38 protein-coding genes, 6 tRNA genes and 1 riboswitch (2 of these 45 cut by a window edge) are annotated in these 57671 nt (G+C 41.7%); of the genes, 21 read left to right on the top strand and 23 right to left on the bottom strand.

From position 1 onward, the window contains the following. The 5 genes from G3R48_RS13710 to hinT form a co-directional block, all read right to left on the bottom strand. Positions 1 to 649: the beginning of a TonB-dependent receptor gene (locus G3R48_RS13710; RefSeq protein WP_153665176.1), read on the bottom strand. Its footprint begins 1526 nt before the window's first position; 649 of the gene's 2175 nt are visible here — the first part of the coding sequence; its start codon is at positions 647 to 649; the stop codon falls past the left edge of the window. A 56-nt stretch (positions 650 to 705) separates the two neighbouring features. Continuing rightward, positions 706 to 808, bottom strand: a riboswitch (TPP riboswitch). 313 nt (positions 809 to 1121) lie between these two features. Then, positions 1122 to 1514 (bottom strand): YcfL family putative periplasmic lipoprotein, encoded by a 393-nt coding sequence (locus G3R48_RS13705; RefSeq protein ID WP_153665178.1) that lies wholly within the window; start codon positions 1512 to 1514, stop codon positions 1122 to 1124. Positions 1515 to 1524: 10 nt separating this feature from the next. After that, complete coding sequence (locus G3R48_RS13700) at positions 1525 to 1977, bottom strand: PaaI family thioesterase (RefSeq protein WP_153665180.1); 453 nt, start codon at positions 1975 to 1977, stop codon at positions 1525 to 1527. After that, positions 1974 to 2483 (bottom strand): PaaI family thioesterase, encoded by a 510-nt coding sequence (locus tag G3R48_RS13695; protein ID WP_153665330.1) that lies wholly within the window; start codon positions 2481 to 2483, stop codon positions 1974 to 1976. The genes G3R48_RS13700 and G3R48_RS13695 overlap by 4 nt, the downstream gene beginning before the upstream one ends. Positions 2484 to 2499: 16 nt before the next feature. After that, complete coding sequence (gene hinT / locus G3R48_RS13690) at positions 2500 to 2853, bottom strand: purine nucleoside phosphoramidase (protein ID WP_153665181.1); 354 nt, start codon at positions 2851 to 2853, stop codon at positions 2500 to 2502. Between the two features lie 240 nt (positions 2854 to 3093). Here hinT and G3R48_RS13685 point away from each other — a divergent pair, with 240 nt between their 5' ends. Continuing rightward, positions 3094 to 4851, top strand: coding sequence for a M61 family metallopeptidase (locus tag G3R48_RS13685; RefSeq protein WP_153665332.1), 1758 nt, complete (start codon positions 3094 to 3096; stop codon positions 4849 to 4851). Between the two features lie 98 nt (positions 4852 to 4949). Here the strand turns inward: G3R48_RS13685 and G3R48_RS13680 are convergent, their stop codons facing one another. Then, the gene (locus tag G3R48_RS13680) at positions 4950 to 6704 is read right to left on the bottom strand and encodes an acyl-CoA dehydrogenase C-terminal domain-containing protein (protein WP_153665183.1); all 1755 of its coding nucleotides are present in this window, start codon (positions 6702 to 6704) and stop codon (positions 4950 to 4952) included. 352 nt (positions 6705 to 7056) lie between these two features. Between G3R48_RS13680 and G3R48_RS13675 the strand changes: the two genes are divergently transcribed. Next, positions 7057 to 7965, top strand: coding sequence for a hypothetical protein (locus G3R48_RS13675; RefSeq protein WP_153665185.1), 909 nt, complete (start codon positions 7057 to 7059; stop codon positions 7963 to 7965). A 168-nt stretch (positions 7966 to 8133) separates the two neighbouring features. Here G3R48_RS13675 and G3R48_RS13670 read toward each other — a convergent pair whose 3' ends face one another. The 5 genes from G3R48_RS13670 to G3R48_RS13650 form a co-directional block, all read right to left on the bottom strand. Then, entirely contained in the window at positions 8134 to 9603 is a 1470-nt protein-coding gene (locus tag G3R48_RS13670) for a glutathione synthase (protein ID WP_153665187.1), read from the bottom strand. Between the two features lie 26 nt (positions 9604 to 9629). Next, complete coding sequence (locus G3R48_RS13665) at positions 9630 to 11528, bottom strand: ABC transporter ATP-binding protein (protein WP_153665189.1); 1899 nt, start codon at positions 11526 to 11528, stop codon at positions 9630 to 9632. Next, on the bottom strand, positions 11525 to 13429 hold the full coding sequence (locus G3R48_RS13660; protein ID WP_153665191.1) for an ABC transporter ATP-binding protein: 1905 nt from the start codon (positions 13427 to 13429) through the stop codon (positions 11525 to 11527). The genes G3R48_RS13665 and G3R48_RS13660 overlap by 4 nt, the downstream gene beginning before the upstream one ends. Positions 13430 to 13932: 503 nt before the next feature. Continuing rightward, positions 13933 to 14022: transfer RNA gene (locus G3R48_RS13655), tRNA-Ser, on the bottom strand. A 146-nt stretch (positions 14023 to 14168) separates the two neighbouring features. Then, entirely contained in the window at positions 14169 to 14801 is a 633-nt protein-coding gene (locus G3R48_RS13650; protein WP_153665193.1) for a YchE family NAAT transporter, read from the bottom strand. Positions 14802 to 15155: 354 nt separating this feature from the next. Here G3R48_RS13650 and G3R48_RS13645 point away from each other — a divergent pair, with 354 nt between their 5' ends. Beyond that, the gene (locus tag G3R48_RS13645; RefSeq protein WP_153665195.1) at positions 15156 to 15302 is read left to right on the top strand and encodes a hypothetical protein; all 147 of its coding nucleotides are present in this window, start codon (positions 15156 to 15158) and stop codon (positions 15300 to 15302) included. A 402-nt stretch (positions 15303 to 15704) separates the two neighbouring features. Here G3R48_RS13645 and G3R48_RS13640 read toward each other — a convergent pair whose 3' ends face one another. Then, a complete protein-coding gene (locus G3R48_RS13640; protein WP_153665197.1) occupies positions 15705 to 17756 on the bottom strand; it encodes a dipeptidyl-peptidase 5 in 2052 nt (683 codons plus the stop codon). Between the two features lie 277 nt (positions 17757 to 18033). Further along, positions 18034 to 19590: a fumarate hydratase gene (locus tag G3R48_RS13635; protein WP_153665199.1), complete on the bottom strand. Its 1557-nt coding sequence runs from the start codon at positions 19588 to 19590 to the stop codon at positions 18034 to 18036. 383 nt (positions 19591 to 19973) lie between these two features. On the opposite strand from G3R48_RS13635, the gene pabB reads away from it, so the two are divergent. Further along, positions 19974 to 21443: an aminodeoxychorismate synthase component I gene (gene pabB / locus G3R48_RS13630; protein ID WP_153665201.1), complete on the top strand. Its 1470-nt coding sequence runs from the start codon at positions 19974 to 19976 to the stop codon at positions 21441 to 21443. 487 nt (positions 21444 to 21930) lie between these two features. Further along, a complete protein-coding gene (locus tag G3R48_RS13625) occupies positions 21931 to 24231 on the top strand; it encodes an OmcA/MtrC family decaheme c-type cytochrome (RefSeq protein WP_153665202.1) in 2301 nt (766 codons plus the stop codon). A gap of 471 nt (positions 24232 to 24702) precedes the next feature. Here the strand turns inward: G3R48_RS13625 and G3R48_RS13620 are convergent, their stop codons facing one another. Both G3R48_RS13620 and G3R48_RS13615 read right to left on the bottom strand, forming a co-directional pair. After that, the gene (locus G3R48_RS13620) at positions 24703 to 27813 is read right to left on the bottom strand and encodes an efflux RND transporter permease subunit (RefSeq protein WP_212593363.1); all 3111 of its coding nucleotides are present in this window, start codon (positions 27811 to 27813) and stop codon (positions 24703 to 24705) included. After that, positions 27810 to 29147, bottom strand: a complete 1338-nt coding sequence (locus tag G3R48_RS13615; RefSeq protein ID WP_153665204.1) for an efflux RND transporter periplasmic adaptor subunit — start codon at positions 29145 to 29147, stop codon at positions 27810 to 27812. Before G3R48_RS13615 ends, G3R48_RS13620 begins: the two co-directional genes overlap by 4 nt. A 673-nt stretch (positions 29148 to 29820) precedes the next feature. Here G3R48_RS13615 and G3R48_RS13610 point away from each other — a divergent pair. After that, positions 29821 to 30399: a CoA pyrophosphatase gene (locus G3R48_RS13610; RefSeq protein WP_153665206.1), complete on the top strand. Its 579-nt coding sequence runs from the start codon at positions 29821 to 29823 to the stop codon at positions 30397 to 30399. A 30-nt stretch (positions 30400 to 30429) separates the two neighbouring features. On the opposite strand, the gene G3R48_RS13605 is transcribed toward G3R48_RS13610, so the two are convergent. Then, positions 30430 to 30765 carry a hypothetical protein gene (locus tag G3R48_RS13605; protein ID WP_153665208.1) on the bottom strand — a complete coding sequence of 112 codons (336 nt, stop codon included), beginning with the start codon at positions 30763 to 30765 and terminating at the stop codon, positions 30430 to 30432. A 202-nt stretch (positions 30766 to 30967) separates the two neighbouring features. On the opposite strand from G3R48_RS13605, the gene asnS reads away from it, so the two are divergent. Continuing rightward, positions 30968 to 32368: an asparagine--tRNA ligase gene (asnS, locus tag G3R48_RS13600; RefSeq protein WP_153665210.1), complete on the top strand. Its 1401-nt coding sequence runs from the start codon at positions 30968 to 30970 to the stop codon at positions 32366 to 32368. Positions 32369 to 32505: 137 nt separating this feature from the next. On the opposite strand, the gene uvrB is transcribed toward asnS, so the two are convergent. Continuing rightward, the gene (uvrB, locus tag G3R48_RS13595) at positions 32506 to 34527 is read right to left on the bottom strand and encodes an excinuclease ABC subunit UvrB (protein ID WP_212593362.1); all 2022 of its coding nucleotides are present in this window, start codon (positions 34525 to 34527) and stop codon (positions 32506 to 32508) included. Positions 34528 to 36070: 1543 nt separating this feature from the next. Between uvrB and G3R48_RS13590 the strand changes: the two genes are divergently transcribed. The 13 genes from G3R48_RS13590 (at position 36071) to nth (ending at position 45505) form a co-directional block, all read left to right on the top strand. Continuing rightward, positions 36071 to 36146 (top strand) — tRNA-Asn (locus G3R48_RS13590). A gap of 31 nt (positions 36147 to 36177) precedes the next feature. Further along, positions 36178 to 36253: transfer RNA gene (locus tag G3R48_RS13585), tRNA-Asn, on the top strand. A 23-nt stretch (positions 36254 to 36276) separates the two neighbouring features. Continuing rightward, positions 36277 to 36352, top strand: a tRNA-Asn gene (locus G3R48_RS13580). A 23-nt stretch (positions 36353 to 36375) separates the two neighbouring features. Next, a tRNA-Asn gene (locus G3R48_RS13575) sits at positions 36376 to 36451 on the top strand. A gap of 22 nt (positions 36452 to 36473) precedes the next feature. Beyond that, positions 36474 to 36549: transfer RNA gene (locus tag G3R48_RS13570), tRNA-Asn, on the top strand. Between the two features lie 211 nt (positions 36550 to 36760). Beyond that, positions 36761 to 38659, top strand: a complete 1899-nt coding sequence (locus tag G3R48_RS13565; protein WP_153665212.1) for an EAL domain-containing protein — start codon at positions 36761 to 36763, stop codon at positions 38657 to 38659. 136 nt (positions 38660 to 38795) lie between these two features. Then, complete coding sequence (gene rsxA, locus G3R48_RS13560; protein ID WP_153665214.1) at positions 38796 to 39374, top strand: electron transport complex subunit RsxA; 579 nt, start codon at positions 38796 to 38798, stop codon at positions 39372 to 39374. Positions 39375 to 39376: 2 nt separating this feature from the next. Further along, complete coding sequence (gene rsxB, locus G3R48_RS13555; protein WP_153665338.1) at positions 39377 to 39958, top strand: electron transport complex subunit RsxB; 582 nt, start codon at positions 39377 to 39379, stop codon at positions 39956 to 39958. Further along, the gene (rsxC, locus tag G3R48_RS13550; RefSeq protein WP_212593361.1) at positions 39952 to 42363 is read left to right on the top strand and encodes an electron transport complex subunit RsxC; all 2412 of its coding nucleotides are present in this window, start codon (positions 39952 to 39954) and stop codon (positions 42361 to 42363) included. Before rsxB ends, rsxC begins: the two co-directional genes overlap by 7 nt. Positions 42364 to 42366: 3 nt before the next feature. Then, positions 42367 to 43425: an electron transport complex subunit RsxD gene (gene rsxD / locus G3R48_RS13545; RefSeq protein WP_153665216.1), complete on the top strand. Its 1059-nt coding sequence runs from the start codon at positions 42367 to 42369 to the stop codon at positions 43423 to 43425. Between the two features lie 41 nt (positions 43426 to 43466). Beyond that, on the top strand, positions 43467 to 44090 hold the full coding sequence (rsxG, locus tag G3R48_RS13540) for an electron transport complex subunit RsxG (protein ID WP_153665340.1): 624 nt from the start codon (positions 43467 to 43469) through the stop codon (positions 44088 to 44090). Beyond that, positions 44083 to 44778: an electron transport complex subunit E gene (locus G3R48_RS13535; RefSeq protein WP_153665218.1), complete on the top strand. Its 696-nt coding sequence runs from the start codon at positions 44083 to 44085 to the stop codon at positions 44776 to 44778. The genes rsxG and G3R48_RS13535 overlap by 8 nt, the downstream gene beginning before the upstream one ends. 94 nt (positions 44779 to 44872) lie before the next feature. Then, complete coding sequence (gene nth / locus G3R48_RS13530; protein ID WP_153665220.1) at positions 44873 to 45505, top strand: endonuclease III; 633 nt, start codon at positions 44873 to 44875, stop codon at positions 45503 to 45505. A 446-nt stretch (positions 45506 to 45951) separates the two neighbouring features. On the opposite strand, the gene G3R48_RS13525 is transcribed toward nth, so the two are convergent. From G3R48_RS13525 to G3R48_RS13505, 5 genes are all read right to left on the bottom strand, one after another. Continuing rightward, positions 45952 to 47607, bottom strand: a complete 1656-nt coding sequence (locus G3R48_RS13525) for an amidase (protein WP_153665222.1) — start codon at positions 47605 to 47607, stop codon at positions 45952 to 45954. 95 nt (positions 47608 to 47702) lie between these two features. Beyond that, on the bottom strand, positions 47703 to 49865 hold the full coding sequence (locus G3R48_RS13520) for a prolyl oligopeptidase family serine peptidase (RefSeq protein WP_380714586.1): 2163 nt from the start codon (positions 49863 to 49865) through the stop codon (positions 47703 to 47705). 134 nt (positions 49866 to 49999) lie between these two features. Next, entirely contained in the window at positions 50000 to 53191 is a 3192-nt protein-coding gene (locus G3R48_RS13515) for a TonB-dependent receptor (RefSeq protein WP_153665226.1), read from the bottom strand. Between the two features lie 231 nt (positions 53192 to 53422). After that, the gene (locus G3R48_RS13510; protein ID WP_153665228.1) at positions 53423 to 54559 is read right to left on the bottom strand and encodes a FecR family protein; all 1137 of its coding nucleotides are present in this window, start codon (positions 54557 to 54559) and stop codon (positions 53423 to 53425) included. Then, a complete protein-coding gene (locus G3R48_RS13505; protein ID WP_153665230.1) occupies positions 54556 to 55143 on the bottom strand; it encodes an RNA polymerase sigma factor in 588 nt (195 codons plus the stop codon). Before G3R48_RS13505 ends, G3R48_RS13510 begins: the two co-directional genes overlap by 4 nt. Positions 55144 to 55798: 655 nt before the next feature. On the opposite strand from G3R48_RS13505, the gene gloA reads away from it, so the two are divergent. Next, positions 55799 to 56209, top strand: a complete 411-nt coding sequence (gene gloA, locus G3R48_RS13500; RefSeq protein ID WP_153665232.1) for a lactoylglutathione lyase — start codon at positions 55799 to 55801, stop codon at positions 56207 to 56209. Between the two features lie 85 nt (positions 56210 to 56294). Here the strand turns inward: gloA and G3R48_RS13495 are convergent, their stop codons facing one another. Further along, on the bottom strand, positions 56295 to 57671 hold the 3' portion of the coding sequence (locus tag G3R48_RS13495) for a TonB-dependent receptor (protein ID WP_153665234.1). Its footprint extends 1167 nt past the window's final position; the window shows 1377 of its 2544 coding nt (coding positions 1168-2544); its start codon lies beyond the right edge, outside the window — the gene reads right to left on this strand; its stop codon occupies positions 56295 to 56297.

The raw sequence follows: 57671 nt of genomic DNA, 5'->3' as shown, positions 1-57671 counted from the left end.
AATCATTAGTCATAAAGCCATTTTGGTCATGTTTTTCTACCGAAACACGGTAAAGCAACTTACCTGAGTCAGTTAATGGGCCTGAGCTAAAACCTGAAAACGTAGTTAGGTCATCATCACCTAAACTGACTTTTGCACCATGTTCAAAAGTATCGGTTGGGTCATTACTTTTAAGGTAAATTAACCCTGCTAGTGCATTAGCACCGTATTGGGTACCTTGTGGGCCGCGAAGCACTTCAACTTGCTGCATGTCATACATGCTTGACACCATGCCTAGGCCAGATAAGTCAATATCGTCAACCACAAACCCCACCGAGGAGTTAGGCGCACCTTGGTATTGTTCTTGTTCACCGACGCCACGAATTTGAAAATAACGCGGACGAGAACTCCCACCAGACCAGTTAAAGTTGGCAATTGAATTTAATACATCTTGAAAATGCTCAGCGCCTTCATCTTGAATTTGTTGTTCACCAATCACGGTGACACTCGATGGCATTTGTTCGATATTGATATTGTTAAAGTCGGCATTTACGACAACCACTTCCATAGGTTCTTCGTCTTGGGTGTTGGTTGGTGCAGCAACGACTTGAGTACTGAAACTGGCAGCGACGGCCAGTGCGAGAATAGATTTTTTTTTAATTGACAACATAGGACCTCAAATTCCAATTTTGAGATCCGGCAAGCATAGTAATATAAGGTGCACAGATAATTAGCGTGGCCCATTCCTACGCCGGTATTAGCCGGATCAGGTTCTAAGGGTTCGTGAAATACGTCTCAGTCAGCAATACTGACACCCCTTGGCGAGCGGAAGTATACCCAATAGACCAAAGATTTACACCTGCTATCGCTCACTTTATTGACAACTTTATTCATCTTGAATAGCACCTTTTGGACGACGAGTAAGTCAACGTCTCCCCCGCTAACCTTTACCACGGTGCTTTTAGTCAGCTGGATTGTAATTGCGTTGATTCACAAGATAAAAAACAGCCAACAAAAAGCCTCAATGTCAGTTCAACATTGAGGCTTTCATGTTCATATAAATCCGTCAGGCTGGACAGCCTTATGGGGTTATATTATGGCCACTGTTTGTTATAAACCACAAGCCTACCCCTGCCTACTTGCTAGTTTGAAAACGCTTTACGAACGTATACTTCAAAACGCGTTGCCGTGGCATTTGGTGCAACTGATGTTACTTGTATATTTTGCATGCCATGAAGCGTTGCTGATTGCCAAGAATTGGCTTGCTCATCAATAACAAAACCACTAATGTCATACCAAGTAAATTTATACTGCAAACGCATATCCGTTGACACTTTACTGCTAATAACAACAGAACCTTGCATGATATCGCCAACCATTCTAGCGCGAGCATCACTTGTTGCTACCTCACGCGCTAGGCTGCTATTGTCTGCTCGCACATTACCATCAGAGCTAATCGCTAATCCTGAAGTATGATTGGCACAACCAACAAGTGTGAATGTTACAACTAACATCACCCATTTAATCAGTTTCATGCTGTTCTCCTTATTCTAATAAAAAGTGCGCTCTGGCGGTCGCAATAAGTTGTTTACGGTTCGACTGCCAGCAATTAATACTCACGTTGGCTACGCGACGCCCTTGACGAGTAATTTTACATTCTGCAAAACTGTCTTGATGCAAACCTGCGCGTAAATAATCAATTGAAAAGTCGACAATTTTAGGCACTTGCTTCGCTTGCATAAACACCATTAATTGTACTATAGCCGACATTTCCATAAACCCAGCAATCACGCCACCGTGAATAGCTGGCAAAATAGGATTACCAATGTTGTCATCTTTCGCGGGTAATTTAAACACCATTTCATCGCCAAAACGTTCAACTGACATACCAATAAATTGCGAATATGGCACTTTTTCAAGTAGATAACTGTAGTCATTAGTGGCAATTGCGCGCTGCACTATGTCATGGACACCGCTAGCATTAGCTTGCTCGTTCATTGTTGCTCCTTAGGCAAGTTACCCATTAATGCTTGTCTAAAGTCTTCACCTATCATTTCTGGGCTAATGCGCATAAACGAGCCCACAGCATGAGCGACAGGTCGATCAATACTATCTTGATATGCAATAGCGCGAGTAAAAGCAACACTTGAGGTTAAGCGGTAACACTCGGCAAAGACATACACCGCTTTATTGGGTTCAGCTGGGCGCATGTAGTCAACGCGTAAGTCTAACGTGGGTGATAATTCTAACGATTCAAATTTATCTAAAATTGCGCATACCACCGCGCAGCCACAACCGGTGTCAATTAAGGTAGTAATGACTCCGCCGTGGATTACACCGGTATCGGGGTCGCCAATAATATCTTGGCTATAAGGTAGCTCAATTAATACATGATGCTCACTGGCTTCTTTGACCTCAAATCCTAAACGGCGACATTGGGCCAATTGGTTAACAAAACGCGTAGCGACTTCAGTCAACGGAAAAAATTCCGGACTCACTTTCAAGGTTTTATCAACAGGTTTAGTCATGACCAATCATTCGCCCTAATGGTTTGCCGCCGACTAAATGTAAATGAATATGGTAAACCTCTTGGCCGCCATATTTATTGCAATTCATGATTAAGCGATATCCATCTTCTGCAATACCTTCTTCAGCGGCTAATTTAGCTGCGACGGTCATCATCCGTCCTAATGCAAGCTCATCAGAGGCTTTAACATCATTGGTTGTTGGGATCAGGTGATTGGGAATAATTAAAATGTGCGTTGGCGCTTGCGGGGCTATATCACGAAATGCGGTGACTAATTCATCTTGGTACAGAATATCGGCAGGGATTTCACGGCGGATAATTTTACTAAATAGGGTTTCTTCGGCCATTTTGCTTCCTCAGGTTGATTTGTTAAGTGACGATAAATCAATTGTAGCTGCTAGTGTTGCTGGCGTATCAACAAGTTACATCTTCAAGATAAGATGGTTAATACTATCAAGGCTTAGGCATAAGACTCTAGTTAAATTAGTCAAAAGCCAGCAATCTATGGCAAATGATTGCCTATTGATATCGTTTTTGGCAGCATACTACTTTACCTGCCTTTTTTCTTGCCACTACTGGATTTTTATATGCATTATCATATTCATGCCATTGACCCCAAAGCGCACCTTTTTGCTGTCACTTTAACCCTTAATAACGCTAGCGCTGAGCAAATCTTGTCTTTACCTGCATGGCTACCGGGCAGTTATATGATCCGTGATTTTGCCAAAAACATTATTAATTTACAGGCATTTGACACCAATAATGCTCCCATTGCAGTCAGCCAAATTGATAAACAAACATGGAAAATTAATAATAGCGGCGCTGACGTTGTAGTGACATACCACGTCTATGCATGGGACTTATCCGTACGTACAGCCCACCTTGATACCAATCACGGCTTCTTTAATGGCAGTAGTGTATTTTTAGCGGCTAACGGTCTAGAAAGTACCCCGCACAGTGTCACTATTGATGCCCCAGCATTAACAGAGTTAGCTGATTGGAAAGTGGCCACCAGCATGGCACGTCAATCGGGTGAAACTTTTGGCTTTGGTAATTTCAGCGCAGATAGCTACGCTGATTTAATTGATCACCCCGTTGAAATGGGTGACTTAACCATTGAAACCTTTATGGCACAGGGTGTTCCTCATGACATCGTACTCAGTGGTAAACATAAAGCCTGTATGGCGCGACTCGTCAAAGATTTAACGGCTATCTGTGAATATCAAATTGATTTTTTTGACAGCCCAGCTCCGTTTGAGCGTTACGTGTTTATGACCACCGTGTTAGATAAAGGTTTTGGTGGCCTAGAACACAAAGCATCAACTGCCTTAATGTGTTCTCGCAGCGACTTACCGACGAACATGGACAGCAAAGTAGAAGACGGTTACCGCACGTATTTATCATTATGTAGCCATGAGTACTTCCATAGCTGGAATGTAAAACGCATAAAACCCGCTGAATTTACCCCATTTGATTTAAGTAAAGAGTCGTACACCAAACAACTTTGGGCGTATGAAGGTATCACGTCGTATTTCGATGACTTTATTACTTACCGCAGCGGCCGCGTTGACGCAAACCAATATTTAGACATGCTCAGTGAGTTAATGACCCGAGTTTACCGTGGTCAAGGGCGTTTCTTACAAAGCTTAAATGACTCAAGCTTTAATACTTGGACGACCTTTTATCAACAAAAAGAAAATGCCGCCAACGCCATTGTTAGCTATTACACCAAAGGCGCATTGTTCGCATTAATGCTTGATTTAACCCTACGCATTGAATCAAACGGCCAATACTCGCTTGACGATGTCATGAAAATTTTATGGCAACAACATGGCCTAACAGGCATTGGTACTCAAGATGACAGCCATCAAAAAATTGTTGAACAATTACTTGGCCGCGATTGCAGTACGTTATTTGCATTGCTTGACTCAACCGAAGACTTACCACTTGCGCCATTACTTGAACAAGTTGGTGTAACTATGACACTGCGTGCCAGTGAAGGTGCGAAAGACTTAGGCGGCGTTAAATTTACTGGCCATGCTTTGGCATTTGGCGCGAAATACTCTGCCGCACCAATAGGTATTAAGATTAACACTGTTGCTCATAACAGCCCTGCTCATCTTGCAGGCTTAAGTGCCGGTGATATATTAATTGCCGCTGATAATCTGCAAGTCTCTGGCGACTTTGACAAGCAACTTCAACAAAACCAAGTTGGTGATAAAGTGTCACTGCATTGGTTCCGCCGCGATGAGTTAATGCATGGCGAAATGACACTAACCGCTGCCATAAAAGATACCGTGACCTTAACTATCAGTGACGAAGCGAAACTAAAGCAATGGCTTTAACGCGAACTTAACCATGTTCAACTAGTTAAGTTATGATTTTCAGGCATAAAAAAGCTCACAATATCACCGATATGTGAGCTTTTTTGTTTATTTAAGCGTTAAAACAAGTTTTCTGGCATCGCCATAATCGCGCTATCACCCTGATTAACTTGTGATAAATGGTAATCGGCTTTGGCTAATAATTTGTCAATGTAAAAACGGGCCAAATACACTTTTTGCGCACTGAAATCCGCATCGTTATTTGTTGATGCTTTATCTGCCATCAGCAACCAATAATACCCATATAAGGTGTATCCAAAGGCATCTAAAAAGTCTACCGCACTGGCATTAATTAACGCTGGCTGGTTCAGTTTGTTGTCATTAATATATGCTGCGGTTTGCAACAACACTTCAAAGCGTTCTAATACTGCATTTTTGTCGCTTTCGGTGGCATTTAGTGTGTCGATATCGGCGCGCACTTCAGTAACAAATTCAGTTAACGTGGCTAAGTTATCACCGGTGACCTTACGGCCTAAAAAGTCGATAGCTTGAATGCCGTTAGTGCCTTCATAAATTTGTGCGATACGGGTATCGCGCACTAACTGCTCAATGCCGGTTTCACGAATATAACCATGACCACCAAACACTTGTTGCGCCATAACGGTTGAGTCTAAACCACGGTCAGTTAAAAACGCTTTTGCTACTGGTGTCATTAACCCGACATAACGACTTGCTTTCGCTTTTGCTTCATTTTGGCCGTATTTGGCCAAATCTAATTGTTTGCCAGTGAACACGGATAAAGCACGCCCCGCTTCAGTCATAGCGCGAATTGTCAGTAGCATTCGGCGCACATCACCGTGAACAATAATAGGGTCACTACTTGCGCCTGTTGGTGAGCCACCTGCTGCTAAACCTTGGGTACGTTCTTTAGCATACTCAGCCGCCATTTGGTAAGCCGCTTGCGCACTACCTAGGCCTTGAATACCAATAGCAAGTCGCTCGTAATTCATCATAGTGAACATGCAAACTAGGCCGCGATTAGGTTTACCCACTAAAAAGCCCTTGGCATTGTCATAATTCATCACACACGTTGCTGAGGCTTTGAGCCCCATTTTGTGCTCAATTGAACCCACAGTGACACCGTTTGGCTCGCCTAAACGACCGTCGGCTTGTACGGTAATTTTCGGGACTAAAAATAATGAAATGCCATTTGAATCTGGCAGTTTTGCTAACACAAGGTGAATGACGTTTTCAGTTAAATCGTGGTCACCACCGGTAATGAAAATTTTAGTGCCACTAATGGCATAACTGCCATCATCTTGCGGCACGGCTTTAGTACGAATGGTGCGTAAATCAGAACCCGACTGCGGCTCGGTCATGTCCATTGCACCTGACCATTGACCAGAATAAAGCGCGGGTAAATAAGTACTTTTTAACTCGTCACTGGCGTGTGCGTTAATACATAACGCCGCCCCTGCGGTTAACGACCCATACAAGGTAAATGAGTTACAAGCGCTATAGCCCATTTCATCGACCAAAAGCCCCAGCATTTTTGGCATACCCATGCCGTCAAACTCGGGCTCGCCACATAAACCAACCCAGCCTCCTTCGGCAAATTGTTGGTAAACCTGTTTAAACCCATCAGGCGTTTTCACTTGGCCATCGACATGGCTTACACCTTGTTCGTCGCCGCTGCGATTTAACGGATGAATAAGATCGCGGCTAATTTTACTCGCTTCATCAAGAATAGCCATTGCCGTATCAGTGTCGACCATATCAGCAATATCGGGCATTGATTGCCAAGTTGATGTGGCGTCAAAAACGTCTTCTAACAAGAATTGCATGTCTTTAAGCGGAGCTTGATACGGATTCATATTCTTCTCTTAAAACAGATAATTTAAACAAGTGTTTCAATTATTGCCAAAGCAGTGACAAAAGACAAGCAATTTATATCTTCCTGTTTTGTCTCTACTTGGATAATTACACACGAAAAACCAAGAACAACAACAATCCCGATGCTGTATAAAATACACCCATGAGTCAATTAGTTATTAACAAGTAAGTTAAAATAAATACTTTTGCTTTCGGCCAATAACATCGCCAACATTATAGTGATATTTACCGTATTAAACTGCATTAATATATGGTTGATTACGGTAATTTTTATCAGCAGATAGGCTGCAAATCCGTTAAACTAATTACAGATTCAACCATTAGAACCCCCATATGCCTTCTGACCTGATTAACAACACCGCTCATTTATCTTTCAAAAATGTCTCAATCATTGGTAATGCCGTCGGCGATATCAATGTTCGCAATCTCGGCTACACCATTACATTTAATTCAACCCGACGACCAGAACCTAACGTCATTAATATTTGTAATGGCCCTTTTGCTGGCGTTAAGGGAGCTTTTTTAGTAACCAACAGTCCAGATAATAACTGGGTTGAGCAACAACTAGAATTAATTGCGAAAAAAATTGAACCACAACTGGGATGTTGGCCTTCTACTGGCTTAGTTACCCTGATATTAATGTCGATGATATCAAAGCAAGTCAATGTCGAACGCATGGCCTTGTTACCAAATTTAGCTCGTCATCCAGACATGCCTAAAGATGAACACTTGCCTTGTATTGTGCATAACTGGTTAGGTGAGCGACGCATTGCACTTGGGTTAGTGTTAACTCAAACTCACATCAAATGGCCTGAGCTATTTTTTGCGCCTTTAATAACCCCTAGCGATGCTGAGCAAGTAAAAGCAATGGATGAGTCAAACATCGATATTGCTAACCCATTTGAGTTGCTCCATAAGGTCGATAAAAAAACTGACACACCAACTGGCATGATGCTGACATTCCAAGTGTCGATGTTTAAACAAATGGCCACTCTTAGCAGCCATCAATGGGTTGCAATGGCCTCTACTCAAGCATTAACACAAGTCGAAATGCTATTTGTTGAACCCAATGCCGAAAAATCGCCTTGTGCTTGGTATTTCACTCATTCTCAAACCAATCAATATTTAGATGCCATTCGTCATCATTTAGCGTATTGCCAACAACTTATTGCTATTGCCAGTGCGCAAGAAAAAGAAAAAGAAAAAGAAAAAGAACACCAAGCTAACAATGCTCGGTCTTAATCTCGTTACTGGTATCTAAACGCCAAAAATAAACCCGCCAGCAATTAATGTATTTGGCGGGTTATTTTGGTGGTAACACCGATTTATTAGCTGCAGTCTGATGCCTGTCAACACGCGCTTACGCTAATATTAGTTGGCCTAAGTTAGTTGGCCTAAGCTAACTTGCAGTTAGTCAATCAACACTAACGAGTCTAAAATACCTTGACCGCTATGAATGCCACCTTCATTTTCGCTAGCAGGTTTACTGCGAATTAAATAGCCTGCATAACCGTTTGCCTCTGTCACGGCTTCACCTTGAAAATGAGCAGTAAACAAACCTATTTCACTGACGAGATCGTTAACAATGGTTTGTTGATGGTCACGCACTGCAATGGTTGGCGTTTCACGTTCATGAGGGAATAACCGCTGCATTAGCGCCCATGCGTCATATTCTGTTGCTGTTAATTTAGCTAGCGTGGCGCTAATGTCATCACCAAATACACAATGACCTCCGCCCTCGCCTTGGTTTTTTAGTACCCATTGCGATTTATCAGCTTCATTGTTAAACCAAGCAATATTTTCCTTAGTGATTGGCTTCATATCAGCTAACACGCTTTTAACTAAGTTAGCTTCATCTATGGTTAACCCCCAACGGCCGTAATCTTTAGCCGGCATCATAGTTAACAGCATTTGCATTGACTTACTTGTCGCTAATTGCTGGCTAATGGTGGCATTTAACGCCACGTAATGCTTTTCAATAAATAACCGCGTTTGGCTAAGTGTGTGGCAGCAAATCGACTCGTTTAACTCTGGAGCCCAATAGTCGCCAAATTGATAACCTGCACGTAAATACACCGCGTCAATTGCGCCAACACCATCAAGTAGTAAACGTTGTCCTTCACCCGTTGATAACTGCTGACTTAATTGTTCAAAGGTGCGTCTAAGAGTGTTAACCCCAAGCTGCTGCAGCGCTACCTCTAGCAGATGTTGGTCATAAACGTTATCTTCATCCTTTTGAACAATCATCAAAAAAGTCGGTTGCTGCGTTGATTGCTCAGCCTGAGTAAAATGCTGACGTATTTTATGCGCAGCAGTGGCAATACCCAATGCCAGTTGCTCCATGCCTTCATTGTGTGCCGCAGTGGCTTGGTCGTCTTCTAACCATTGCTGATATACATCGCGCCATTGATGCTGCATATAACGATGTAATTGAGTCGCCCGCTGGCCAAATGGCGCCATACCGGCAGCAATGCCATTAAATTCAATAACTTTGGCACCAAATTGACGGTCATCCATAAAGTCGGTACGCATCAGTAACAAAGGTTGACGTGCAGGCTTTAATCGCTGGTGGCTATCGCCGTGAGCTTGTTGGTGTAATTCCATTAACCGGCCAAAAAACGGATCGGCTTTGGACATATCACCTAAAGAGGCTTGTAAATAATCATGATCTTCTGCCACATTACTGACTAATTTGGCAATCAACGGCGTGACCGTTTGTAAGTGGTTAAATACCTTACGTTGCATGGTCATAGGCGCAATGCTAAATGGCACATGCCTGGCGCTGTTATCAGCTTGACGAAATGCGACCCCATGCATAATTTCCCACTCACAAATTTCTTCAATCGCCGTTTGTGGTAATAATTGTTTATCTGTTGTCATCGTTCATTACTCTGTTAATTAAACACTTACGCTGCACTAATTGGGGTTAACCCGAGCGTACTGTTTTGATGTTCACTTTCTTCTTGAGCTTGTTGCGCTAGGTATAAGTCGCGATAATCACCGTCTTGTTGAATAAGCTGGTTATGGGTGCCGCTTTGCACCAGTTTGCCGGCATTCATAACCAGAATGTTATCTGCGCTTTGAATGGTCGACAATCGATGCGCAACGGTAATAACGGTGCGCCCATCTTGAATATTTTCTAATGCCTGCTTAACGGTTTCTTCTGACTCACTGTCGATATTCGCCGTAGCTTCATCGAGCAAAAAGATTTTCGGATCATGTGAAATGGCGCGCGCAAGTGCCAATAATTGACGCTCGCCAACCGACAGTGACGCACCGCTATTACTTGGTTGATGGTCAAAGCCATTAGGTAAGCGTGCAATAAAGCGTTCGGCTTTTACCATCTGCGCGGCACGAATGGCTTTATCAACACGGTGAGCTCGAACTTGTTGTGGATTCATTTGACCATTGGGCTCAGTTGCCGATAAATCAATATTATCGACAATGCTGCCGCTGAAAATGGTTGGGTCTTGGGACACTAAACCAAAGAGTTGTCTCAACTGCGCTTCTGGTAACCTGTTTAATGACTGCCCGCCAATCAAGATCTCGCCTTGTTGCTGTTGATAAAAGCGCATTAATAAGTTAATTACCGAGCTTTTACCACTGCCCGTATGACCTACAATCGCGGTAAACTCGCCGCTTTTAGCAATGAAACTGACATCTTTAAGTACCGGTTTATCAGCCTCATAGCCCATTGTCACATTACGAAACTCAATATCATGATTTGCATTAAATACAACGGGTGGTTGGTTGTTATCGTGGCGCTCAGCTGGGTCATCTAATAGCTCAAAAATGCGTTTAGACGCCACCGTTGCCACTTGCAGCTTTCTCAGCTCCATTGATAATTGCCTAAACGGGTCAAAAAAGCGTTCAATGTAATTTAAAAAAGCATACAAGGTACCAATTTCAATCACGGTTGACATCGACGCCCCAGCAAACCAAGTCACAATGCCCGCGGCGGTTAATGTGCCAATAAGTCGGGTTAACGGCAGTAACATTAAGCTGTCGATGGCAATGGAGCGTCTGCGAAACTCAAACCAGCGCTTATTTTCTTGTTCAAACTTTTCTTGAAAGGCTTTTTCTTGCCTAAAAGCTTGAATAAGTGACATACCTTGTAACGACTCGTTAATTTGACCGTTAATATTACTCACTTGTACTCGAATACCATCAAATACGGGCATTGAGATTTTGCGGTACCAATGCATGGTTAACAGTAAAACGGGGATTAACACTAAGCTCAATACCATTAAGTGCCAGTCGAGTAAGGCAATGGCGATAAAAATGGCAATGATACGCAGCGCACCTTGGATAACCGTGGGCAGCGTTGACACAAACATATTGCGCAATGCTTCGGTGTCATTGGTAATGTAAGACACCAATTTACCCGTAGATAATTTATCAAATGTTGCTATTGGAAAGCGTAAAACATGGCTAAACAGTTGCTCACGAACATCTTTTACAACTAATAATGCACTGTGTTTAAACACCAAGCCTTGTAAGTAACCAAACCCGGCCGCCAACACGTAAAACAGCATAACTAATCCGGTTAATGTCAGTAATTGCGACCATTGAAATTGCTGCGGCACAATCATCTCGTCGAGTACTATTTTTGCCAACCAAGGGATAGTCATTTCAGCGCTAACCGCTAATGCCAACATTAAAAAGGCAAAACCAAAACGCAATTTATGCGGCAGTGAAAACGCGAGTAAACGACGGTATAAGGTACTATTTTTTATTGGCTGCGTTGTGTCTGTTGTGGATTGGGTTACGCTTTTATTAACCGCAGTTTGAGAACCTTGACTCATGACTTGTCCTCCAACTCATGGGTAATTTTTACCTCAGCGTCTTTATCTCGTTTGGCATTGTTTTTTCTCTGTGCGTGCGTATGCAATTGAGCCACATCTTCTGACACCGTTCGCTCATCAACCAAATCATGAGGTACAACAGGCTGTGACTGACTTGTCCCAATAGTTTGGCCTAATTGGCTTTGACGCTGATAAACCGTGGCATACCAGTCGTTATTGGCCATTAATTGATGATGATTACCACGCTCGGTCACTTCGCCCTCATGTAAAATTAATATGTGGTCGGCTTCGATTAAATTGGTTAAGCGTTGGGTGACTAATAAAATGGTTTTGTGGCCATAATGCGCTTTGAGGTTTTTACGTACAATCACTTCAGTTTTCATGTCTAGCGCACTAAATGGGTCGTCCAACAATAAAATATCGGCCTGGGTTAATAGTGCTCTGGCTAACGTGACACGTTGGCGCTGCCCACCAGATAAATTACTGCCGCCTTCACGCATTTGGGTATCAAAACCGGCTTCCATTGCCTCAATCTCATCTTTAATCCCTGCCATCTCTGCAACGTGAACAATCTCTTCACGGCTGGCATTTGGATTGCCCAAACCAATGTTGTCGGCAATTGAGCCTGAGAACAAATGCGGTTTTTGTGGTACCCAAGCTAATTTGCTGCGCAAAGATTCAAAGGTGAGACTGTCAATAGTAACCCCGCCAAGGTAAATATTTGACTGTGCATCTAATTGAAACTGACGTAAGGCAAGCTGCAACAAGGTGCTTTTACCGCTACCCGTTGGGCCACTTATACCCACTAAGCCACCTGTTGGTAGATCAAACTTAATTGCTGACAATGCGGCGTGATTAGCGTGTGGGTAACAAAAGCGTTTAATATCAAATGTCATATTAGCCGCGGTAGTCGCTGGCAACGTTTGCTTGCCCTCAGTGACATCAATTTGTTCAGCAAATAGCTTCTCTAAACGTTGCCATGAGGTGTTGCCACGCTGGAATACGTTAAATTGCCAACCAAATTGTAAAAAGGGTCCAAGTAATTGCCCAAGGTATAAGGTGAATGTGGTGAACAGTCCAACGGTAATGACGCCTTGCTCAATCAACCACGCGCCATAACCAAGAGAAATGACAAATGATAAGCCATAAACCAATTGAATCGTCGGCGCAAAAGCAGCGTCAACCTTAGCAACTGCTAAGTTGGCATCAACGGTATCGTCAATACTTTGATTAAACCGTTGTTGTTGACGGTGAGCAATCCCGTGTGAGCGCACGGCGCGAATACCTGAAACGGTTTCTCTGGCTTCTTCAGTTAATTGTGAAAATGCCCCTTGAGCACGACTAAACGCCTGATGCAGTTTTTTCCCATAACGGCGAGTCACAATAACCAATAAAGGAAACGGTAATAATGCGATAGCAGTTAATTGGCCGCTGACAACAAAAACCATCCCTGCAATCACGGTTAACCCTGCAATAACTGAATCAACAAGGGTCATGATCCCCATTCCCATGGTTTCTTCTACGGCATTTAAGTCATTGGTGGCATGTGCCATTAAATCGCCAGTGCTAAGGCGCGCAAAAAAAGTCGGTGTAAGGCGAGAGAATTTCTCAAATAAATCACTGCGGATCACTTTGGTGATAGCAACTGATGCGCCATATAACTGGCTTTGCCATACAAACCGTAATCCATACATGGCAAATCCAGCTAAGACGATCCCCATGACATGGATAAATAACATTTGTCCATTTAAGGTATCGTCACTAATGCCATCGACAATTTTACCAATGAGCCATGACGGAACCAGGTTAATTAACGCCACCACTTGCAGCGCCACTATCGCAATAAGGTAGTGTCGTTTAAACATTAAAATATAACGTTTTAATTTCCAAAGAATATTCATAGGGTTTCTATTTACAATTAAGCCTTATCTGTTGCGATGCCTATGGGTATTGCTATCGGGTTGAGCAGCAATTTATAGCCGATGATGTTACTCACCCTTAGCGTTAATGCGAACGGATAAAATCCATCACGTTATCTTAGTGTCAAAATCATCATTGACTTACAAAAAAGTACAATAATAAAATACAAAAAAACACAATAGATCAAAATGATGGCACTGATTTGCCGAGCTAACAAAGCGCCGTTTCAACGTGATTTTTATGCGCGCAATATATAACAGTTTACCCAAACAAATGTTGCTCTTATGACGCAAAATTAACGAAACTGCGGTGCATTTAGTCACTAAAAGTGACCTTAAACTCATTCTGGCATTTCATTACCTTAAAAAATCCTAAATGGATTATTTACTTAAGACGAGACAAAAAAGAAAAGACGAAGTTAAAGTGAAAAAAGTAAAAAAACACAGCAAAAAGCCCGCTATAAAATAGCGGGCTTTTTTAAATTTGGCGGTGAAATAGGGATTCGAACCCTAGGTAGAATTTCTCCTACACACACTTTCCAGGCGTGCTCCTTCAGCCACTCAGACATTTCACCGTTGTTGACTCATTGCTGAATCTGGGCGGTACTTTACGCAAAGGGTTTTAAAGGGTCAAGTTAAAAAGTCTGTAATTGATCGCGTTTGCACATTTGCTAGGCATTAGCGCGCTAATTTCCCCTTAATAAGGTAGTAGCATTACCTGTTAGCCTACAAGCGTTGGAAACAAACCTTTAAGCCCAGCCGCTATCACTTCAATACCAATAGAGAGCATAAGCAGCCCCATAATACGAGTAATGACGTTAATACCTGTGTTACCTAATAGCTTGAAAATCACTGGCGCCATTCTAAATAGCAACCAACTGAGCACCCCAAAGGCAATAACAGTAATGAACATACCGACGAGACTAATCACTGAATCATGTTCTGAGGCAAATACAATCACGGAACTAATTGCACCTGGGCCTGCCATTAAAGGCAATGCCAATGGCACAACGGCAACCGACTCCATACCCGATGATTCACGGTCTTCTTCTTTGTTGCGTTTAACTTCACTCATTTTACCTTGCAACATCGACATTGCGATTAAGCAAATCAAACTACCGCCTGCTATTCGAAATGACGACAGGGTAATACTGAACATATTTAAAATATATTGCCCAACGATAATCGTTACCAACAATATAACTACCACCGCAAAGTTGGCTACCCGATTTGTCCGTTCACGTTCAACGTCAGTTTGATGACTGGTTAAACTGACAAACACAGGTAATAACCCCACAGGGTTAATAATTGCCACAAGCCCTAAAAAGAACTTGAAAAACAACATATAGTCCAATTTCGTTTCCTCAAAACAAAGTGATTTTCAGTGCTGTTAAGCAGCATTGTAATTAGTCTAGCCAATTTTGCGCAACTCTAGCTTAGATAATGATTTATTCAAAATGAGTTTTTGTCACACAAGGCACAATTTTCATTAGTTTTTCTAACTTATATAATATTTTTGAAGAAGGTCACGATTTGATACAACACTTAAAAGGGCTGAAGTATTTAAAATTCAGTTATAAGAAAATAAAACAATGGTATACGAGAAATTCATCCTTGTTTTGCGCTATACTCTGTGTCCCCGTTACAAGGATGCTCATTCCTGCATTCAGTGCATATGAGTGTTTTACATCGTTCCACAAGGTTTATCATGAACAAGCGTAACCATTCGAGTGCTAAACACACTCACCGTAAAATTACTTTATCTCGTCGAAGAATGACCTTTTTTTGTGGTCATACTCCAACCGATGTCCCCAGCAAAACTAAGCCTTTAGGGCACACTCAAAAAACGGGATAAATTGTTTCGATAATGCTTTCGGATTTAAAAAACTATTGCTTAGACAGGGAGTTCAACAATAGTTTTTTAATTAACCATTCACAGTGTCTGCGTATTTAGTTAACTTTCCTCGCTCTTGTATCAACGCACTATTACAATTTTGCTTTATTTATCAAATAGCGCAGCCCCCTTTTTTGCGTTTAAATTGCCTTATTTTGTCATTGGTTATTTAACACCACTTAGCTTAATGCCAACTGCTTAAGCTTATTTAATTCAGATAGCCTAGTTTGATTAGTTACCTTGGCTAAGTGTAGATTGGTTTAATTTGGTTAGATTTGGTTTGGTTTGGTTTGAGCATAAAAAAAGGATGCGACACTCGCATCCTTTTTTATTAGCCACTAACAGACTATTGATATTGCCAGGCTATTTTGCCGTCCAGCGATCCATCCAACCTAATACATGTTTATACCACAGTTGCAGGTTGTCTTGGTTAAGTATCCAATGGTTTTCATCAGGGAAAACCACCAGTTCCGACGGAATACCTTTACGTTGCATGTAGGTGAAGGCACCTAAGCCTTGACCATATGGAACACGAAAGTCTTGTTGACCGTGGATAACCATCATCGGTGTTTGCCAGTTTTCAACATAATTTACTGGATTAAACTTCTCGTACAGGTCTTTGTTCTCACTGTATGTGCCGCCAAATTCATGTTCAATAAACCACAATTCTTCAGTGACATAATACATTGAGCGCATGTCAAATAGACCCGCATGATTCACCAGACATTTAAAGCCATCATTCCATTTACCTTGGATCCAGTTCATCATATAACCGCCGTAAGAGCCGCCTAATGCACAAGCATTACCTGCATCTAACCAAGGTTGTTGCTTGGTGACTGCGTCCATGCCTTTTTGCAAATCAACTAGTGGCTTACCGCCCCAATCTTGAGTGATCGAGTCAGTAAAGGCTTGGCCATAACCAGTTGAACCATGGAAGTCGACCATGACAACACCGTAACCGGCCCCCGCCCAAAGCTGTGCATTCCAACGCCCAGAGAATGAATTACCAAATGACCCTTGTGGGCCGCCATGGACTAAAAAGGCGATAGGATATTTCTCACCTTCTTTATAGTTAGCAGGTTTAATCCAGTAGCCGTGGACTTTTTCGTCATTCCAGCCTTTAAAGCTAAATTGCTCAAATTCACCAAATTTAATTTTGGCTAATTTTGCTTGGTTAACATTGGTTATACGTGTTAAATGCTCGCCTTCTAAGTTAACGCTGTATATATCACCGGGCTCAACTAAAGACTTGTGGCTAAAAATTAATTTGTCATTGGTCACGGCAATCAAGCTGTTGCTGCCTTCGTTGTATATTGGTCGCACATCACCAAATTGGGTATTTACTTCAAAAATACTCACCTGTCCTACATCTTGGGCACTGACATACAATTTACGACCATCTGGGCTAAAAGTGAGTGAATGCGGGCTGCGGTCCCATAATGGCGCGACTTCTTTTTCATTTCCGGTAACATTATCGCGTAACATAATGCGGAAACGGTCGGCTTCAAAACCGGGTTTAGTCATTGCAAGATAAGCTAAATAGCGGCCATCGGCAGAAAATGCTGGGTGCGCATCCCATGCTTTGTTTGACTCAGTTAAGTTAACGGCCTCACCACCAGCAACAGACACTTGCCATAAGTCATAGTTGGTGGTCCAAGCTTGATCTTTACTTGGGGCTTTGGCGGTATACACAACATGTTTGCCATCTGGGGTAAATGTCACCTCTTCCATGCCAGAGAAAGGTTTTGGCGGGGTTTCAGTGTCTAACCCTGCGGTGATATCTACAGCATCTTTAATGACGTTACCGTCAAGGCTTGCAACAAATAAATGGTTACGGGCATGGTCTTCCCATGTATCCCAATGACGCACCATTAATTGCTTATAGTGACGGCCCGAGGTGTTAAGTTGGGCTTGTTGCTTAATTAAATCGGCGCTACAAGTCAGTGTTTTACAATCAGGTGATACCCGCATTGTCATCACAACTTGCTTGGTGTCAGATGACAGTTTGAAACCATCAACGGCCAATGGTAAATCTGAAACCTGGGTTGCTTCGCCACCATTTAGTGATAAATGATAAAGTTGGCTACTGCCGTGTCGGTTAGCAAGAAAATAAATGGCTTTATCGTCATGAGAAAATGCCACGTCATGCTCAGTGCCTTTGACAGATGTGAGACGCTTAGGCTGGGCATTTGTATCATTAAGGTTAAGTTGGTATAAGTCTGAAGTAGATTGACCATCCTCATCGATGACTTTTAAGGCGTAAACTAACGTGTCGCCTTGGTGAGAAACCACAGCTGAATGTTGTTTATTTAAATTAACGAGATGTTGCACATTAAAGGCTTCTGACTGCGCGGCAACACTGGTATTGGCCACCCCCGCAGCAGCGAGTGCCAAGATAAGAGCACTTGTTTTCATTATTGATTTTCTCTGTTGTTATTATAATTTATGCAAAAAACTGAATAGTCATTAATTGTTATTCATTGCAATGTTAATCACTTTGCGTACTACTGGCTGCAGTGAACTGTTCAAATAAGCCGTTTCAAATAAACCCAAAGTCATTAACGTTTTTGCAAAAAGGTGTTTAAGATTATCGAAAGCAAAACGCCCAAGCAACTGCTTTTCGTTAAAGACGTTGCTTAAGCGTTAAAATGTGACTTAATGATTGTCACATTGATATGGGCTCACACAGATATCACGCTGACGTTTTTTTAGCCTCAGCGATATTAACCTTCCAAATAGCAGGACCGGTTTCGTGAGCGTTAACCCCTTGACTATCCACAGCAACCGTTACTGGCATATCTTGCACATCAAACTCGTATATGGCTTCCATGCCTAAGTCTTCAAACGCTACTACGCGTGATTTCTTAATGGCTTTTGACACTAAATACGCTGCGCCGCCAACAGCCATTAAATATACGGCTTTGTGCTTTTTAATCGACTCAACCGTTTGTGGACCACGTTCTGACTTTCCTATCATTCCCATTAAGCCAGTTTGCTCAAGCATCAGGTCAGTGAATTTATCCATACGGGTTGCCGTTGTAGGACCTGCTGGGCCGACGACTTCATTACCAACAGGATCAACTGGGCCAACGTAGTAAATGAATTTACCACTGAAATCGACCCCTGCAGGTAAACCTTCGCCAGACTCCATTAAGGTTTGAATGCGTTTATGCGCAGCGTCACGCCCAGTGAGCATTTTGCCGTTAAGCAATAACGTATCACCGCTTTTCCATGTTTCAATTTCAGCTTGGGTTACGGTGTCTAAGTTAACGCGGTGGGTGTTTTCGCCTGCTTCGCGGGTAATTTCAGGCCAATCTTCAAGCGATGGTGGGGTTAAATCAGCAGGACCAGTGCCATCAAGGTGGAAATGCACATGACGCGTCGCAGCACAATTAGGGATCATCACCACAGGTTTTGAAGCAGCATGTGTCGGCGCTGATTTAATTTTAATGTCTAACACGGTTGTTAAACCGCCTAACCCTTGTGCGCCAATGCCTAAATCATTGGCGCGATTAAAAATATCAACCCGAAGCTTTTCTTCTGCCGTCTCTGCACCTTTTGCAAGCAGGTCATGGATATCAACGGGGTCCATCAACGACTCTTTAGCCATCACCGCCGCTTTTTCAGCTGTGCCGCCAATGCCTATGCCTAACATGCCCGGTGGACACCAACCTGCGCCCATTGTCGGTAAGGTTTTTTCAACCCATGCGGCAATATCATCAGAGGGGTTAAGCATCGCCATTTTTGATTTATTTTCAGAGCCACCGCCTTTGGCTGCAACCATCACTTCAATATGATGACCGGCTACCATGTCAATGTGCACGACTGACGGGGTGTTATCTTTGGTATTTTTACGTCCACCTGCTGGGTCGGCAACAATTGATGCCCGCAGAGGATTATCTGGATTGGTATAAGCTCGGCGCACGCCTTCATCGACCATTTGCTGAACGGTCATGTCGGTTTTGTCCCACTGCACGTTCATCCCAATTTTGACAAACGAGGTCACAATACCTGTGTCTTGACACAATGGACGTTTGCCCTGTGCTGACATACGAGAATTAATCAAAATTTGCGCGATGGCGTCTTTTGCCGCCGGGCTTTGTTCACGAAGATAAGCCTGGTGCATGGCATCAATAAAGTCTTTAGGGTGGTAGTAAGAAATATACTGCAGTGCGTCAGCAATGCTTTCAATAAAGTCGGCTTGCTTGACAATAACAGGATGTGAAAGGGTGTCACTATGAGTAGACATATTGGTGCGCTCCAGCAGCCATAATGGCGTAGTTTATTTATCGTTTTTAGATCAAACTAGTTGGGGCTTGTGATTTTCACATAATGGTTAATCCACATATAACCACGTTTATGTCACTGTCATTGCAGCAAAATTAATGACAATCGAGACAACACTTATTGCGCTGATTGAACCTAAAGTCACCTTAATTACAGCCACCATCGCTCAAAATATGGCCGGTGTGTTGGTGTTTTTACGTTGACTATCAAGCTTAAATCGTTTTTGTCAGCGACTTTGCCGATAAAACCATCATGCAAGAACAACAAGCCCTAATCCTTTTGTGAGCAATATGATACTCTTTCCATCCTTTTTGGGCTACATCACATTTTAGATAAGGGTCATCGATGTCTTTGCGCTTACATAGTTCTCTGGCCAGTGTTCAACTTGACTGGAAAGTAGACACTCATACCTTGTTTAGCCATTTTGCGCACACGCCTTGGGCAATGTTATTAGACTCAGCTAACACTCAACACATCGATGCCCGCGTTGACATTATTGCCATAAACCCAATTGCGACATTAACGGCTTGTGCTGAAAACTATCAATTAACGATTACGGCAAACAGTCCATTAAATACGCCCAAAAACAGGCCGTCGCTCACCCAATTACAACAACAAATTAAGCAACAAGGTAACGCCTTTGATGCTTTGTCTTGTGCACAGCAAGCACTGTATCCGCATGTCCATGAAACTAACCTGCCCTTTACTGGCGGTGCATTAGGGGCATTTAATTACGACTTAGGTCGCCAACTTGAAGTGCTGCCAACCAAAGCAAACAACGACATTGGTTTAAATGAACTTAATATTGGCTTTTATGATTTCGTATTAATGTTTGATTATCAGCAGCAAACATGGACAGCTAGTCACTATTTAGGCGAAGATGCCTTGTTGCAACACCTTGACGCTATTGAAGCACAAGTTTTTACTCCAGCAAGTACTCATGCGCCAAGACATGTAACCCCACCGCCTGAGCAATCACGCTTTAACTTAACTAGCCCATGGCACAACCAACTTAGCCAAGCGCAATATGTTGATAAGTTTGCTCAAATTCAAGCTTATTTATTAAGCGGAGATTGCTACCAAATAAACTTAACTCAACGCTTTGATGCGCAATATCAGGGGGATGAATGGCAAGCATATTGCCAATTATCACAAGTCAATAAAGCGCCCTTTTCAGCATTTGTTCGCCTTGAAAAACATTGCATTTTATCTATTTCTCCAGAGCGCTTTATTCAAGTTAATCAACAGCAAGTACAAACTAAGCCAATTAAAGGTACATTGCCCCGTGGCACGACTCAGGCACATGATGCGTTACTGGCGCAGCGGTTAAAAGAGTCTGAAAAAGATCGCGCTGAAAACCTAATGATTGTGGATTTACTGCGCAACGATTTAAGCCGAATTGCCGCCCCGGGCAGTGTGAAAGTGCCAAAGCTTTTTGAGATAGAAAGCTTTCCCGCGGTGCATCACTTAGTCAGCACGGTGACCGCAACGCTTGCAGATGACAAAAACAGTATTGATGTTTTAAAAGCCACCTTCCCCGGCGGCTCGATAACTGGCGCACCAAAAATTAGGGCGATGGAAATCATTGAAGAGCTTGAACCATCACGCCGCTCAATATATTGCGGCAGTATTGGTTACATTAGCCAAAATGGCCATATGGATACCAGTATTACGATTCGTACCTTGGTCACCGACAATAAGCGTATTTATTGCTGGGCTGGTGGTGGCATTGTGGCTGATTCGCAAGCCCAAGCTGAATACCAAGAAAGTTTTGATAAAGTCTGCAAAATCTTACCTGTTTTAACGGCCAGCTAAACGCGAATCGCGAATAATGCACTACTTACGCAAACTGATAATTCACCTCAGATTGTAAAAGTCCGTCGTTAACCTTGGTCAATAAAGTTAACGGCTCAAAAATCACTACTCTGTGCATATCCAATACGCTTTCATATAATGTACTTTCAATAAAAAATATCACCCTTAGCAACCATTGTTAACATGTTAATCACCACCTACTTACAAGTAGTTAGACAGCTACACATTTTCATTACTCATCGCACTATGTTTAAGCTCACAGATTTTGATAAAAATCACTTAAAACAGACATTTTTAGCTAAAAATCCGCCACTCACTTCCCTCGATTATATCGTTATCACATAACCCTAAAAAAATTAGGGTTAAGTTATTCTTTGTTGAGAAAGTCAACAGACAATACATCTGATGAGTATTGTGTATATTTTTTTATGGATGATTACGTTAACGATTTTTGTACGTTATTTGTTAATGTAAATGGGGAAATAAGATGAAAACGCTTAATAAAACAATCATGGCAGTGGCTGTTATTTCAGCCATTGGACTTGTAGGTTGTGGTGATGGCAAAGATGGAAAGGATGGCCTTTCGGCTCAATCAGTTGCAGTAACAACCGGTTCTCAAAGTGGTGTCACACCACAACAGATTGCTGCTGCCAGCACAGTTAATGGTATTGGCGACTACCAACTGCATGTTGATACCGCGGCAACTCACATTGTAGGCAATGGTGATTTTTCTTTAACCTTTAGTGTTACCACTAAAAACCCGCAAGGTGAAACCGTAGCTTATACAGGGTTGAAAAAAATCGACTTACTTGCAAGCCGACAATTCGAACAAGATGGTAAATTTGTTTGGAATAGTTCTGCTGAGGAAAATGGGGCTGGGCATAACATGTCTTGTTCTGACACAGGTAAAGTGACAAGCCGAGGTAAGGAAAAAGACGCTTGTGTGTTAACGGAATCAACAACTAATCCTGGTACTTACACCGGTAAATGGACACATGATGGCATCGCACCAGCAATGTTTACCAAAGGTGCAGACACTGACTTATACCGCCTTGCGGTTATCTCTTATGGCGTTAAAACCGCTGATGGCCAAGATTTACCTATAAAAGTGATTTCAACACCTGTTGATTTTTCGCCTGCAACACCTGATAAACCAACTGCGTCGATGCGTGCAAGTGTCTCAGACCAAGCTTGTGCAAACTGTCATGGCAGCTTAAAAGGGTTTGCTAAAGATGATGTCCGCTTTGGCGGCGTTGGGCATGGCTATCAAAAAGTTGAAAACTGTATTGCCTGTCATAACACCCAAATTGCTCGTGGTGTCAATGACCCGAATGAGCATCATCATCAAAAAGCCGGTGAAAGCTATAACCCTAACTTTAATGCACTAATCCATACGATTCACGCAGCTAAAAATGGCTTTAAAAATGTTGGATTCCCTAACGAAGCTAATAACTGTACCGCTTGTCATGACAATGGGGATAACTGGAAACAGTTACCAACTCAAGCGTCTTGTCAGTCTTGTCATGTGAGCACTGACTTTAGTAATGGTCAGCATATGGGCGCCACAAGTGATAGCCAGTGTGCAGCTTGTCATGGTGAAAATCGCATGAAACCGGTCGCAGTTGTTCATAAAGTCGGTCAACTGGCTAAATTAACAGATGCGGTTAAATTTGATGTTAAAACTGCCAAGGTAACAGCGGCGGCGACTGCGGGTAAGAAAACCTTAACCGTTACCGTTGCGACAACCTTTAATGGTAAAGCCATTGATGACTCAACCAACTTATCTGACTACGGTGTTCCAAAAACAGATCATGCGTTATTTATTGGTCATGTTGGTGCAAATGGCGCCGCATTAGAAGGAGCGGAAGGTGCATACACGTTAACAGGTGAGTTTATTGAATTATCGTTTGATAAAGACATTAAATCACAAAAAGCGGGCGTGATTACGTTATCAAAAGAGTTTAACGACCAAGCATTAACCGGTTCGGTTTATGTTATGTCTAGCATGCTAATGTGCGGAAGTGAAGGCAAAGCGGTTAACTGTGCAGCAACGCCGCACTATGTGAAATTTGCCGCTAACACGCCGGTTAAATACTTCAATTTAAGTGATAGCAAAGGTGTTGTTAATACACTTCGCATTGCAGATGAAGCTAAAACTACCGTCTCAGCAGCAAAATGTAATTCATGTCATGGCAGTTTAAAACATGCTAAAGAAGGCCATCACGGCGTCAGTACCTTAACCCAATGTGCCATTTGTCATAATAGCAATGCCAATGGCAGTTTTGACGCAACGGTAGAATACAAAACCCTTGATGCTAACGGTAACGTTGTTGTTGATGCTGACGGAAAAGCCGTTGCAACTAAACTTGACGGTGTCACATTTGAGAACCGGGATCTTGTGACAAATGTTCACCGCTTCCACTCAGGTAACTGGGGATTAGCAGGTGTGAGCCGTACAATGAAAGATGGAAAACGCGTGCTTGAAGGTTATCCTGAAAACATTGCAAATTGCCAAGCTTGCCATAAAGCCGGCACTAAGTTCTTTGCCGCTGATGGTGGCCTCGTTTCTGGAAAACGTGCCATTCGAGTGAAAACAGGCTTTATTTCACCTGTTGCTGAATCTTGTCGCTCATGCCACACCAGTACATCAGCATTAGCTCACTTTAAAAGTGAAGGAGCAACACTTCAAGACGCACCTGATTCAACAGCAAATTTACCTGTAGAGTCATGTTCAACTTGTCATGCTACTGGTAGAACTTACGGCATTGATAAAATGCATGCGCAGTAACTTAACGGTAATGTGCATTAATTAACTTGTCATACAATAAAGGCCGAGCAATATGCTCGGCCTTTTTATTACCATTTTTGCAGAACTTAAACATAGACACTTTGCGTAAACCGCCAACCCAATGCAAACTGCCTTGGCGTATGCTGCGTGTTTTCAGCTGTTATGTTGCAACATGTTGATAGTGAAACATCCACATGATTGTTCGCTCATTGAAGTGAATGGCCTTAATTATTCCATCGCCTCTTACTGTGTTTTTATCAACAGTAAACAAACGAGAAAAGCAACGACCAAATGTCCTCACTCACCAATGGGATGACTGACATTGAATGGGTAAATCAACGCCTTAAGCATTTAAGCATTTAAGCATTTAAGCATTTAAGCATTTAAGCATTTAAGCATTTAAGCATTTAAGCACATAAGATAAGCACCTAAAATAAGCACCTTTAACGTGACCTTAAGCTAGTATGTTGTTCAAATTTCAATGTGTTTTTTCACCTTGCCAAAGTCAGCTAATATCGCGTAAGCACACGGGATAATAAACAGCACTAACAAGGTTGATGCAAAAATACCGAACACGATTGAAATGACTAACGGTTGCACCACTTGTGCTTGCAAACTGGTTTCAAGTAGCAAGGGTAATAACCCTGCGGCAGTCGTTAACGAGGTTAAAAATACTGCTCTAAAGCGCTCACGGCTTGCACTGACCACCGCTTGATGCACGTCTTCGCCTAAGTCGACATGGTGGCGAATATATTGCACTAACAAAATGGAGTCATTAACCACAATCCCCGATAATGAAATAAAGCCCATAATCGATGGCATTGACATGCTGTGCCCTAACAGGAAATGCCCCCATAACACCCCAATTAACGACAGTGGAATGGCAATCATCACAATCACAGGTTCTAGGTAACTTCTAAATTGAAAACTTAACACCGCAAACAAACCAAACAACCCAAAAATAAACCCTTTCATCAATGAGGTGCCAGTTTTTGCGGTTTCTTTGGCCGAACCTTCAAAGTCGACTCGGACATGCGGAAACTGTTGCTTCATTTGCGGTATCCATTCGTTGCGGATTTTAGCGTTAGTTTCAGTGCTGTTGGCAATGCTGTTATCAACATCAGCCATCACGGTGACTGTACGCAGCCCATGGATACGTTGAATACGTACATACGAGCGCTGAAAATCTAACGCTGCCACCGACGATAATGGCAGCTGACTGCCATCAGCAACCATAATCGGGAAGTTAGCTAATGCCTGTAAGTCCCCTGCTTGCTTTTTATTGAGCCTGACATCAATTTCAATGTTTTCAGGGCCGACTTGAATTTCATCGGCAATTTGACCGAAATAAGCCGCGCGAAGCTGCGAGGCCACCATTTGCCCGTCAACGCCGTATGCTTCAGCGCCGGGTAATAAACTGACTTTGACCTCTTCTTTACCTGGGCGCATATCATCCATAATGCCGTTAATGCCACTAAATTGGCTAAGATATTCTTGCAGCGACACTGACGCTTGTTTGAGCTCGGTTAAGTTATCGCCTTGAATACGCAGCTCAATGTCTCTTCCTGCTGGGCCCATCGTTGGCTGTTTAAACACCACCGCTATCGGCATGGTCATCTCGCCTGCTTGTGCGCGCCATGCATTAATAAATTCATCAATGTTGCTAGTGCGAGTTTCTGCCGACAATAAATCAAGGCGCACCGTTGCCACATGTGGGCCGCTTTCACCCGCATCGGCGTTGTAGTTAAATTGGCTGGTGATATCAGCAATTAGCGGCGCGTCTTCATTGCGTTCAGTAAACTGTTTGCCAGTGATATTTGCCGCTTTGACAACATGATCAACCACTTTTTGGGTTTGTGACAAGGTTGAACCCGGTGGCAGTAAAATACGCGCTTCAGCAATATCGCCATCAAGCGCTGGAAATGGCACAAACTTTAATGCGCCGCCCGCGAGTAAGGAAAAAGACAATAACAACATGCCTATGGTTATGCCGACACTGGCATAACGCCAACGTACAACCCATTGCACTGCATTCACTAATTTGCCATCTCTAAAGTTATTAAACCCTTGTTGAAAGCGCGCTTTAAAACGCGATACAACATTATTGTATTTTACGTCTTGGTTTTGCTTTTTAAGCGAATGGTTTAAATGATTAGGTAAAATAATAAATGCTTCAATCAAGCTAATCGACAACACCATAATCAGCACCATGGGGATTTGTGATAACACCGCGCCCATTGGGCCATCTAGCCCCAGTAAACTGCTAAATATCAACACCGTGGTAATAAATGACGACAGTACCCCTGGCATCACTTTATGGACCCCGTTGATCACCGCATCATCAAAATTTTGTCCTTTATCAACGTGCGAGGCTATCGACTCAGAGATAACAATGGCATCGTCCATCATTATCCCGATGGCCATCAATAACCCAACTAGGCTCATAATGTTAATCGACACACCAAATAGGTTCATTAAATACAAACCACCTAAAAATGCGACAGGCAGTCCAGCTGACACCCAAAATGAGTATCGCAGTGAAAAGAATAACCACATGCTGAAAAACACTAATACAATGCCTTGCATGCCGTTGGTGAGCATCATTTCTAAGCGGTCTTTAACCAGTGATGACATATCATTGGTTAAAGTTAGCGTGACCCCCTGCGGGGCGATTAAACGTTCTTTTTCAACAAATTCAGTGACTTTATTTTTAATCGTCAGTGCATCTTCCGCTTTATTCTTTTGAATTTTTATAATAGCAGCGGGTTCACCATTGAATTTGACATGCTCTTCATCTAATTCGAATCTGTCGGTAATGGTGGCAATATCACCTAGGCGCACCACGCTACCGTCTTTATCTGAGGCGACAATCAGCTGTGTTAAGGTTGCGGGTGTCATTTTGCGTTCATCAAAACGGATCAGTAAATTTTTGTCGGCGAGCTCAATGTTCCCTGCAGGCATTTTAATGTTTTGACGACCGACTTTATCCGCCACTTCTGACACCGACACACCTAATCGGCGCATAGCCATTTCATTGAGCGCAATACGGATTTGATGGTCAGAAAAACCCGATATTGTCGCTAAGTGTACGCCAGCATCTATTTTAATTCGCCGTTTAACATCTTCAGCATACTGTTTTAAATCAGGCATACTGGTATTGGCCGCAATGGCAATATCAACAACCGGGTCGGCCCAATCTAATTCTTTTACAATCGGTGACTCAATTTCTTTAGGGAAGTTTTTAATCGCATTGATTTGAGTTTGCACATCGATGAGGAAGCGTCCCATATCGGCGTCAGAATCTAACTTAAGTTTCATGGTGGCTATCCCTTCTTGCGCGTCACAAGTGACTTCGTCAATATTGGATAAACCATCAACCGCATCTTCCATGCTTAAACAAATGCTTTGCTCAACTTCAACTGGCGATGCCCCCGGATACACCACAGATGCCACGACATAAGATGGGCTAAATTCAGGAAAAGTTTCCCGTTTAATCGAGCCAACATTTAATAACCCAAGCAATAAAAACATCAGCATGATGAGATTGGCTAATGTGGGGTGTTTGGTTAAATAGGCTATCACTGTTTAGCTCCTGTCACGGGCGCGTCTTTTACTGCTTTTAGTGAGCCTGACACCGTTTTTAAACGCATGCCCTCAATTGCAGGAATTAAATCATTGAGTACCACTTCATCACCTTGTTTTATTGCCCCTGCCACCACCACGCTATCTTTGGTGCGATATAACACCGTGATCGGCACTATCGCCAGACGATTATCAGCGCGTTTGATATACAGCTGATTGGTATGAATGGCATGTTCTGGCACTGTAAACTGCTTTGATGATGCGCCAGTGATGCTCGCTTTAACAAACATCCCTTTGGTAAGCGGTGGCCGTTGCAGTAAATCTAATTGACGGTATTGCTGCGCGACTTCTAAATAAACCCCTATCGTGCCTTGGTTTGGGTTAACACTCTCTGCAACCCGTGTCACTTTGGCCGGCCAGCTAAAATGGTTATTGCCTGCTTGAAATTGCACTTCGCCAGTTAAGTTGAAGTCTTCAATCGAGGGCATATTATTTTCATCTTTACTGATTGAGCCAAGCGACTGCACTAATGTCCGCATATTTTGCAGTGACAATTCAGCTTTGATTTCAGCAGTACCTAATTGATACGCCACAAACATCACCGAACCCGCATTAACCACTTGATTATTTTGAATATTGACATCTGATACCCGCGAATCAAACGGCAGCACTATTTGCGTTTTGCTAAGTTGGCGCTGTGCATCTTTAACCTGCGATATATCGATGTCTTTTTGCGCTAACGACACCTTTTTATCATCTGGCCAAACATTGAGTGAATTTTGGATATTTTCAACCGCATTTTGTTGGACTAATAATGCTTGTTTCTGGCTTTCTAAGTCAGAACTTGACACCAAATTGCGCTGACTTAACGTCAGTTTACGTTGGTATTCTTGGTTTGCTAAGGTCAGTTTTTGTTGTTCTATTTTTAAGCTGGTTTGTAAGTTAATTTGTTGCTGATCTAACTTAACTAATTGTGCATTAATCGAGGCTAAATTGGCTAGTGCTTGTGTCAGTTTTAACTGGTATTCAAGTGGGTCTATTTTTAAGACGACAGTGCCTTTAGGTAAAATGCGTCCGGTTTCCAGCTGTGGGTGACGATAGACAACTTTACCGTTTACCTCTGCGACTGCCTGCCAAATGTGTTTCGGTGACACGCGCCCAAAACCTTCAACCAGTGGTGCTACAGCCGTTTGTTGTAACGTCATCACTTTAACGCTACGCGCATTGTCATAATGTGTCACCTGTTTGGGTGCTGGTTTTAATAAGATCGCCAATAATAAAACCACTAATCCAACGGTGATACCGGGAAAAACCAGGCGCTTACTTACTTTCATATTGTGTCCTTATTAACAAGTCCATGCATTAGCAGACGATGTTTTGCGCTGCATGTTTAACCATAAATGCTGGGAAATTGATATGCTGAGCGGATCAGGCATCATTGGCGGTGCAAGAAAAGGAAAAATCATCAATGATATAAAACTCAATTGTGCACCGTTAGCATCATCACCATTGTCATATTTGCCTTGGTTTTTAAATGTCTCAACAATTACTGTCTGGTGAGTTTAGATAATACTAAGTGTGAGTATAAAAATCTCGGGAAGTTCATTTATATCAATCGCTATCGCGAACAAGCGAGACATCAAATTAGGAAAACTAATATTAATAGAATAATACCGGTTTTGGCAGTTAAATCATTGCAGCTATTTGCACTTATAAAGAATTGTGCTGTTTTAGCGCAGCCAATGTTGCGTTATTTATAATAAATAATAACGTTTATGATAATAGCAACATACAAATAATAAATTATGCCAACAAAACGCGTATTACAGATGAGGTATTATCACGGGGGTTAACCTACAGCGACATTCTATTCTAGTAACTTAAACGTAATCATAACCAACAGCACATTAATAATTCGATACTCATTAACTAGGGCCTATGCTAACGTAAGTTAAGTAACGGCAGGTTTATTCGTTAAATACTCTTATTAACTGATACGGTATTATTATGGACCAGAAGCTATTTAGAAGTCGGTTTAACTTTCATCAAATTTGCCACCATATAAGCTCTGCCCCCCGTTCAGCGCTGACTAGAAAAGCCGCGGTATTAATTGCTGTAATGGAAAAAGACAATCAATTACAGTTAATTTTAACTCAGCGACCGCTACATTTACGCCATCATCCTGGGCAAATAAGCTTTCCGGGTGGCAAGGTTGAAGCTGATGATCCCAACCTCATTGCGACTGCACTGCGTGAAGCTGATGAAGAAATTGGCTTAGTTGACTCCAATGTCGATGTGTTAGGGGCTTTTCCGGCTCACTATACCTTTACCGGTTTTGAAGTGACGCCCGTGGTTGCCATGGTAAAGCACCCTTTTGAGCTGCGATTAGATTCAAACGAAGTGGCCGATTGTTTTACTGCGCCATTGGACTATTTTATTGAGAAAAGCAATCGCCATACGGTTGAGTTTAATCGTCAAGGAAAGGCATATACAGTTCATGTTATGCCGTATCAAGATAAGTTTATTTGGGGCGTGACAGCCGCCATTATTGATTTACTTTGTCGCCATCTACACGTTAAAAATTAAACTGCTGCCACCGTCGCGTGTCGTCGTGGCTTAAATAACATAGCGAATATATAACCCTGCAGATAATGACACCACAAGCAATAATGGAATATTGACCCAAAAACCGATTTTAGTGGTGGTTTGAGCATAAAAATTAACGATTAAGTTGATAAAGCTGACGATAGCGCAGACCCAAATCCAGTATTCTAATTGAATGGTTAAATGCGGATCCCACTCTAATCTGACTTCAACGCCTTTAGAACGAAAATACCCAACGGCAGGATCTGGTCTTGCCTGTCCAAATATAACCAAGGCATAAATCGCTACACTCCAGCCAATAATCGATAACGTGGCCAGTACCGTTTGCAGTATATCAAGTCGTTTCATCATGTATTCCTTCACGTTGTCGTTTCATTTTAATCCCTATCATTACTATTTTTGCCTTGGCAAGAGACAAAAAATAACCGACTTACGCACAACTCCGCTAATTATGCCTCTAGAATAGCTTTTTCAGCTTGAGAAAAGCCACCATAAAGGTAAGATAAACAGTAATTATATTTACATTCGTTTGTTGGAGAGTTAAGCAATAATGACCATTGCATCTGTCGCAGCTGTATTTAACGGCGAACACGCCGTTGGTACACAAGTCACTGTACGTGGCTGGGTAAGAACACGTCGAGATTCTAAAGCTGGGATCTCTTTTTTAGCCGTTTATGATGGCTCATGTTTTGACCCTATCCAAGGTGTCGTGCCAAATACCTTAACCAATTACAATGAAGAAGTGCTTAAATTGACGGCGGGTTGTTCGGTAATAATGACAGGTGAAGTCGTTGAATCACCCGGCGCGGGACAAGCTTACGAGTTACAAGTCACGAATGTGGAAGTTGCCGGCCTAGTTGATGACCCAGATACTTACCCAATGGCAGCAAAACGTCATTCAATTGAATATCTTCGTGAGGTCGCCCACTTACGCCCTCGCACTAATATCATTGGGGCCGTTGCCCGTGTACGTAACTGTTTATCTCAAGCGATTCACCGCTTTTATCACGAACAAGGTTTTATTTGGGTATCAACGCCATTAATTACCGCATCTGACTGTGAAGGCGCAGGAGAAATGTTCCGAGTATCTACCTTGGACATGGAAAACTTACCTCGCACTGAAGCTGGCACCGTTGATTATGCTGAAGATTTTTTTGGTAAAGAAGCTTTCTTAACCGTTTCAGGGCAGTTAAATGCTGAAACGTATGCGTGTTCATTGTCAAAAGTGTATACCTTTGGCCCAACATTTCGCGCGGAAAACTCAAATACTAGCCGTCATTTAGCTGAGTTTTGGATGGTAGAGCCTGAAGTGGCGTTTGCTGATCTTGACGATGCTGCTGAACTTGCTGAGAAAATGCTTAAATATTGCTTTAATGCCGTATTACAAGAGCGTCGTGATGATTTAGAGTTCTTTGCTAAACGTGTTGAGAAAACAGCCATTGAGCGTCTTGAGTCATTTGTGAACAGTGATTTTGCTCAAGTTGATTACACTGATGCAATTGAAATCTTAAGAGCGTCAGGTAAGAAGTTTGAATTTGACGTTGAATGGGGTATCGACATGTCGTCTGAACATGAACGTTACCTGGCTGAAGAACACTTTAAAGCACCGGTTGTTGTTAAAAACTACCCGAAAGACATTAAAGCATTCTACATGCGCTTAAATGATGACGGTAAAACCGTTGCTGCAATGGATGTTTTAGCGCCAGGTATTGGTGAAATCATTGGTGGTGCACAACGTGAAGAACGCCTTGATGTGTTAGATGCGCGCCTAGCTGAGATGGACCTTAATCAAGAAGATTACTGGTGGTATCGTGATTTACGTCGTTACGGCACAGTACCTCATGCAGGATTTGGCCTTGGGTTTGAACGTTTGGTTTCTTATGTTACTGGTGTTAATAACATCCGTGACGTTATTCCATTCCCTCGTGCACCTAAAACAGCCAATTTCTAAGCCATAAGTTATGGTTTAGCCTTGCTTAAAGCACATAAAAACGCGCCTAATGGCGCGTTTTTTGTTTTAATAATCGTAGCTTATAAGATGTAATATTCATAAAGCTTGATGCCCTACGGTTGTTAAACTCGCTAACCCTAGCTTTGTAAAATCATTTTATCGCGCAGTAATGCCACTTCATCACGCAGCGCCGCCGCTTGCTCAAATTCAAGATTTTTAGCATGTTCTAACATTTGTTTTTCGAGCAACTGAATTTGTTTATTTATATCGACAGTATTGTCATAGCGGACTTGGGTTTCAGCCACTTTGCCTAACCCTTTACTACCACGTTTATTTTTTGCCGTTGGTCGTGAATCACCAATATCCATGACATCAGTGATGCTCTTCACCACTCCTTTAGGCACAATGTTATTGGCTAGATTATGCAAATGCTGTTTTTCTCGTCGACGTTCGGTTTCTTTCATGGCTTTATCCATCGACTTGGTAATTTTGTCGGCGTATAAAATTACTTTACCATTAACATTACGCGCCGCGCGGCCAATGGTTTGGATCAGTGAGCGTTCGGAACGTAAAAAACCTTCTTTGTCGGCATCTAAAATACACACCAGCGACACTTCTGGCATATCTAAGCCTTCACGTAACAAGTTAATTCCAACCAACACATCAAAGTGACCTAGGCGTAAATCGCGGATAATTTCTACACGTTCAACGGTATCGATATCGGAGTGCAAATACCGCACTCTAATACCATGGTCATCAAGATATTCAGTTAAATCTTCTGCCATGCGCTTGGTTAAGGTCGTCACTAATATGCGCTCGTTTACTGCGATACGCTTATGTGCCTCTGACATTAAATCATCAACCTGAATGGCAACAGGGCGCACTTCTAGTTGAGGATCGAGCAAACCTGTGGGCCGAACGACTTGCTCGGCAATTTCATTGTCACTTTTTTCAAGTTCATATTGACTTGGGGTTGCCGATACAAAAATCGTTTGCGGCATTAAATCTTCAAATTCTTCAAACTTTAATGGCCGATTATCAAGTGCTGATGGTAAACGAAAGCCATATTCGACTAAGGTCGTTTTACGACTCCGATCGCCTTTATACATGGCACCGATTTGCGGCACGGTAACATGTGACTCATCAATAATAAGTAAACCGTCGCTAGGTAAATAATCTAATAACGTCGGTGGCCCATCGCCTTCTGCCCGCCCAGATAAATAGCGCGAGTAGTTTTCGATTCCAGAGCAATAACCTAGCTCCACCATCATTTCAATGTCGTATTGCACTCGCTCAGTGATCCGTTGGGCTTCAATTAGCTTGTTATTGTCGAGCAATTCTTTTCGACGAACACGTAATTCTTGTTTAATTTCTTCAGTCGCCGCGAGAATTTTCTCTCTTGGAGTCACATAGTGTGTTTTAGGGTAGATAGTCGTGCGAGCTATGCGCTTATTTATGTGGCCGGTTAAAGGGTCAAATTCACTTAAGCGCTCAATTTCATCGTCAAATAACTCAACCCGAATCGCATCTCTGTCAGAGTCTGCAGGGAAAATATCAATCACTTCCCCTCTTACGCGATACGTACCGCGTTGCAGCTCAATATCATTACGGGTGTATTGCAATTCACTCAGGCGAATTAAAATATCCCGTTGCCCCATATAATCGCCTTGCCTGAGGTGGAGCAACATTTTCATATAAGAGTCAGGATCACCAAGACCATAAATGGCAGAAACAGAAGCAATTAACACCACATCTTTACGTTCTAATAATGCCTTAGTGGCCGATAAACGCATTTGCTCAATATGATCATTTACCGATGCATCCTTTTCAATAAAAGTGTTAGATGCAGGTACATAAGCTTCTGGTTGGTAGTAATCGTAATATGAGACAAAATATTCAACGGCATTATTGGGGAAGAACTCTTTCATTTCGCCATAGAGCTGCGCCGCTAACGTTTTGTTTGGCGCCATAATGATGGTGGGCCGACCTAGCGCTTTTATCACATTGGCAACAGTGTAAGTTTTACCAGAACCGGTCACACCGAGCAGCGTTTGGTGAGCAATACCCGCGTCTAAACCATCGACTAATTGCTTAATCGCTGTAGGCTGATCTCCTGCAGGGGCGAATTTGGAAACTAATGAAAACGTAGCGTCTGACACGAAATAATCCTTATTACAAACGAGTGTATATCATACGCGTTTTGGTGGTGATGCCCAAAATAATCTGCTTGTAATGAGATCACTTTGCGATCGCCTCGTTGCGTTAATCACTGATATATAGGCCAAGATAAGAAAGTAAATATCAAGCAAACAGATAAAAACTGAAACTAATCTACCATTGACTAACATGTGTATTTATGGCGAAAAACTCACCCAAAACCAGCAATAAAAGCAAATTTAATGCACAATCATAAATTTTTTTTCATTACAAATTTACATAGCAAAATACAATCGCGATATAAAGTGCTTGATTTTTATAACTGTATGAATAAAAACGATTTTAAATATGGTCAAAAAAAGAGACCATTTTAAGTCCATCCCAGGTTCTATCGGCGCTTGAAGCCCATTTTTAAGCTTAACCCACAGGCTTATCCACAGAAATAGTGGATAACTCAAATAAACCCATAATTACCGTGGTCTGCAACACGATTGTCAACGTAGCGTCATCACGCGGTCATAATGAAAGTTTATTACATTTGAAAGTTTTTAGATAAATGTTGTCAACGCAAGATGACAGTGTCGTAATCAAGCGACTGATTGCACTTTTTTATAACGCGCTTTACAGCAATTGATATAGCCAACATAACAAGCCACGATACCACTGCACAACGTTTGCAATATGAGAGTTTGCGATCGCCAATGAGAAATAATCAAGCCTTGTCATTTTAATAACCTAGCTAGCAAATACGCAGGTATCGCAAATATCTATAACCATATCCGTCTTAGCATAAATAGCTTTACACAACTATCAGTAATGAATATACGCTGACGAAGAAAATGGCACAATTTAGTGTTTGCTTTACCTACTTGGTGCATTATTTTTTTCAAAAAAGGCACTCACTCACACTTTGCACTGCCGATAAGTTAATTCTCATAGCAGCATCATTGGTGACAAGGCCTACCCGTGTTAGCACTAAGCAGCACGACTTATAAGCCGTCTAAAAAGAGAAACACCTGAGGTAATAGAAGTTAAAGCAACACCTGTGCGGCAGTCATCTCCCATTAAAGAGTCTAAGACGACAGGTTAATTACGCTTGAAGCATTGATTTGGCAAAAAATTAATGCTTCAAATATACATTACGACACCAACACAATATTTAGTTTAATGAGTTCGTTGAAATAGCGCTAATTCTTCATCAATGCAGCATTAAACCTCCTCTTTCAACATCGCGAACGCAAATACATAATCCAACTAATTAACAAATTTAAGGCAAACCTAATCACCTAACTCAAGTTTAAGTCATCTAAATAACTCAATGTGCTTGATTTCAATCGTGCAAATGGTGCAAAAAGCATCATTAAAATAAATAGTAAAAATGGTTTTTATTGCAAACAACCATTAACAATGCGTGATTCTCATACATGGTGCACATTAGATAACCAATTAGATGCTGATATGTGATTTTTTTTAATAGACGAGTTGACTCACGCGCATCAGCGTTTTACTATGCGCTCCGTTCTCAGCAATACATTGCTAAGCGCTTCCCCAGTAGTTCAGTTGGTAGAACGGCGGACTGTTAATCCGTATGTCACTGGTTCGAGTCCAGTCTGGGGAGCCAATTAATGTATGTTGTGATATAAATGTAGTATTCCCCAATAGTTCAGTTGGTAGAACGGCGGACTGTTAATCCGTATGTCACTGGTTCGAGTCCAGTTTGGGGAGCCACTTGAATTTACCGTTGATTTTATTCCCCAATAGTTCAGTTGGTAGAACGGCGGACTGTTAATCCGTATGTCACTGGTTCGAGTCCAGTTTGGGGAGCCACTTGAATTTACCGTTGATTTTATTCCCCAATAGTTCAGTTGGTAGAACGGCGGACTGTTAATCCGTATGTCACTGGTTCGAGTCCAGTTTGGGGAGCCAATCAAAACAAGTATTCAACGCTTCCCCAGTAGTTCAGTTGGTAGAACGGCGGACTGTTAATCCGTATGTCACTGGTTCGAGTCCAGTCTGGGGAGCCAATTGTTATTCTCTTCATTAATTCCTCTATATAAATCCATTTTTTGCGTGTTTATCTTTTTTGATTAGTGCTTTTCTTTTGTGAAGTCTGCTATTATTAACGATACAATTGTTGATATTTATCAATGATGTTAGGCGTTTTGTCATACAAGTGACATATTCATTTCCGCCTCGTTTCCGTTAACATACACGCTTCAAGGAATAGACTCTCATATGGGTATTTCGAAATCCTTTCAAATCATTATGCTGGTTATCTTTGGCCTAATGCTTTTCACTATTTACCACACGGAGAATGTTGAAGTTAAGCATCAAGGGCAAATCGCCCGAGCACAATTTGAATCAGAAATTAAACAATACAATCCGTGGGACGGTGACGGTGAAGCGCTATACAAAAAGCTCTCTGAACACTACACCTTCCAGTTTTTTCAGTTTGTTCATAACGATGATAGCGATTTAAATTTTACTTTTGGTTCTTTAGCTCGCCCAGATGATGATTTTGCTAGCAAGATTTTTGACATTCAATTAGGTCATGCAGAACAACTAGGCAGTGGTCGCGTTCAGGTACGCCTCAGTACTTCAAGTGTTATCTCTCCGAGCTTTTCTGACTTAGAACAAGCCGCCACATTGATTGTATTAAGCTACATCGTATTAATGATTGTATTTGCATTACTTGTCAGATTACACATGCGACGCATCACTTATGCGGTTGAATACATCAACAATATTCCAAATCTCACTTTCCAAGCTGTTGAGCTTTCACGTTTTTCTGGTGTACTTCATCCTATCGGTGTTGCACTAGATAATTGCCGTAGCCAATTAAAAGACAGTTTAAGTAAAGTGAATGCAGAAAACGAAAAGCTCACTAAAGCTGCTTATCAAGATCCTGTAACCGGGTTTTCAACCCGTAGCCGTTTTGTCACTTATTTAGATAAACTGCAAAAAACGACTGAAACCAAAGTCGGTATCATTGCCATTACTAAAGCTGCAGAATTAGCCAATATTAACCAATTACATGGTCGAGCTGCTGGTGATGATTATTTAGCAAAAATTGCAATTTGCATGCGTAAAGCTGCCAGTGATGTGGGCAAAAGTGAATGTTATCGTCTTTCAAGCGGTGATTTTGCCATTTTCTTTGAAAACTTAACCTTAAAAGAGGGTGAGAAATATTTAGATAATCTTAAAGGTCAGCTTGATGACTATGGGCAATCATCGGCAATGGATTCTGTCGCTCATACGGGTATGGTGCCATTTAAAAACCAAGCGGATCCCTCTAAATTAGTTGCCTTAGCTGACGCCGCGGTGAGTATTGCACAAACATTAGGCCCAAACCGTTCACATCAGCTAGAGAAATTTACCGGTAATGAATTACAAGGTACTGACCATTGGCGTTCAACCATTACCCATTTGATTAAAAATCAAAGCATGAAGTTTTTCCAACAGCCGATTCAGCCTTGTAATAATGATTCTGATATTTACCGTGAATTATTAGCACGTTTTTACAATTCGGACGGCGAGCATTTACCAACCTCAACAGTTATTGCCATGTCTGAGCGCCATGGAAGTAATCTTGATTTAGATAAAATGATCGTGATCAATGCCATTAAACTATTGAGTGAAAACCCAACCTTATCAGGTATGTTTGGTATCAATATTAGTGCTAGCACTGCACTGCAAGATCAATTTTCTTTATGGCTAAGGGACATTCTAAGCCGTCAACGTAATATTGCTTCTCGTCTGGTTTTTGAAATTAATGAATCAGGTATGCAATCTAATCTTAAAGCCACACACAACTTTGTTAATGAAGTGCATAAAGTAGGCTCAAAGGTTGCTATTGAACGCTTTGGTCTTGGCTTTACTTCATTTAAGTTTTTCAGAGAAGTGCGTCCCGACTACATTAAGCTAGACAGTAGTTATAGCAACGGCATTGAGCAAGATAATAATAATATGTTCTTTGTACGAATGATTGTTGATATTGCCAAACGTCTGGCTATTCAAGTTATTGCCACGGGCGTTGAACGCCAAGGTGAAAAGCTCACCTTGGAGAAGTTACTTGTTGATGGTGTGCAAGGTTATTACATTGCCCAACCTGAAAAAGTGAAAAAGTCTATTTAGGGTATATTTGTTAATCAAAATACCCTCCTATTAAATAAGGTTAAAGTAATTTACTTTAACCTTGTTTTTTATCCGTTGTTTCTTCGCGCTAAAACTACGATAATAGCGACATTGGAATTGGCAGCAAAAAGACATAATGACTGAATACCTCTTATTATTGATCGGCACAGTGCTGGTTAATAACTTCGTTTTAGTTAAGTTTCTCGGGTTATGCCCATTTATGGGTGTTTCAAGTAAGCTTGCTTCTGCTATTGGCATGTCAATGGCAACGACATTTGTACTGACTCTGGCATCTATCTTAAGTTATTTAACCAACCAGTTTTTACTGCAACCTTTTGACTTGCAATATTTGCGTACCATGAGCTTTATTCTTGTGATAGCCGTTGTGGTGCAATTTACTGAAATGGTAGTGCAAAAAACCAGTGCATCATTACATCGTACCTTAGGTATTTACTTACCTCTGATTACCACAAACTGTGCCGTTTTAGGTGTGGCGTTACTCAACGTCAACGAAGATCATAACTTTTTACAGTCTGCCGTTTATGGATTTGGCGCTGCTGTTGGTTTTTCTTTGGTGCTTATTTTGTTTTCAGCCATGCGTGAACGCCTTGCTGTTGCTGATGTACCGACGCCATTTAAAGGCGGTGCTATTGCCATGATTACCGCAGGTCTTATGTCTTTAGCGTTTATGGGATTTGCGGGGCTAGTGAAATAATGTTGTCCAGTATTTTAATTGCCGTTGCGGTATTAACGGCCATCGCTTTAGTGTTCGGAATTTTATTAGGGTTTGCCTCACAAAAATTTAAAGTGGAAGGAAATCCGATTGTCGATCAAGCTGAAGCCTTGTTGCCTCAAACCCAATGTGGCCAATGTGGTTACCCCGGTTGTCGCCCATATGCCCAAGCAATTGCTAATGGTGACAAAATCAACAAATGCCCTCCTGGTGGCACGGCTACCATGGAAAAATTGGCTGAATTAATGGGAATTGATCCGCAACCGCTTGATGAAGCTGTGGCAGATAACACCAAAAAAGTCGCCTACATTCGTGAAGACGAATGCATTGGCTGTACTAAATGCATTCAAGCATGTCCTGTTGATGCCATTTTAGGTGCCGGCAAGCTCATGCATACCGTAATAACTAAAGACTGTACTGGCTGTGACTTATGTGTAGAGCCCTGCCCGGTTGACTGTATCGATATGGTAGAAGTAAAAACAGATTTAAGTAATTGGGATTGGAAATTAACCCATCAGCCCATTCAAGTGCTTTCTGCACAGCAATATGAGGACAAACGGTGCTAACTTTATTAGAACAATTGGATAAAGGGACACTGTGGCATTCACCAGGAGGGATCCATCCTCCAGGGCTTAAAACAACGTCAAATACACAATCCATTAAACGTTTACCTTTAGCGAAAGAATTCATTATTCCTATCCCACAAGTGGGCGATTTAGCAACGCTAACAGTCAAGCTCAATGACCATGTTTTAAAAGGGCAAATGTTAACTAACGGTAAGGGCTTTACCTACTTACCCGTTCATGCGCCTACCTCTGGTAAAATTAAAGCCATTGAAAAGCGCAGCAGTAACCATGCTTCAGGCTTACCTGTTTTATGCTGCGTAATAGAACCTGATGGTGAAGAAACATGGACTCCATTACAAGCAGACCAAGCCTCGCTATTGTCTAATGATGCCATTATCAACAAAATAAAAGATGCCGGCATTGCCGGTATGGGCGGCGCCGCTTTTCCTAGCCATATAAAACTCAACCCAGCAAGTGATATTAATTTAGTGATTATCAATGGTGTTGAGTGCGAACCATTTATAACATCTGATGACCGTTTAATGCGTGAACATGCAAATGAAATCATCGATGGGGTGAAAATAATTCACCAATTGCTCAAACCACAACGCATTGTTATTGCTATCGAAGATAATAAACCACAAGCGGTTGCTTCAATGCAAAAATCCATAGAAACGCTGACGCTTGATGATTGCAAAATCCGCGTAACAGTGATTCCAACTAAATATCCCTCTGGCGGTGAAAAGCAATTAATTCAAATTATCACGGGTAATGAAGTGCCAAGCGGAGCGATTCCTGCACAACTTGGAATTGTGGTCCATAATGTTGGAACGGCCTACGCCATTCAAGATGCGGTAACCAATGGTAAACCATTAATAGAGCGCGTGGTCACCTTAACAGGAGAACAGATTGGGCAACCGGGTAATTACTGGATCCCCATTGGTACCCCCATTAAACATGCATTGCAACACACTGCGTTTCAGGCACAAACTCAACAAAAAATGATCATTGGCGGCCCGATGATGGGCTATGCCATTGGTGAGTTACAGGTACCGATTTTAAAAGGTACCAACTGTATTCTTGCGCCTAGCAATAATGAAATTGGTCCTGACCTGCCTGAACAAGCATGTATTCGTTGCGGAGAGTGTGCTGTTGCCTGCCCAGCATTATTACTGCCTCAACAATTGTTTTGGCATGCTAAATCTGAAGAGTTTGAGAAAGCAGCCAGTTATCATTTACAAGATTGTATTGAATGTGGTTGTTGCAGCTATGTATGCCCAAGTGATATTCCTTTGGTAGAGTATTACCGTATCGCCAAATCAGCTCTTAAAAATGTTGCACATGAGAAGAAACAGGCCGAACAAGCCAAACTGCGTTTTGAAGCTAGATTAAAACGACTTGATGATGAGAAACAAGCTCGTGAAGCTAAGTCAAAAGCGGCTGCTGATAAACGTAAACAATCAATGTCAAGTAATGACAAAGATGCTGTTGCATTGGCTATGGCGCGTATCGCGGCGAAGAAAAAAGCCAGCGCAGCAGAGCCAGGTACAGAAAGCTCAACCACAGCCAACAAAAAAGCGTCGGTTAATGCGGCCATTGAACGTGCTAAAGCTAAAAAGGCCGCCAAGGCAGCGCAAACTGATGGCCCTTCAGTCGTGATTCCATCAGCCAATACCGATACAGCAGTGACGGATAATACTGATGTAGATCCGAAAAAAGCCCGTGTTGCCGCTGCTGTTGCAAGAGCTAAAGCTAAAAAGGCGGCGCAAGCCAATCCACAGCCTGAAGCTAATTTGGTATCTCAAAGCCAAATAAGCTCAGTGACCGCAACTGATAGCGAAAATACGGCAACCCCAGTCATTGCAGATAGTGCAGAATACGCCGTAGTCGATCCGAAAAAAGCTCGTATTGCCGCGGCTGTTGCTAGAGCCAAAGCCAAAAAAGCGGCGCAAGCTAATTCTCCGTCAAGCGCTCAATCAACTGCTGAAGCGGTTCAAATAAAGACAAAGCAGGAAACAACTACTGAAACTACAGACCCACTCAGTTCTGCAGTGGCTGATAATACACAGATATCTGAAAAAACTGTCATTGCAGATAGTGTTGATAACGCCATTGTCGATCCGAAAAAGGCCCGTATTGCCGCTGCAGTTGCTAAAGCAAAAGCCAAAAAGCTCGCGCAGTCGCAACCAAAGAGTCATCAACCGGCTAATCAGGAAGTGGTATCTAACGACGCTGTAGACAATGCACGGGTTGATACTGTACAGGAGCTAAGTTCATCTCAACCTGCAATTGGTACCAATGAAGCACCAGCAATGGCTGAACTTGATGACAAAAAAGCCCGTATAGCTGCAGCCGTCGCTAAAGCAAAAGCTAAAAAACTTGCCCAACAGCAGCAAAAGGATTAAACGATGGCATTTAAAATCGCCTCTTCTCCGCATATCAACACTCGCTCCCTAACCTCAGGGGTGATGTTTCGTGTTGTATTATGCCTCATACCGGGCATTGGCGCGCAAACCTACTTTTTTGGTTTTGGCACACTGGTGCAATTAGCATTGGCCATTAGTGTCGCCTTAACCGCAGAAGCACTGGTTATGGTGTTACGTAAACGTCCTGTGATGAGCACCCTCAGCGATAATAGCGCCCTTGTAACAGCAAGTTTATTGGCCATTGCCATTCCGCCCCTTGCGCCGTGGTGGATGATTGTAATCGGGGTTTTATTTGCAATTGTCATTGTTAAACATCTCTATGGTGGTTTAGGCCACAATGTGTTTAACCCAGCAATGGCCGCTTATGTTTTGTTGTTAGTGTCGTTTCCAGTGCAAATGACCTCATGGGTAGCCCCGCAATCATTGGCAATTAATCCGGCTGATTTAAATAGCAGTTTGCAGGTTATTTTTTCTCATTCAGCCACCATGACAAGTGAATACTTTCAACTTGGTTATGATGCCGTCGCGATGGCGACACCACTAGACACCATTAAAACGGACCTATCAATGGGGTTAACCGCCACCGAAAGTCTGCATAAAGCGATTTTTAGCGGCAGTGTTGGCGTTGGTTGGTTTTGGGTCAATATATGCTATTTATTGGGTGGATTATGCTTACTTAAAATGAAAGTGATCCGCTGGCAAATCAGTACTGCAATTATCGTTAGCATACTTATTTGTTCTGGATTTGGCTTTTTAATTAGCCCAGACACTCATGTCAGCCCGCTGGTTCATATTTTCTCTGGTGGCACCATGCTAGCAGCCTTTTTTATTGCAACAGACCCAGTCAGCGCGGCAACAAGCCCACGCGGTAGATTAATTTTCGGCGCTATGATTGGGGTGCTTATTTATGTCATCCGCACCTTTGGGGGCTACCCAGACGCAGTTGCATTTGCGGTATTATTGGCCAACATGTGTGCGCCATTTATTGACCACTATATTCGCCCTAGAACCTATGGCCATCGTTCAGGAAACGCATTATGACCGAGAAAAAGACCACATCAGGGGCGATTACCCGCCAAGCCATGATTAAAAATGGCCTTATTTTGGCTGTTTTTGCGTTATTTTGCACCGGCATAGTTGCCCTAGTTAACAGCCTAACAGCTGATAGAATTCAGTTGCAACAACAACAACAGCTGACCCAAACGTTAGCTGAGATTATTCCAACAAATTTGCATGATAATCGGCTGATTGATTACTGTATTTTGGTTCACGATCCCAAACTATTGGGCACAGATAATTCATTGCCAGCTTATATTGCCACCAAAGATAATCGCCCTGTTGCTATGGCCATAGAAACAATCGCACCAGATGGTTATAACGGTGACATTAAAATTGTGATAGGTGTTGATAATAATAATAAAGTACTCGGTGTGCGTACCCTGGCTCAAAATGAAACCCCGGGGCTGGGCGATCAAATAGATACCCGTAAATCAGACTGGGTTAAACAATTTACCAACTGGATTTTTGACATAGATGCCGCGCCGCTCAAAGTAAAAAAAGACGGCGGTACTATTGATCAATTTACCGGTGCTACTATTACGCCAAGAGCCTATGTTGGTGCAATAAATCGCACGCTTAAGTTTGTTGATCAAAACCGAAAACAGCTTTATCTAAGCCCGATTGATTGTGAGGCAAATAATGAGTAATTACAGTGAAATAGCTAAACAAGGCTTATGGTATAACAACCCTGGTCTCGTGCAGTTATTAGGTTTATGCCCTTTGCTTGCGGTGACGGCAACCATTACTAACGCGCTTGGGTTAGGAATTGCTACGCTTGTGGTACTTGTTGGGTCGAATATTTTAGTGTCATTAGTACGTAATTATGTTCCTAAAGAAATCCGAATTCCGGTATTTGTTATGATCATTGCCGCATTAGTGACTTGTGTACAATTATTAGTGAATGCTTATGCCTACGGTTTGTATTTATCGCTGGGTATTTTCTTGCCATTGATTGTGACTAATTGCGTCATTATTGGCCGTGCAGAAGCATTTGCTTCACGAAACAATGTATTGCGCTCTACTTTTGATGGTTTAATGATGGGACTGGGTTTTACTATTGTACTCGTGATACTCGGTGCTGGGCGTGAAATATTAGGACAAGGCACGTTATTTGCTGGTGCGGATTTGCTACTAGGCGACTGGGCAAGCGCACTCACCGTGCATGTATGGCAAGTTGATACGCCTTTTTTGATTGCCATGTTACCGCCGGGAGCCTTCATTGGGATGGGACTGTTAATTGCCCTTAAAAATATTATTGATAGCAGCATCAAAGCTCGCCAGCCTAAGCCACAAGTTGAATCAATTGCCAGAGCAAGAATAACAAAAGTCGGTTAATAGCCCGACGGTAACGGCATACTAGAGGTGATCACATGCCTCTGCTATTGCTGTTACCGCAGTCTTTCTTTACCCAGACATAGAGTTAATAATAATGAATAACAAAAAGCGCTATGACATACTCACTCGCCTAAGAGACAACAACCCAAAGCCCGAAACAGAGCTAAATTTTTCAAGTCCATTTGAGTTATTAGTGGCAGTCACCTTGTCTGCCCAAGCAACCGATGTTAGCGTCAATAAAGCCACCGACAAGTTATTTCAAGTGGCGAACACCCCGCAAGCTATTTTTGATTTAGGTGTCGATGGCCTAAAAAGTTATATTAAAACCATTGGGTTATATAACAATAAAGCGGTTAACGTTATTAAAGCCTGTGAAATGCTCATTAACCTTCATCAAGGTAAAGTGCCACAAAACCGAGAGGCACTTGAAGCCTTACCCGGTGTGGGAAGAAAAACGGCCAATGTGGTACTTAATACCGCCTTTGGCTGGCCGACTATTGCTGTTGATACCCATATTTTTAGAATGGCCAACCGCACAAAGTTTGCCATGGGCAAAAATGTTGACCAAGTAGAAGAAAAAATGCTTAAAGTCACCCCAGCAGAGTTTAAAGTGGATGTACATCACTGGTTTATTCTCCACGGCCGTTATACCTGTTTAGCAAGGAAACCACGCTGTGGTAGCTGCTTGATTGAGGACCTTTGTGAGTTTAAAGATAAAACTGAGTAAACATCTGCTTAGGACGAACAACGAACGGGTGAGCGAAAAATTCATGCTCAACATCAAAAGTACCTCACTCCAATCACATTCAGGCCTTATCATCATGTCATGACTGCAAGGTCATTAATAACGTCTACTTATTGACGTTATAGTCATATCCATTACGCTTTGTGATTAAAAATTATTATCTTGTTATCCTAAACATAAAAACAGCATGAATCATCAAAAGCGTCGGCGTTGTCTTTAACAATTTCACTTATAGTGTGCTTATCTTCGAGTAAACCTGTATTTGTTCATAAATTAACCACAATTAAATCAAAGTATTAACTATTTTTGTCAATGTCATAGATTTCATAGATTTCATAGATTTCATAGATTTCATAGATTTCATAGAAATGATAAGTATTGGTTTAATTGATTGTGTCGATTAATTTAACAGAAAAACCTTTTATCTTTTATTTTAAAGACGTCCTAACCTTTTCTTTTTTAATCTGTTCATAAACATATGCATAATTAAGTAACTTTTGCTCGCTCATCGCTTCAGCGGTAAAAGACAAACCGACTGGCATACCGTGTACATCTCCCATAGGTAAGGTCAAATGGGGGTAACCTGCAATCGCTGGGTATGTCGAAAAATAACCTTTGTAGTTATCGCCATTGAGCAAATCAATTTTCCACGCCGGCGTTAGCGTTGCTGTCATCAAAATATCGATATTATTGTCTTTGATGAGTTTATCTATCCCCTGCTCACGTGTTGCAGTTTTTATTCTCGAAAGTGCCTCTATGTACTGACTCTCTGTCAAAGGCCCTTTCATTTGCGCGTTATCAAATTTTTCTTGTAGAAAATATTGCATTTCAGTTTCTTTATTTCGCTGATTAAACTGAATAATTTTTTCTAGCGTTAACTGATTGTTCTTGTTTGGCAGTTTAGAAAAGTATTGATTCAGGCCAGCTTTGAATTCATAAAGCAAAACCTCATAGCTGTCTTGATAAAATCCATTGTATGGATGAGTGCTGAGCCCTTCGACTAAAATAGCCCCTTGATTTTGAAATTGCTGTTTCACTTGTTCAAACACTCGATTCACGCCCTCATGGGCAAGTGCGCTAGAATACAAAATGCCAATACGTTTACCTGCCAAGCTAAATGTTGTATTTGGTATAGATATACTTAACGGTGTGTCTTTTAACCGTTCAGTGGCTTTATCTTGCGCGTCGACACCCGTCATTGCATTCATAATAATCGCCGCATCTGTGACATTTTTAGTCATTGGACCTGCGGTATCTTGCGTATAAGAGATTGGTACGATTCCCATGCGACTGACACTGCCTACAGTAGGTTTAAGGCCGACAATGCCATTTGCTGAAGCAGGGCAAGTCATAGACCCATTCGTTTCGGTGCCAATAGCAGCAACACTCATATTTGCCGCAACGACAGCACCAGAGCCAGAGCTTGAACCGCAAGCAGTGCGCGTCATATCATGTGGATTGCGAGTTTGCCCTCCAACAGCGCTCCAGCCAGATGACGACCTGTTTGAGCGAAAATTAGCCCATTCACTTAAGTTTGTTTTTCCAAGAATAATAGCACCTGCCGCCTTTAGCTTTTTAACTAAAGTCGCATCCCTTTTGGTAAAGTTATCTGCAAGTGCCAAAGAGCCTGCGGTAGTGGCCATCTGTTGGGTTTCGATATTGTCTTTAATTAAAATAGGAATGCCATGAAGCGGTCCACGTACATCACCTGCCGCTCTTTGTGCATCAAGTGAGCGCGCAATGCTAATGGCATTAGGGTTGACGGTAATAACAGCGTTAAGTTCTGGATTTTTAATTGCTATTTGTTTTAAATAAAATTTTGTTAACTGTTGAGCTGTGAGCTTATCTGTTGCCATTAACTGCTGTAATTCTAGAATGTTTAAATTGCTTGTCACTTTATCCATTTGTTGATATTGGGATGTCTGCGAGTTGTCGTCAGATGCCTTTCGTTTTGGTGGTTGATTAGTACCAACTGACTGACAACCGGAAATAGCAAACACAAATAATAGTAGGCTGGCAAATAATAAAACGTCACTTTGCTGTACATGAGCTAAATTAATCTTTCGAGCGATAAAGCGATTCATTGTCGTGTCCCTTTAATGGAAGAATGGGCAATAAGGTCATTTTCTTTTGTGCTAATCACTACAATTGACGAATGATGGTGATGCATTTTATTCACTTATTGTTCCAAGGTGGTCATCCCCATATTGAATAGAATAAACGAGTAAATGTCTGCATATAGGTCGATTGTTTTGGCAACGGGAATACCCGCTCCATGGCCTGCATTAGTTTCAATTCGAATTAACACGGGATCATGACTGCCTTGCTTAGCTTGAAGCTCTGCAGCAAACTTAAATGAGTGAGCAGGAACAACACGATCATCATGATCTGCCGTAGTGATCATTGTTGCAGGGTAATTCACTCCATCTTTGACATTATGTAGTGGTGAATAGTCTTTTAAATATTCGAACATTTCTTTACTTTGCTCAGACGTGCCATAGTCGTACGCCCAGCCAGCACCCGAAGTAAACTTATGATATCTAAGCATGTCTAATACACCTACCGCCGGAATTGCGACCTGCATCAAATCGGGTCGTTGCGTCATTACCGCCCCAACAAGTAAGCCGCCATTAGAAACACCATTGATGGCCAAATAGTCGCTTGAAGTATATTTTTCTGCGATTAAGTACTCAGCAGCTGCAATAAAGTCATCGAATACATTTTGCTTGTTAAATTGAATCCCCGCGTGATGCCACTTTTTACCGTATTCGCCACCTCCACGTATATTCGCGACAGCGTATATACCACCTAACTCCATCCACACGGCATCTATAGGGCGATATCGTGGTGTTAAGCTAGTGTTAAAGCCACCATATGCATATAGCAACGTAGGATTTTTTCCATTAAGCGCTACGCCTTTTTTGTAGGTTATAATCATTGGTACCGAGGTACCGTCTTTCGATTTGAAAAAGACTTGTTTAGATTCAAAAGCGTCGCTATTAAATGTAGAACCAGACTTTTTATAGACTTCGCTTAGACCATTTTCTGGATTGTAACTATAAATGGTTGGCGGCGTTTTATAGTTATTAAAGGAGTAATAAAGGGTTTTATCATCTTCTCTACCTTGTATTGAGCTTGTATTTCCAACCCCTGGCAATGCTAAAGTACGTACTTTGTTGCCTTCGTAGTCATATTGATAAACTTTAGAAATCCCATCCACCATATATTCAGTAAAGAAAAAGCCACCCGCTTTCGATATTGACAATACATGTTCAGTTTCAGGGATGAGATCTTGCCAGTGTTCGGATCCTGGGGATGTTGCGTCAACGACCACAACTTTTTTGTTAGGTGCATTTAAGTTAGTGACAAAGTAAAGCGTGTCACCTTCACTGTCGATGAGGTCTGTGTCTGCATCAAAATTGTTTCTTAAAGTCATTAGTGGACTGTTTGGCTTGGTTAAATCTTTCAAGTACAGGTCGTTACCTGAGGTTGACATTGCGCCATTAATTAACAAATAACGGTCATCTTTAGTTACGCGACCCACAACATAACGGTGCTTCTGTTGTGGTGTATCACCATATATAACAAGATCATCTTTTTGTACTTGCCCTAATTTGTGATAAAACAAACGATGTTGATCTGTTTTAGCTGACAATTCACTGCCTTTGGGCTTTTCATAACTTGAGTAGTAAATCCCTTCGTTTTTGTACCAAGAAATTGCAGAAAATTTAATATTTTCTAATGGTGCTTCTAATTGCTTTTTCGTTTCAACATCAATGATGAATATTTTGCGCCAATCACTGCCACCTTCTGATATAGCATAAGCGGCCAATGAGCCGTCTTTAGAAAAGCTGACATAACTTAGTGAAGTCGAACCATCTTCACTGAATTGGTTTGGGTCTAAAAAAACGTCTGCTTTACCATTTTCTTTTTGTTGATATAAAACAAACTGGTTCTGTAAACCATCGTTTTTATAAAAATAGGTATACTCGCCTTCTTTAAATGGTGCGCTAACTTTTTCATAGTTCCATAGCGTACTAAGACGTTTTTTGATTGAGTCACGATAAGGAATTTGTGCTAAATAATTAGCAGTTACAGTGTTCTGAGCATTTACCCAATTGGCTGTTTCCTGGCTTAAGTCGTCCTCTAACCAGCGGTAAGGATCAGCAACTTTTTCGTCAAAATAGCTATCAACAACCTTGCTTTTCACTGTTTGAGGGTAAAGAAGGTGTTCATTGACATCAGCCGATTTTACTTTAAACGAAGTTGGTGTATTTAGTGTGTTTTCCATGCAACCGGTAGTGAGTGCACAAAATACGAAGGCGCTGATGAATAGATTCATTGTATTTTTCATTATGGTTCTCGACTGCGCTCAATGATGAAACAGGGTAAATAATTTTTTACACATTATTAGACGCAACCAACACTTAATGTGTTGATTGCACTAATAAAATATAATCAATTATGATAGATGGATTAAAAGTTGTAATTAAGACCGGCGTAATAACTACGACCTAATAGCGAGTAATTTTGAGGTCCCCACGCTGTCCATGGGTGATCTAACCAGGTTTTATCAGCCACATTATTCACCCCTGCATACACGTTAAGAGAGGAATTGATATCATAGCCAACCCACAAATTATGAACGATAGAATCTTCAACCTCTAACTTTTCATAAAGCTCTTCAGAAACATCATCGGTATGATCCCCCCCTTCTGTAAATTTAGTTGTCCATCGGGCACTTAAATCATTCAAACGGTAAGTAAGTAAAAGATCGGCTTTTATTTCCGGTGAAGCGAACAAACCTAAGTAGTCATACTCTTCTAACTCTTCGGTGAGGTAATTATATTGTGAATAAGACTTCTCTAATTGTCGTGTTCCCATCAGGTTTACATTTAAAGAACCGGCAGAGCCCATCTCGTATAAATACGATACTTCTACATCATAGCCTTTACGCACCGCTCTATCTGCATTGATGGCAGTATCATAAACATAATTTACGTGACCATCGGCTTCACGGGAAACTAATCCACAAAAATCATTATCAATTGTTTCTGAGTCGACGCAGTTGCTTAACATCGTTGATGCGCCAAAGTTAACGATCATGTCGGTTAAGTCTATGTCGTAATAGTCAACAGACACCCTTAAGTTTTCAATAAAGGTTGGTTGAAATACAAAGCCTGCAGAAAAGGTCGTTGCTTCTTCCTCTTTCAAGTCTGGGTTGCCCCCACTTCTAACTTGGCCCGTTGCGCCTACAAGGTTTGATTGCCAACCGTCTTCAATGCCAAGTGCTCTGCAATTGATTTCACGACGGCCATCGGCAGGACCACCTGTAATTTGTTCAATATCACAAGGGTCTATTAAATTTTCAAAGCCAATGGTTTCACCATTAAATAATTCTCCTAGCTGTGGTGCTCTTGTTGCTTTTGAATAAGTTGAACGAAAGCGAACACTGTCATTAATTGCCCAGTTTAGACCTAGCTTTGAACTAATAAAACTTGAAGATTCAGTAGAATATGATGCAGAGCGCACAGCACCTTCAATTTCCAAGTTTTTAACGAAAGCGACGTCACTGACAAGAGGGACTAAAATTTCACCATAAATTTCTTGAATATTACGGCTTTTATCATCAACCGGTGACTTAAGCGTCCCGTCTAAATTACCACTGTTCCATAGTGCTGCAGGTTGATAATCTAAACTTTCATAGCGAAAATCAACACCGGCTGTGACTTGAACATAACCGGCAGGAAGTTCAAAAAGTTCACCTGAAATATTGGCTGCAAAACTGTGATTTTTAACATTAGTTTCTGCTGAACTGTCCGACAAAATATAATCTAGAAAATCTTGTGAGGCCGGTCCAAAAGGATTGTACGCTGGACAAGTACCAGTATCTTGACATTCGCCTATTGCACTAAATGAGTTTGCATCGTAGCGGTCAGTTCTAACGTAATTGGTGACTTCTAAATCACTTTTAGTCAAACCCGTTGATACGTAAACATCCCAGCTCCAATTGTGATTAATGGAACCTTCAAGCGTTAAGCTGGTGGCAAAAAACGTTCTGTCAGTAGAGTGACCGCGAGCACCAGCGGTGTAAAATGTAGGTTGAATGAAAAGCCAGTCATTTGCGCCAAATTGATCAGAAACGGATTGTGGTACATCAATGCCATACCACTCTAAGTAACTAAGTTGAGTCCAAGCACTTGAATATGCTGGATCGACTTTATCTTCAGATTCAGACTTTGAAAACATAACATCAGCCGACAAGCTGATATCGTCAAATTCATAGTTTAATTGAGCGTATGCATTCATTCTTTTATATGGGCTTACCGCTAAATTGTAGCTATGCGGATCATAGCCGCTGCCATCTTTAGTGATCCACCCTGCGTCGACTTGATCAGCGGGTGTACTTAATACCGTATTGCCCTGCTCATCTACTTGATAATAATTGCCTGTATTATAATCAAGTATCGGTAATGTTCTGTTATCTGAACTCCAATAGGCATAGCCTAAATCATGGCCAATAATATTGTCGAAAATGCCATCATCGGGCCCCGTGTCTTCAGGGTTTTTAATGTAACGTGTATGGTTCGCTGCACCAGGTCGTTCTGAATAAGGCAGTGCTTCTTGGTTGAAAAAATCAACTGAACCGCTGATGTTACCGCGTTTATCATCAAAATTAAAACCGTGCGTCAATGTAAAAGATTGCGTCTCACCACCTCCTGCTTCGGTCGTGCCGGCTTGTGTGCGAAATGATGTCCCTTCGTAGTCTTTTTTCAAAATAAAATTAACAACACCTGCAATAGCATCTGAGCCGTAAACGGCAGAGCCGCCACCGGTCATTATTTCTACACGTTCAATAAGCTCAGATGGAATGACACCGATATCGGTGATCATAATGTTATCGTCAGTGGTCATTGGTGTTGGGCGTTTACCATTAACTAAGTTTAATGTTCTTGTTACACCTAAATCGCGAAGGTTAGGGGCATTAAGACCTGAATTACCAAATGAGTAGTTACCTGTTGTCGAGTCAAAGCCTTGTGAAAACTGAGGCATTGAAGATAAAAGGTCGTTAATATTGAGTGCTCCAGTCATTTGAATTGTTTCAGCATCAACAGTCGTCGTTGGGCTTGGTGCATCAAATGTGCTTCTTGTTAATCGGGAGCCGGTTACTTCAATTTTTTCAACCGTTTCTTCTTTTGCGTCACTTTCTTCAGCATTGACGGTTGAGGTAGTTGTAAATAATGCAGCGAATAAAGTAGCTAATATCGTCTTTTGTGTTTTCACGTTGTTTCTCTTTTTATTAGATATTTCAACGTTATTCTCGATACTAACCCGAATAACGCCCCTATCAGAGATCTCCGCAATTAGTCCAGAATCATTTAATAAAAGATCTAGCGCTTCCTTGATGGAATAGTTACCACTAACGGCTTTGGCCGTTCTGGATTCAGCAATATCGTATGGAAAGATAAGTAATGCTTCTGTTTGCTTAGCTAACAAATTGAGTGCTTGAGCAGCATTAGCTTGAGGGATATTCACAAAATACAGCTGAACGTTTATATTATTACTTACGTTTGTTTGGCTTTGAACATACATCGGTACGCACAGTGTCCAAATAAACAGTGCCCAAACGCCCAGTTTTTTATGCCATCCCTTACTTCTACTTTGCATACGAAATACCCGCTACCATTTATTATAAATTATGCTTGATTGCGATCTCGTCACTATTGGGACAAATGAGAGACTAAATACCGAAGCAAAGATTTAATTTTTTTTATTGAAATAGCTAAACTACATTCAAAAGACTTAAGACCAAATGAATCTAAGGCTTCAAAATTTAAACGTCGACATTTTTACCTGCATTAATTAACACTACCGTTAACACTACCGTTAACACTACTTTTATTTCTTGGCACTAATTTCTATTCGTCTGTTTTTTAATCTTGTAATATTTAGGCCGAAGTTAAATTCAAGTGTATCGAACAAACTTTCCAAATCGCCAATTTTAAACTGGCCGCCTATTCTAATTTTTTTCAATTCTGGGTCGATAATTTCAATTTCAACAGGGCTGTAGCGACTAATTTCCGCAACAACTTCATCAAGTGTATCTCCTGTGAAAACAACAAAACCTTGTCGCCAGCTGTCTCGACGTTGTCGTTCTTTATCGTCCATGGCTTCAACTTTAACTCTAGATGCCTTGACATCGCTACGGTGAGAAACAAACATAGTCGCACCTTCACCCGCTTCTAAAATGCCAAATTGCTTGACTGGAATCGCTAGATAAAGTGCAGGGTCTTGCTGGTTTTGAGCATCAAGTGAACGGGTATCGTCTATTGACTGGGCCACTTGTGCGGTTGTATTAAGTTCAGCTAATTCAACTTTTCCTTCTGTAACTAATACTTCTACGTCTTCTTTACGCAGGTAAACTGTAAATGCAGTGCCTAATGCCTCTACTCGTCCTTTACCAGCGAAAACCCTAAAAGGCCGCTGTTTATTTTTAGCCACCTCAAAGTGTGCTTCACCTTGAATGAGATGGATATTGCGAAATCCCTCGGTGTAATCCACTTTTATTCGACTATTGGTATTTAACACAACCGTTGAGCCATCTTGTAAAGGAATAGAAGTATGTTTACCTATCGCTGAAGCGTAGTAACCGTTCGAACTTTCGATGTCTTCACCAAAGAACGCTATCGGAAGCAGCAATTGCTGCAACATCAACATGAAGCCCATCATACTTGCTGCTACCCCCCATGAGCGACCTGATAATAGGGTGCGTTTTATCACAGGTGCTTTGGGCTCTGGTTTAACAAGTGGAATGTTAAGCTCTGTTAAAATAAGCAAGTTATTGGTAAACACATTGAGGCTTTTAATTTCTTGGGCATGTGCAGGGCTTCGACTCATCCACTGCTTGAGTGCCTGTAATTCATCGTCAGTAGGCTCGATATCGGAATCAAGTTTTACTAACCATTCGACAGCCTCTTGTTCAATGACTTCTTTGTTAAAGGGATGCTTTGATGGAAACGCTAAAATGTTTTTCATATTTTCCTCCCTTTTTGAGAGCGTTGGGTATTTTGCCAATCATCATTGGTTAGTCCCTCAATTTTTTGCTTATTTCTAACAAACTCCCGACATTTTAACGTCCCTTTTTGCAAATGCATTTCTACGTTTCGCAGCGATACACCCAACACCTCAGCTATTTCACGTTGTTTTAAACCATGTACTCTACGAAGTAAAAATACTCTACGGCATGTTTGCGGAAGTGCAGCGACTGCATCACAATAAATCCCTAACGATTGCTCAGCTTCAACTTCGCTCTCCACAGTTGTGCTTGACGCCATGGAGACGGAGTCATCGCATTCTTCAAGGTATTCAGTGATTTTATTTGATTTCTTGGTTAGCTCATTAACTGCGATATTTTTGGCGATGGTAAAAAGATAAGATTTAGGATGCTCGATAGCTTTTACTTGTTCTGCACAGTAAGCCTTAAGGTAGGCTTGCTGTGCAACATCTTCAATATCTTGTTGAGAGTGTAAAAATCGTCTAAGAAAATGTTTGATAAAGGTGCTGTTTTCAATAAATGCGCGGGTAACCACAGAGAGCTTCTTCCGTGAATCTTGAGTCATATTGTCGCCTACTAGGTCTATTTTAGAGCTAAAAATCGAACTTAATCCATCATAACAACTTCAAATAGAAATACCGAAGCTTTAAATGCAATTTTTTTACATTATTTTCACAAACAACATACATTTTGTTTTTTTGCTAGGACAGTAGATAGCGATAATGCAAATGACTGAAGGTGTTGCGCTGACTGAGTATAACGTAGATGCACATCACTGATTTATTCTCCACGGCCGTTATACCTGCTTAGCAAGGAAATCACACAGTGGTAGGGAGTTGATTGAGGCACGATGTGAGTTTAAAGATAAAGCATCCCTTGCAGATGCATTTTCCTTGGCCAAATTTATGCCATAAAAAAAGCCGCAATGGCGGCTTTTTATAATTTTGAATCCTAAAAGATTCAGTTGTTAGATTTAAAACATTGATACAAAGAATATGCTAAAAAACAGTGCAATTGCGACAGTAATGCCTAGAGCCATTTTTAGTTCGGTTGTCATTTTTATTGTCTCCATTTAATATTGTTAAATAATAACCATTCGAACCTATATTCCTATCTTTAGTGGGAATAAATGTGAACTTAAACATGGTTTTTATTATAAACAACAGCCAACCTACTCCTTTAAAACCAACAGCATTAATTAACTAATAAAGAAGCCTACTATGTCACAACTACTGCACACTATGATCCGCGTTGGAAATCTTGAAAAAAGCATTGCTTTTTATACTGACGTACTTGGTATGACGTTATTACGCAAATCTGAAAACCCTGATTATCAATACACCTTGGCATTTGTTGGTTTTGGTGAAGAATCAACAGGGCAAGCTGTCATTGAATTAACCTATAACTGGGGTACTGAAAGTTATGAACATGGCAATGCATTTGGTCATATTGCCATTGGTGTCGATGACATTTATATGAGCTGTAAAGCAATTGCCAACGCGGGTGGTAAGGTTGTGCGTGAACCCGGTCCTGTTGCTGGTGGCACCTCAGAAATTGCGTTTGTTGAAGACCCTGATGGTTATAAGATTGAATTGATTCAACAAAGTGCGGCAATGGATGCGCTGGGTTAATTTAGGCGCTTATTTACATTTTACCCAAAAGTTATACCGACAAAAAAGCCAGCAAATGCTGGCTTTTTATAGGGCTTAAATCAACTTACAGTTTCATTGAGAAACCGGCATAGTATTGACGACCCACTGGGTCAAAGATATCTGGTGATGTACCACCATCAGAGCCACTGACTACGCGTTCAGGTGTTTTATCCGTGAAGTTTTTAACACCTAAAGTCAACGTCATTGCGTCAGTTAAATCGTATGTTCCAACTACGTTATGGTATAACGCTGCGCTTGTTGAATTGTTATAGCCAACATAATCAACTGCAGCGGGTTCGTTCATCGCACCAATTAAACGGTTTGTATAAGCAACAGTCCAATCGCCTGCGCCAGCTTGGACTTTAAAGTTGTTACGAACGCGAGCGTACGCACCAAAGTTGCCATCAATAGTACCAGCATAATCAGTATTATCAGTTTCGTGCTCAATTAAGTAAGTGGTATCGTTATTCACTTTCCAATCTAAATTAAACGCTTCAAAGTGATAGTTTAGGTTGAAATCTAAGCCTGACGTGTCTTCAGCACCAACATTGGTTAATTGGTTAGTCAAACCAGTCCAATCCCCCTTTTGTGCATTATCAGCAGTGATGTTAATCGTGTCACATGCACCAGTATCACCTGCATAACAACGATTCATATAGTCTTGGGTGTCGATTCTTGAAATAGAATCTTCGACTTTAAAGCGCCAGTAATCAAGCGTTAAGGATAAACCGTCAACAAAGCTTGGTGAATAAACTAAACCAGCCGTGTATGACTCAGATTTTTCAGGTTGAAGATGTTCATCTGAAGTCCAGTTATCAAGAATCTGTGGATCTTTGGCAACGCCTGCAGGGTCTGATAAGTATTCATAAGAACCTGTATTACCGCCATATAGTTCACTTACACTAGGAGCACGGAACCCCGTTGCCGCGACGGTGCGAAGCATTAAATCATCAGTCGCTTCATACGTTAATCCAATTTTCCACGTTGCAGCATGACCGAATGTTGAATAATCATCATAACGTAGAGCAAAGTCACCGTTTAGTTTTTCAGTAAATGGCACGCTCACTTCTTCAAACACAGAGACTACGCTGTAGCTGCCTTTTGTAGGCGCTTGCTGTGCAGACGAGCTATCGCCATTAATAACGACTTGATCAGGTGTTTGGTAGCCACTATCGTGGCGATATTCCGCGCCAATTGAGAATCCAACAGAACCGGCACTAACGTCAAATAAATCACCTGTTAAACTCGCTGATACCGTATGCTGTTCATTACCGCCTTCAGCTTGTTCGTAATAACTTACATCTTGTAAAGTGGCAGCATCAAGGGATTGACCACTCATCCACTGATCAGTATTGGCATAAACTGAAGCACTTAACTTAGTTGCATTGATTGAATTAGCCACATTCGTGTGTGCTTTGTTATAGCCATAAGTATATGAGAT

It is taken from the genome of Shewanella intestini, assembly GCF_018221465.1.
Classification (GTDB): Bacteria; Pseudomonadota; Gammaproteobacteria; order Enterobacterales; family Shewanellaceae; genus Shewanella; species Shewanella intestini.
The sequence above is the reverse complement of the archived record's forward strand: the minus strand, read 5'-3'. Positions and strand labels throughout refer to the sequence as shown.

Bases quoted from the DNA above. Each gene is read 5' to 3' on its own strand.
- G3R48_RS13705 (WP_153665178.1), bottom strand. From the start codon at position 1,514: ATGAAACTGATTAAATGGGTGATGTTAGTTGTAACATTCACACTTGTT.
- G3R48_RS13700 (WP_153665180.1), bottom strand. From the start codon at position 1,977: ATGAACGAGCAAGCTAATGCTAGCGGTGTCCATGACATAGTGCAGCGC.
- hinT (WP_153665181.1), bottom strand. From the start codon at position 2,853: ATGGCCGAAGAAACCCTATTTAGTAAAATTATCCGCCGTGAAATCCCT.
- G3R48_RS13685 (WP_153665332.1), top strand. From the start codon at position 3,094: ATGCATTATCATATTCATGCCATTGACCCCAAAGCGCACCTTTTTGCT.
- G3R48_RS13680 (WP_153665183.1), bottom strand. From the start codon at position 6,704: ATGAATCCGTATCAAGCTCCGCTTAAAGACATGCAATTCTTGTTAGAA.
- G3R48_RS13675 (WP_153665185.1), top strand. From the start codon at position 7,057: ATGCCTTCTGACCTGATTAACAACACCGCTCATTTATCTTTCAAAAAT.
- G3R48_RS13670 (WP_153665187.1), bottom strand. From the start codon at position 9,603: ATGACAACAGATAAACAATTATTACCACAAACGGCGATTGAAGAAATT.
- G3R48_RS13665 (WP_153665189.1), bottom strand. From the start codon at position 11,528: ATGAGTCAAGGTTCTCAAACTGCGGTTAATAAAAGCGTAACCCAATCC.
- G3R48_RS13660 (WP_153665191.1), bottom strand. From the start codon at position 13,429: ATGAATATTCTTTGGAAATTAAAACGTTATATTTTAATGTTTAAACGA.
- G3R48_RS13645 (WP_153665195.1), top strand. From the start codon at position 15,156: ATGAACAAGCGTAACCATTCGAGTGCTAAACACACTCACCGTAAAATT.
- G3R48_RS13640 (WP_153665197.1), bottom strand. From the start codon at position 17,756: ATGAAAACAAGTGCTCTTATCTTGGCACTCGCTGCTGCGGGGGTGGCC.
- G3R48_RS13635 (WP_153665199.1), bottom strand. From the start codon at position 19,590: ATGTCTACTCATAGTGACACCCTTTCACATCCTGTTATTGTCAAGCAA.
- pabB (WP_153665201.1), top strand. From the start codon at position 19,974: ATGTCTTTGCGCTTACATAGTTCTCTGGCCAGTGTTCAACTTGACTGG.
- G3R48_RS13625 (WP_153665202.1), top strand. From the start codon at position 21,931: ATGAAAACGCTTAATAAAACAATCATGGCAGTGGCTGTTATTTCAGCC.
- G3R48_RS13615 (WP_153665204.1), bottom strand. From the start codon at position 29,147: ATGAAAGTAAGTAAGCGCCTGGTTTTTCCCGGTATCACCGTTGGATTA.
- G3R48_RS13610 (WP_153665206.1), top strand. From the start codon at position 29,821: ATGGACCAGAAGCTATTTAGAAGTCGGTTTAACTTTCATCAAATTTGC.
- G3R48_RS13605 (WP_153665208.1), bottom strand. From the start codon at position 30,765: ATGAAACGACTTGATATACTGCAAACGGTACTGGCCACGTTATCGATT.
- asnS (WP_153665210.1), top strand. From the start codon at position 30,968: ATGACCATTGCATCTGTCGCAGCTGTATTTAACGGCGAACACGCCGTT.
- G3R48_RS13565 (WP_153665212.1), top strand. From the start codon at position 36,761: ATGGGTATTTCGAAATCCTTTCAAATCATTATGCTGGTTATCTTTGGC.
- rsxA (WP_153665214.1), top strand. From the start codon at position 38,796: ATGACTGAATACCTCTTATTATTGATCGGCACAGTGCTGGTTAATAAC.
- rsxD (WP_153665216.1), top strand. From the start codon at position 42,367: ATGGCATTTAAAATCGCCTCTTCTCCGCATATCAACACTCGCTCCCTA.
- rsxG (WP_153665340.1), top strand. From the start codon at position 43,467: ATGATTAAAAATGGCCTTATTTTGGCTGTTTTTGCGTTATTTTGCACC.
- G3R48_RS13535 (WP_153665218.1), top strand. From the start codon at position 44,083: ATGAGTAATTACAGTGAAATAGCTAAACAAGGCTTATGGTATAACAAC.
- nth (WP_153665220.1), top strand. From the start codon at position 44,873: ATGAATAACAAAAAGCGCTATGACATACTCACTCGCCTAAGAGACAAC.
- G3R48_RS13525 (WP_153665222.1), bottom strand. From the start codon at position 47,607: ATGAATCGCTTTATCGCTCGAAAGATTAATTTAGCTCATGTACAGCAA.
- G3R48_RS13520 (WP_380714586.1), bottom strand. From the start codon at position 49,865: ATGAATCTATTCATCAGCGCCTTCGTATTTTGTGCACTCACTACCGGT.
- G3R48_RS13515 (WP_153665226.1), bottom strand. From the start codon at position 53,191: ATGCAAAGTAGAAGTAAGGGATGGCATAAAAAACTGGGCGTTTGGGCA.
- G3R48_RS13510 (WP_153665228.1), bottom strand. From the start codon at position 54,559: ATGAAAAACATTTTAGCGTTTCCATCAAAGCATCCCTTTAACAAAGAA.
- G3R48_RS13505 (WP_153665230.1), bottom strand. From the start codon at position 55,143: ATGACTCAAGATTCACGGAAGAAGCTCTCTGTGGTTACCCGCGCATTT.
- gloA (WP_153665232.1), top strand. From the start codon at position 55,799: ATGTCACAACTACTGCACACTATGATCCGCGTTGGAAATCTTGAAAAA.